The following is a 57,671-nucleotide window of genomic DNA, read 5'->3' as shown; positions in this document are numbered from 1 at the left end:
ATTACCTCACGGATTGAACTGGCACCTGTCATTAACATCACTAAGCGGTCTAGTCCAAACGCTAAACCAGCATGTGGCGGCGCGCCATATTGTAGTGCTTCAAGTAAGAAACCGAATTTTTCTTGGGCTTCTTCATCACTGATACCTAAAATTCTAAACACCGCAGCTTGCATATCTTGCTTATGAATACGTACCGAGCCACCGCCAAGTTCACAGCCATTTAATACCATGTCATAGGCATCAGATATCGCGTCAATGGGGTTTGCTTCTAACTGCTCTGGCGTTAAATTCATCGGTGCGGTAAACGGATGGTGAATAGCATGCATATGGCCATCTACTTCTTCAAACATGGGGAAGTCAACTACCCATAGCGGTTTCCACTCACCTTGCAGTAAATCCAGCTCTTCACCCAGTTTAAGGCGAAGTGCACCTAAAGATTCCGTCACAACATTATACTTATCAGCACCGAAGAAGATAATATCGCCTGTTTTTGCGTTAACACGTTTTAATAGGGCGATGGCTACATCACTGGATAAGAATTTTAAAATCGGTGATTGTAAACCGTCAACACCCGTGGCAAGGGCAGCATCAATATCTTTAACTTTTAACCAAGGCATACCTTTTGCGCCGTAAATGCCAACAAATTTAGTTAAATCGTCAAGGCCCTTACGTGAGAACTTAGCTGCGCCTTGTGGTAAACAAATAACCGCCACACGTCCTTTTTCATCGTTAGCCGGTCCTGAGAATACTTTAAATTCAACATCTTTTAAAATATCAGCAACATCGATTAGCTCTAATGGGTTACGTAAGTCAGGTTTATCACTACCAAAGCGAGTCATTGCTTCATGGTAAGACATACGTGGGAACTCACCTAAATCAACATCTAACATGGTTTTAAACAAATCACGGATCAAAGTTTCGGCAATAGCCATTACCTGATCACTACTCATAAATGAGGTTTCAATATCTATTTGAGTGAATTCTGGTTGTCTATCAGCACGTAAATCTTCATCACGGAAACATTTAACGATTTGATAATAGCGTTCCATACCTGACATCATCAACAATTGTTTAAATAATTGTGGCGATTGCGGCAGCGCAAAAAACTGACCTTTATGAGTCCGACTTGGTACTAAGTAGTCTCGAGCTCCTTCAGGGGTTGCGGCAGTTAAAATTGGCGTTTCAATATCTAAAAAGCCTTCGGCTTCTAATGAACTGCGTACTGCTGAGGTGACTTTGGCACGAAAACGTAAACGTTCGGTCATTTCAACACGACGTAAATCAAGATAACGATACTTCAATCGTAACTCTTCTGAGTTAACTTGATTGGCATCTAATGGCAATGGCGCAGACTTATTCAAAATAGTCAGCTCTAAACCCAATACTTCGATAGCACCAGTTTTCATGTCTTTATTCACTTGACCGTCAGGACGCGCGCGAACTTTACCTTTAATTTGTACACAAAATTCATTGCGTAAAGTATTGGCTTTTTTGATTACTTCAGGTAAATCAGGATCATAAACAACTTGCACTAAGCCTTCACGGTCACGTAAATCTATAAAGATCACCGCGCCTAAATCACGACGTTTGTTAACCCAACCACATAAAGTTATTTCTTGCCCGATGTGAGACTCGTTTACTTCACCACAATAAATACTGCGCATGTATTTTGCCCTATACCAATTCTATTAAATTTATTAACAAGCACTAACTAGCGATTGTCAGGATAATTTTTGGCATATTATAAAGCAAAGATTGTTAATGTCACCTAGAACAAGCAGAAGCGCTAATTAAAGGCACAACAAGCGTATTTTATCGTTAAACTTTATGGATTCCCGACTAAACACGTCGGGAATAACGGTAGAGGTGGATTTGAGATTCGAGTATCAATGAAATAAATGAATGAATAAATATTTAAAAGGTGAACTCGTCATGGTCGAAGTGTCCAGTCGAATACCCATTAACTAAAAATGAACTCTGACTAAGAAAGGTCGATAATTAATTATCTATCTAATTAAAAATATAGTGATTTTTACCGGCCGCTTTTACCTTGTACATCATGGTATCAGCAATTTTCAGTAGCTCGGTATCGTTATCACCATCAGCGGGATACATGGCAATGCCTATGCTACAGCCGATAAATGCCTCGGTCTTTGATAGTTCAAACTCTTTTTGCATCAACCTTAATACTTTTTCAGCAACATAAGCGGCTTCATTGGGGCTATGCAAACCAGTGAGTAACAAGACAAATTCATCACCACCAAAGCGCACTACGGTATCGGAACTTCTCACACATCCTTGCAAACGCAGGGCAACTTGTTGCAATAGTTCATCTCCGACATCATGGCCATGAGTATCATTAATATTTTTAAAGCCATCTAGGTCGATAAATAGCACCGCCATTTTCAACGACTGCCGTTGATGAAACGCTATAGCCGTGCTTAACCTATCTTTTAATAACACTCGATTAGCAAGACCCGTTAACTCATCATGGGTTGCCATATGCTTCATTATTTTCTCAAGCTGCTCACGATGTTTAATTTCAACTTGTAAGCGTCTATTCCACATCACGATAACACCAAGCACTAACAAAATAATTACGCCAATTTGTGCGCCTACTTGTAAGACCACATTTTTATCAAGACCGGTTTTTATCGCTAACGTAAACCAGTTATCATAAATAATTTGTTTTTCTTTCTCAGTAATCGACCGTAAACCTTTATTAATAATGTCGTTCAATAACGGTAACTGTTTGCTGATAGCAAAATGACTGGTATCTATGCTAACGTCTTCCATCATAGATATCATCAAGGTAACTATATTTTCTTGCTTTAGTAAGTGTGTCGCCGAAGCCATAGTTGTGATGAAACCATCAATACGCTCTTGTTGTAGTGCAACTAGGGCTTGCTCTCGATGATCCACTAATTTAAAAGTGATTAAGGGGTGGTTTTTTCTTAAATTAGCGATTATGTAATAGCCTTTGACAATCGCAACTTGTTTGCCATAAAAATCTTCAAGCTTGTTTTTACGGCCATAATATTGCGGGTGTACCATTACCCATGGCATTTGCCAATAGCTATCAGTAAAGAGCAGAACTTTTTCACGCTCTGGGATTGGCGTGATACTGCCGAGCATATCTATTTCATTGGCTAATAATGCCTTATATAACTGCTGCCAGCTATCAAAAGCCACATAGTTAAACTCAATACTGGTTCTATCGCTAATTAAATTAATAATATCACGGTTAATACCGGCAAAATCTCCCAGTTCATCAATAAACTCAATAGGCGAGAGCTGCTTAATAATACCTAAGTTGATTTTTCCACGGGACGCTAAAAAGGCTAATTCATCATCATGCAAACTGATTTTTTGTGCTTGCTTTTTATAATAATATTCACCCGTATTACCGTTCAACCACCTTGCTTCAATTTGAATAAGGCTATTAATATCTAATTCGTTGAAGCCTTTATTAATGATTTGCATTAACTTGGTATTTTGCTGATGGATAAGCGGCGATAAATTCAAGGTGATAACAGGACTGTCTAGGCGATAGAACAGCGCTTGCAAATTACTTTGCACTAACTTGGCATTAATTATATCAACTAAGCCGACAATGGCAGATATTTCACCCTGATCAGCGGCATTTAGCATAGTACTGAGACTACTAAAGTAGCGGATATTTATCTGCGGGTATTGGGCAATAAATTGTTCTTTAAAACTAGCATCTTGCCAAATACCAATAATACCTTGACTAAAATTTTTAGAAAATTGTTCGAGGGAATGTATCTTTTTACCCTCACTATTTTTAAGGGCATGATTAACAAATACTTGAACATTTGATAAATATATGGGTTTGGCAAATAAAGTATTTTCCGGTGCCTTCATATGATCAGGATAGACTAAAAGTATATCCGCTTTTTGCTCAGCAATAAGGTCTACCCCCTCGACCATATCACGGGCGACAAATTCAACATTTATGCCAACACTTTTAGACCATAAACGCCACACATCTATCAGTAACCCTTGCGGCTCTCCCGACGGACTAACCCCCATGTAAGGTGGGTAATGTGATGAAAAGACAACCAGTAAGCTATCCTTTTGTTTATCTAAGCCTAGCCATTTACGCTCAATGGCGGCGCTTTCTTTTCTGGATATTTTTGCAAAACCTTGTTCGATAAATCTAAGTAAACTAGCGTTATTTTTAGCGACTGCAACACCGTAATCTCCTTGTTGATAGCGTAAAACTTTATGCACAGGAAAGCGTTGCCGTAAACGTTCATAATCAGGAAAATTATCTGCTAGCTTCTCTAAACCGGTAAAAACTAAAATCTCGTTATTTAAAGCCGCTCGGTATAAGTCATGACGATTATCATAGCTTTTCAAGGCTAAATCAGGATGAAATTTTTGCAATTTTTCAATATGCGCAGAGCCGGTAACGACACCAATACTATAGGGCTTTAAATCGGCAAGGCTATCAACGCTATTAAGTTGCTGATGCACATAAAGATGGCTATAAACATGAAAAAGTGAGGCTGAAAAATCAAGAGTATCACGACGTGAATCGATAATACTTAAACCGCCATGAATATCGACACTGCCTTTAGCGACTTGGCTTAGTGTTTCCAGCCATGGCAGCACAACAAACTGGATATCAACGTGTTGTTTTTTTGCCCATAAACGCCACATATCAGCCATCAAACCAATGACATTGCCTTGTTCATCAATAGCATGATAGGGGAAAGAAGTTTCATTAATGGCAATCGTTAACGGTTGCTTAATCGACAAAGTCACCGGAGTTAACTCTTTTTCAAGCGCAATAACAGGCTTTGCTGCCAAGGTACTTAGGCTAACAAAGCTTAATAAAAAGACCACAACAATGAAATGCCTGGTCTGTTGGTAAAAAAAATTCAAAAAAACACCCTATAAATATAGCGTTGCTAACAAGATCGGTTAAAATAAGGCTTTATTTACCCGCTAGTCATCAAGATACCTGTTGCAGAGTACGTTGACTGCTAACGAGTATAACTACTAACCTTAACATAATAGAGAATATAGCAAAGCTAATGCATAACTCTGATACCGATTTAATTTATTCACAAGCGCATAAGCAAGTTAAAAACTTTACCTTTGATGCTCAAGTCGTTGAAGTTTTCCCCGACATGATTTCTCGTTCTGTGCCAGGCTATAACACTATTATTGACACTATAGGCAGACTTAGCCAACAGTTTGTCCAAGAAAACAGTAATATTTATGATCTCGGTTGTTCTTTAGGGGCGGCTAGCTTAGCGATGCGCAAAGCAATTACCGCTAAAGGCTGCAAAATCATTGGTGTCGATAATTCTAGCGACATGGTCAAGCGCTGTAAAATGCATATTAATGCTTTTAAAGGCAATACTCCCGTTACTATTATTGAAGGGAATATTCAAGATATGGTGATAGAAAATGCGTCCATGGTGGTGTTAAATTTTACTTTACAATTTATAGAAAAATCACAGCGCCAAGCATTACTGAGTAAAATTGCTCAAGGTTTAAAACCTGGCGGCTTATTGGTGCTTTCAGAAAAAATCAGCGCGGAAGACCCAGCCATTGATAAAGTGTTAATTGAGCTACACCATAACTTCAAACGAGATAATGGCTACAGTGAATTAGAAGTTGCCCAAAAACGAAGTGCTTTAGAAAAAGTCATGTTGACCGACTCACTTGATGTGCATAAACAGCGTTTAGCTCAAGCCGGTTTTAGTCATAGTTCCTTATGGTTTCAATGTTTTAACTTCACCTCGCTTATCGCAATTAAATAGCTGCCATTAAATAAGCAAATACGCCACTTTCAAAATACTAATTAGAATCCTATGAAACAGTTCAACCACTTTTACCAACAAATCGCCTCTAACCGTTTAAGCCATTGGTTAAATACCTTACCTGGACAATTAACGCATTGGCATGAAAATAATTTACACGGTGATTACAAACATTGGCAAAAAACATTAGACGCCTTGCCCAGTGTTGACGGTAATTCAGCCATTGAGCTAATAAATAGTGTCAAGGTTGGTGAGCTAGGAGACTTAAATAACGGCGAATTTAAACGCCTTGAAAACTTAATGAAAAAATTTAAACCTTGGCGCAAAGGTCCCTACCATATTCATGGTTTACATATAGATACCGAATGGCGCAGCGACTTTAAATGGCAGCGATTAGCGCAGCATATCAGCGATTTATCAGGTAAGTATGTATTAGACATAGGTTGCGGTAGTGGCTATCACCTATGGCGCATGCGCGGCGCTGGCGCCAAATTTGTCGTCGGCATTGACCCTACGCAGCTTTTTTTAATGCAATTCAATGCAATAAAACACTTTATCAATGATGATCAGGTACATTTATTACCTTTAGGTGTTGAGCAACTACCCGAGTTAAAGGCTTTTGATACCGTTTTTGCTATGGGTGTCTTATATCATCGTAGATCGCCAATTGATTTCCTCTACCAATTAAAAGCACAACTGGTTAAAGGCGGTGAATTAGTGTTAGAAACTCTCATTGTTGATGGCGATGAAAACACGGTATTAGTGCCAGGTGAGCGTTATGCAAAAATGCGCAACGTGTGGTTTTTACCCAGTGAACAAGCCATGTGTGCCTGGTTAGAGCGTTGTGGTTTTAACAATGTTCGTGTGGTAAATACGGATGTCACAGCCTTAGATGAACAAAGAAAAACCCAGTGGATAGATACTGAATCGCTACAAGACTTTCTTGACCCTAATGATAGCAGTAAAACTATTGAGGGCTACCCGGCGCCCAAACGTGCCATATTTATTGCTAATGCCTAACAATGAAATGCAACCACAGAGGACACCGAGTCTCGACTACACAGAGAAATAAAGGTAGCGTTTGTGTGATTCCCGACTAGAAATTCGGGAATGACGACCAAGACCTTGAGGAGTCTCCTATACTATTTTTGTTAGCTTTATTGATAGTTAACACCTTTTAAGTAACCTGAAATTTCTGCTGTCATTCCCGAAATATTTTGTCGGCAATCTATTTTATTTCCAGAAAAAAGCACATGTATATACCAGTTCCCATGATACTTAGCCACTTTTATAAAACTAAATAATGCCAAAGGAAATGATGTAAGTTATAGTAACTTCAAGTAGTTAAGTTACCTTGAATCGGTTAATTCACTTACATAACTTCGCCCAGTTTTACTAAGGAACGCTATGAATGATGTTTGGTTAGCAAGACGTCTGACAAAAGTTACCAACAGACAACAAGATCACCGTGACCCTTTTCAGCGTGACAGAGCCAGAATATTACATTCTGCCTCTTTTCGGCGTTTGCAAGCAAAAACCCAAGTAATGGGTAGCGGAAAAAGTGATTTTTATCGCACGCGCTTAACCCATTCATTAGAAGCCGCGCAAATTGGCTCGGGCATAACGGCGCAGTTACGCGGCAAATACCCAGAGCTATGCGCAGCACATTTCCCTAAAAGTGATAGTTTAATAGAAACAATTTGCTTAGCCCATGATATTGGCCACCCGCCTTTCGGCCACGGTGGTGAAACCGCGTTAAATTATATGATGCGTGATCATGGTGGTTTTGAGGGTAACGGCCAAACTCTGCGCATAGTGGCGCGCTTAGAAACCTTTAGTGAACACTTTGGTATGAATTTAACCAGAAGAACACTACTTGGTTTAATGAAATACCCACAGTTAATAAATAGCCTGAGCAGAAAAACCAAGCCAGAGTGTGTTGAAAGTTTTCGACAACTCAAAGCCGATGACTGGCACCCTGCCAAGGGTTTATATAGCGACGATCAAGATATTATTGACTGGGTACTTGAGCCACTATCAAGCGCAGATCGTACCTTATTCCAAAGTATGAGCAGTCAAGGTGAAAACATGCCCGATAATAACCAACATAATAAAACCCGTTTCAAATCCCTAGATTGCTCCATTATGGAGCTAGCCGATGATATTGCTTACGGTATTCATGATCTCGAAGATGCCATAGTAACCAACATAGTCAATCGCACTGATTTTGACCGAGAAGTAATAGCCAAGCTGCAACAAATTGACGACCCTTGGCTACAAGAATATAGCAAGACCCTAACGGATAAGCTTTTTAGTGATCATCATCACCTACAAAAAGATGCCATTGGCGGTTTAGTCAATTATTTGATTACCGCGATAAAGCTAAGTGATTTAAATGAGCAAGATGAGTTAAACTTTGCTGAGCCGCTACTACGCTATAATGCCACCTTACCAGCATCGACAGCACAAGCACTGAACATATTTAAAGATTTTGTTTACTTTTATGTCATCAAATTAACTAGCTTGCAACGCCTAGAATATAGAGGTCAACAAATAGTGATGGAGCTTTTTCAAGCGCTATCATCAGACCCTATACGTTTATTACCGACTAATAGCGCTAAGCGCTGGCAACTAGCCTTTGATAACAAGCAAAACCCACAGCGAGTCATTGCTGATTATATTGCCGGCATGACCGATGATTACGCCACTCGCCTTTATCAAACCCTGTTTAATGCCCATGGCGCGTCCGATTACCGGTTAAGCTAAGGTGTTAGATAATTTACCAAACATGAGATTATTGCAGCAATGCTAGAGATATACGCTGGAAAAAACGCCTTAAAGACCATACAAGAGCAAGGCTTTAAACAAGAACTTTTCACTAATTTCCTTGGCGCTAGTGGTGGCCCTAAATGGTTTACCCTGTTTGGTTTAGATAAATACCTTTTTGGTGAGTTTTTCAAAGGCCGCAGTTCAGAGCTAAATTTAATCGGCTCTAGTGCCGGTGCCTTTCGCGCGGCATGTTTAACACAAAATAACCCGGTACAAGCCATAGAGCGGTTAGCACATAATTATGCCCATACTGTTTATTCAAAAAAACCGAGTGCCGAGGAAATAGCAAGTACAGCGGTAGATATAGTTGACCAGATATTTTCGACTAATGGCGCCGTTGAGGTTATCAACAATAAAGTATTTAAAGCTCACTTTCTGGTGTCTAAATGCCATGGCTTAACCGCTTTTGATAATAAGCTGTTGCAAGGTGCTGGATTAATTAAAAGTATCTTGCTAAATAAAATGGCTAGAAGGTTACTTAACAAGCAATACCAACGATATATATTCAAACAGCCAAGCAGCACCTTAACAATAAATGACCCCTATAATTTCAGCAATGTTTATCAAAACTTAACCCACGAAAATATTAAAAGTGCCCTACTCGCTTCCGGTTCAATCCCTATGGTGATGTCGGGCATCAAACATATTGCTGGCTCAGCTAAAGGCACCTACCGAGATGGTGGCATTATTGATTATCATTTTGACTTTTCCTTGAGCAATGGTGGTCAAGGGCATAGTTCCGATAATTACAAGGTCGATAAAGACAGTCAAGAATTTGCAAGTACTGGGAATAACGACGGTTTAACCCTATATCCGCACTTTTGCTCAGCACCAAAAGCGGGATGGTTTGATAAAAATTCAACTCGCCAGGTACTCAGCAGCAGTTATGAAAATACCGTACTGCTAGCCCCATCAGCGAAATTTATACAATCACTGCCTTTTAAAAAAATCCCCGATAGAACTGATTTTACCGAACTTGATAGTTCAACCAGAATTAAGTACTGGTTAAAGGTATTAGAACAAACAACTAGGCTAGCAGAATGTTTTAATGAGTTTGTCATGAAACAAGATATAACAAAGATTAGACCATTTCAGCCATAAACGAGTTGGAATGCTAGCTAGCAGAGAAATAATGTGCCCAAAGTGAAAATCGTCATTCGCGAAGTTTCTAGTCGGACATGGCATGAACGCTACTTATGAAACAATGCAGACGGTACAGGAAGTACCTTATTAGAGAATGTAGGAGCTTATTATCCTGAGCATATTGTCAGCAATTTCTACTTAAGCTCTTGTGTCTTCTCGGTGTAGCGAAGCCCCTGTGATCTCTGTGGTAAATTTGCTTAAAGTTACTAAAAACATTAAATCGCTACCCCCGAGAACACCGAGGCGCTAAACGCTACACAGAAGAAGTGACTTAAACTTGCCAAAGCCAAAGTTTGATGAAAAGCATTCTATTTATATCTCATCACTTCAGAACTGATATTTTATCCGTGTAACGAAGCCTCTGTGTCCTCGGTGGTAAAAATTACTAGTGTCTAAAATCCCAAAGCCCCTGAACACAGAAACACTAAGCTTTAATAATTTCTTGCAAAAAAGCTTTAAAATCATCTCCTAATTCTGGATGACGTAAACCGTACTCTACATTAGCTTTCATATAGCCTAGTTTAGAGCCACAATCGTGAGACTTACCTGTCATATGAAACGCTTCAACGGTTTCTATTTTCATTAAACTGGCAATAGCATCGGTCAATTGAATTTCATCACCGGCACCAGGCGGCGTAAACTCGAGCATGTCCCAAATTTTCTCTGATAATACATAACGACCAACCACAGCTAAATTCGAAGGCGCTTCATCCATAGGTGGTTTCTCAACAATGGCAGTCATCGCTTTTGATTCACCAGCTGCAAGCTTGTGCCCGTCACAATCTGCAACACCATAATTACTGACCATGTCCATAGGAACAGGCTCAACCATTATTTGGCTATGCCCTACTTCGTTATAACGCTTTAACATCGCCGCTAAGTTTTCAGTTTTTAAATCCGCTGAAGCCTCATCTAAAATGACGTCAGGTAAAACCACCACAAACGGTGAATCGCAAATAATAGGTCGCGCTTTTAACACCGCATGGCCTAAGCCTTTAGCTTCACCTTGACGGACATGCATAATGGTCACACCTTTAGGGCAAATAGCTTGAATTTCGGCTAAAAGTTGACGCTTAACACGATTTTCTAAGGTAGTTTCAAGTTCAAACGATTTATCAAAGTGATTTTCTATAGCATTTTTAGACGAATGAGTTACCAATACTATTTCTTTAATTCCCGCAGCCACACACTCATCAATAATATATTGAATCATGGGTTTATCAACTATTGGCAACATTTCTTTAGGAATGGCTTTAGTGGCAGGTAGCATACGTGTGCCTAGACCTGCGACGGGGATCACTGCTTTTGTTATTTTGTTATTCGACATTTATGATCTAATTCCTTTATTTTCAGATGACAATTTAATTAAACAAAGATCTAATTGCTCACGCCAGTGAACTGGTTTACTCAGTAAGGCGCTCTCAGATGAATTTAACAAACTGAATTTTGGTCTTTTAGCGGGGGTTGGGTAAGACGATGAAGCTATAGCTGAAATTGGAATTTTTTTATCAAGTAAGCCATGTTTTAACCCTAACTCTTGAATAGCAACAGCAAAGTCATACCAAGAAGCAACTCCAGCATCACTCCAATGATAAACTTGCTTAATCTCGCCTTGACTAGCAAGTAACCAAAGAAATTGAGCTAAGCCTTTAGCACTTGTAGGACAGCCAATTTGGTCACCTACTACGCCAAGCTGTTCTTTTTCTTTCATTAATCTCAACATTGTTTTAACAAAATTATTACCAAACGTTGAATAGACCCATGACGTTCTAATAATTGCACTATTCATAGGGTAAGTATTTTTAATAGCCAGTTCACCGGCTAACTTAGACGCACCATAAACACTTGTGGGATTAGTTTGACTAAAAACATCATAAGCTTGATTACTATCACCATCAAAAACAAAGTCAGTAGACACATGTAAAAAACGACAATTATGTTCTTTAGCAACTTTAGCTATTACTGCAACAGCAGTTTCATTAATAGCATAAGCAGCATCACTATCAGATTCAGCTTTATCAACAGCGGTATAAGCAGAAGCATTAATTATAACATTCGGCTGAAACTGGTGAACCCTAGTAGATAAGTTATCATATAAAGTGATATCAACATCATTTCGTCCCAAAGATAAAACATCTATACCTACAGGTAATTCAGCAACCAATTCATTTGCTAACTGTCCACTTTTTCCAATAATAATTACTTTCATAACTTATTTCTCATATATCTCATACCTTGCAACTAAAAACGGCAACTTTATGTTGCCGTAACTAGTAACAGTTAACTACCTAAGCGTTCTCGTTGATAACTGCCATCTTGAACGTGTTTACACCACTCAAGGTTGGCCAAATACCACTCTATGGTTTTTTTGATGCCTGAATCAAAGGTTTCTTGCGGATGCCAGCCAAGCTCTTTATTTATCTTATTAGCATCAATGGCATAACGTACATCATGTCCTGGACGGTCTGTTACATAAGTTATTAGCTCATTAAAGTCAGTCAAACCTTTAGGCTTATCAGCAATCAAATCATTTAAATGATTACAGATAGTATTAACGACTTCAATATTTTGTTTTTCATTGAAACCACCAATATTGTATGTTTCGCCTAACTTACCTTGACTGACTACTTTATATAAAGCACGAACATGATCATCAACATAAAGCCAATCACGTACTTGTTTACCGTCACCATATATAGGTATTGCTTTACCATCAAGCGCATTTAAAATAACTAATGGTATTAGCTTTTCAGGAAAATGATATGAACCATAATTATTCGAGCAATTCGTAATCACAACAGGCAATTGATAAGTTCTATGCCAAGCACGGACTAAATGATCAGAAGCTGCTTTAGAAGCTGAATAGGGAGAACTAGGATCATATGAAGTTTCTTCAGTAAATAACCCTGTCGCGCCTAAATCGCCATAGACTTCATCAGTTGAAATATGATGAAATCTAAACTCAGCTTGTTTCTTTTCACTCAAGCTCACATAATAACTACGTGCTGCTTCAAGTAAGGTATAAGTACCGATAATATTTGTCTCGATAAACTCACCAGGCCCATCAATAGATCTATCAACATGGCTCTCTGCGGCTAAATGCATAATATAATCAGGTTGAAATTTCGCTAAAACCTCAGTAACTTCTTCTTTGTTACAAATATCACCTTGCACAAAATTGTAACGCTCATTTGAGTCAATAGACTTCAATGACTCTAGATTACCCGCATAAGTTAATTTATCAAAATTAATGACGGTATTATCCGTTTCATTAATTAAATAACGAACAAGAGCAGAGCCGATAAAACCCGCACCACCCGTGATAAAAATAGTTTTACTCATTTAAATTCTCTTTAATACAATATCTGTTAACACCGCCATTCCCGAATTTTATATCAAGTACCTATTCTTACTCTGAATCCATAAAACTAAAAACCGGATCCTCGACTAAGCCACCACGAGGATGACGGTTGCACGGTTAGAACACATTATGTCCAGTCGTCATTCCCGAAGTTTCTGATCGGGAATCCATAATTTTTTACTTTTTACTATATAGCTATTTAAAAACTAGGCGCGTCTATAAATAAAAGGCCTTCTTCATCTTTAGCAGATAATGAAGGTTGGGTATTAGGACGTATTGGCCAATCTATCCCTAAAGCAGGATCGTCCCATTTAACAGATACCTCATGCTCAGGAGCATAATAATCAGTACACTTATAGACAAATTCAGCTGATTCGCTAGTAACATAAAAGCCATGAGCAAAACCAGCAGGTACCCATAATTGGCGTTTATTAGCTTCAGAAAGTAATACACCAAACCACTGCCCATAACTAGGGCTATTTTTACGCATATCTATAGCAACATCATAAACCTCACCAGAAGTAACACGTACTAACTTACCTTGTGTTTGCTCTAACTGATAATGCATACCACGTAAAATACCTTGGCTAGATTTACTATGGTTATCTTGGATAAAAGTAACATCTGCGACATTTTTTTTAAACCAATCATCACGAAAAGTTTCTAAGAAAAAACCACGTTCATCACCAAAAACCTTAGGTTCAATAATTTTCACATCGGGGATGCTGGTATCAATAATTTTCATTAAAAAACCTTTGCATCGATTAAATTCAGTAAATATTCGCCATAACCACTTTTACGAAGAGGTTGTGCTATTTCATGAAGTTTTTCTTTACTTAACCAGCCATTACGAAAGGCAACTTCTTCGGGACAATTAACCTTTAAACCTTGGCGTTTTTCAATAGTCGCAATAAAGTTTGCTGCGGCCAATAAATCATCATGAGTACCAGTATCAAGCCAAGCGGTACCACGGCCCATAATTTCAACTTTCAACTCACCCGCTTGCAAGTATTGATCAATAACATCAGTAATTTCTAATTCACCACGTGCAGAAGGTTTAACATTTTTAGCAAACTCAACTACACGTGAGTCGAAAAAGTATAATCCAGGAATTGCATAATTAGATTTGGGTACTTCAGGTTTTTCTTCAATAGAAATAGCAATTCCAGCATCATCAAATTCAACCACGCCATAAGCACGAGGATTAGCAACATGATAACCAAACACAGTTCCGCCTGCTTTTTGAGCGCTGGCGTTTTGCAGCGACTTAGTTAAATCATGACCGTAGAACATATTATCACCAAGAACAAGAGCCGCTGATGAACCGTCTAAAAACTCCTCAGCAAGAATAAAAGCCTGAGCCAAACCATCAGGGCTAGGTTGTACTTTATATGAAATTGAAATACCAAAATTAGTACCATCACCTAGTAAGTTTTCAAAACGATGAATCTCTTCGGGGGTAGAAATAACAAGGATTTCTTGAATCCCCGCTTGCATTAACGTGGCAAGTGGATAATAAATCATAGGTTTATCATAAATAGGCATTAATTGCTTACTTACAACCTTGGTTAGTGGATATAAGCGAGTACCACTGCCACCTGCGAGTATTATTCCTTTTCTCATTTTATTACCTTTAAAAATCATCTAAATAAATCAAAATATTGTTGCTTCACTATTTTCCATGTATATCTACGCGACGCGATTTCTTTCATCATTTTTGCGTTATTAATAAGTTGAGAATTATTAATACACTCAACCAATTCTTTAATATCGAGGAAAAACTTGGCTCTATCTTCTGTTGAAGCTCTATTGTAATTACAATCAAATGCAATTACATCTTTATTAAAATGCATCATTTCAACCAATGAAGGATTAGTTCCTCCGGCAGAATGTCCATGCACATAAAAACTGCACTTTTGGCGAATTTCAAAAAGTGTTTGAATATCATATATAGGGTCAATAATATCAATATTCTCAAATTGTTGATATTTAGCTTTCATTTTTAGACCAAAATCACTTTTGTCCCAATTACCGATAAACTTTAATTTTTTATCTGTTTGGCTAAAAGCTTCGAGAATAAGCCCTACATTATTTTCTGGTTCTATCCGACATAAAGCTAAAGCATAACCTTCATCAGAAAGATTTAACCTATCAACCACAGCATGGTCACCACCATAAGCGATAACCTCAGCTTCAACCCCATACTCACTTTTTACATAATCCGCGATAGCTTTATTATCAGCGACAACAACATCAGAATACTTGACCGCAAGTTTTTCAGAGAACTTTAGAAACTTTTTAATTAAGCCACTCCATTTGGATCTTCGCCATTCTAAACCGTCAATATTTGTGATGATTCGAACTTGGGAAAACAAACGAATAAAGGGTAAACAAATAGCACCTGAAACGCCGAGTAATAATATATTGTCAGTTCCTTTATATACCGCATGACATATCGACCATATATCATAAGGGATACTTTGAGAGCCGTTAGCATTTAAAGGAATATAGTAAAGATTGGCATTTTTATATCGTGACACTTTTTTTGTATAACTTTTTGACGAACAATAAACGGTAATATTTTTATCGAGTTCATGTTCATCTAGCAAATTATCAACTAATGTTTCAAAACCACCATAACAGGCTGGCACCCCTACGGTACCGATAATAGATAGCATTTTTTATACTCTTTAATCTAATTTAAATCATACTTCTTAAAATATTCTTGAATAGATATTTTATATTCGGATGCTGTAAATTTTTTGGATGTTTCAAAAGCGTTCTTTGAATATTCATTCCAAATATCGAAGGAACTATTTAAATACAACACAAATTCAGCTATTTTTTTTGTTTCTCTTGCATCAATTAAATAACCATTCCTATTATTTACAAATTCAACAGGCCCTCCTACAGAAGGAGATACTACTGGGCTGCCAAAAGCCATTCCTTCTAAAAGTGATAAACCAAAAGTTTCTACACAATCATCAGGTAATGATAAATTCAAAACAAGAAAACTACGCTCAAAGTACCATTGAATGTCTGATGGCCTGGCATAAATAGATAAATTTTTAGGAATTACTTTATTACTCATAAATTCATCTAGTTCTGCTTCTTCACAATTTATTGCAGCGTTAACTTTAAATGTAGGTAGATACTCTGCCAGATGAAATAATTCTTTAATTCCCTTATAAGCTTTTAAGGAGCCAGCAAAAAACAATTCTTTATTTTCAAATTTGTTAATAGAATCTACTTTATCAACTATAGGAAAATCTGCTCTTAGACCATTGTAAATGACATCTGAAATAGGCTTATTAAATGATTCTTTATCCTTTAGGTATTTTGAGACAAAAATCACATGTGTTGCACAGTGTTCAATAAAAAACCGTAAGAAACGTTTTAATAATTCTGGTTTCACATACGTTTCATGGACATAATAAACAACTTTAGTCGACAGTAGTTTAGCGGCAAAACCTGCACCAAAGGGCAACATAGTATTCACAACGACTGTAGATGTCCGACCTTTTATACGACAACCAATTAAAGAGTATGATAACTGAATGAAAAGAAGTATTTGAGATAATAAAAAATAGAAAAGCTGTATATACCGATTATTACTTCTAGCATAAAAACATGTAATCCGCTTTCCGCGTACTCCGTCTAAAAAACCAGAATGGTTACTAGTAAAAACATAAGTGCTTTCTGCCTTGGTAATTTCACTGTCTATAGCATCTCTAAATACCCGAGGGCTTCCACTAAAATCATTAAAAAGGTGAATATAAAACACATCTACATTACTTGACATTATTTATTTCTTTTAAAATTTTTGCGGGTACGCCACCAATAACAACATTATTAGGGAATATTCCATTAACAACTGCACCTGCAGCAATAACACAACCATTACCGACTATGCTACCATCTAAAATTGTTACTTTAGCACCTATCCAGCAATTTTTGCCGATCTCTATACCCTTTCTGGTAACCCCTTGATTACGGATTAGTTCATTGGTATCAGAGAAAACATGATTTTCAGGATGAATACTTAAATAAGCACCAGCGATAGTATCATCACCAATAATGACACCGCCAGCTCCTCCAATGTGAGCAAAATCACCTATACCGACATTACAACCAATCTTTATACCTTTACCTATGGAAGTTAATGTACCACTTACTTTTAACAATGAAAATGAACCAATAGAAGATCCTGCTCCTATATAAAACCCATTTTCTCCCATAGCATCGATTGTAGAGTAACTACCAATAGAAACCCCTCTACCAAAGAAAGCTTTATACTTAGTTAGCACCTGAACACTTGTTCCTAAGGATACGAGTTTCCTTAGGAACAGTAAGCCTCTAAGTACACAAATAGTTTGTCGAAAAGACAGGCTAATCAAGTCAACATCACGAACTTGCTTATCAAAAACAATCGTTCTTCCTTTTATTTTTAATACAGCAAATTTAAGCATTGATTTTATCATGAATTTTCCTTGTTTTAGATAGGTAACCAGAAATACATATGAATAGAACAAAACAAACAGAACTCATTCCATTAAAAAGAACGTGACCGGCTATCACCGAGTGCAATGAAAGAAGTAGCATGCCAAGCAAGAATATTTTATATACCCGTAATTGATATAAAACAAATATAATTAGTGTCGAGAAATATAATACAGATAAAAAGCCATACATGAAAAACAAATCAAAAAGATCAGTTTCCAATGTATCAAAATGAACAACATCTGATGGATTTTGGAATGATGTAAATGCACCTGCACCAATAAAGTGCCGAATAATTGAGGGTGCACTATTTAAATATTGACTAAAGGCATCAGCCACATATTCAAGTCTCCCACTGCCAAGGTAAATAAAAATATTATCTGACCTTTCTAACCGAAAAAGAATGACATCAAATACAATACTAAGTAGAGAAATTATTTTAGGAAGAAGCAAAATTAACAAAATAAAAAACAATGCTATAATAATATTCCTATGCTTAGAAAGTAAGCAGATTATCATAAGGTTAACAAGGCATAATATCAAAGCAGTTTTAGAACCGATTAAAGCAATGGAGAAAGCGATCAATAATAAGCGTTTAGTGGAAACATCAAACAAACCATAATGTTTGAGGCCTAATAAGAATAGACATCCTATCCCCAGATACAACCCTAAACCATTTCCAGAAGAAAAAAAGCTTTTAGTTCCAAATCCTGCATTATAAGTACTATTACCAATTCCGGTAATGGTAGAAAACCATAAGAGAAAAGAAATAATGAGCAGGTTGTAGGTTAAGTACTGGCCTAATTGCCAAACATCTTTTGGCTCTTTGAGATAAGAGGATAAAACAATGACCAACAAAATTAAATAAGCTATCTTGTAGGAATACATAAGGCCATAGAAAACGCCGTATGGACTTTGATGTGAGATTCCGGAAACCACTTCAACGAAAAAAAGATAAAATATTATAAATAAGGGAAGAACCCCTAACTTTCTTTTATGGATAATATATAGGAGGAGCATGGAGAAAAAAAGACGACCCAATTGAGATGGTGAAAATAAACCAGCCGTATTTATTATTTTATTTACAACTAGGTAACCATTTAGAGCATCAAAAAAAGGGAGTAAAATAAAGCAAGAAAAAAAGAATATTGAGCTAAGCTTTTGCTGTTGAAAAAACAATATATTTACCCATTATACTTAATATTTAGCTTCTAAATAATAGATGCGATTATAAGATTTTTAAGTCTCCCACAGATTACTACAGGTTATCTAAGTAACATTATACCACCGAAAATAATTGAGAGGAATCAATTTACTAAAACTGATTTTTCATTAAATTAGATAAGAAGTATCTAGATTTTTTTATCGAGCTGATCTTTGGGAATATGCGTTGCTCGCCTTTGATTAGAGATAAAAGTAAATCTTTAAAAATATCGACCGTCAAAGCTTCTCTGTATAAAGCTATAATTGAAAATAGTGATAATTGGTACTGCTTTAGACCATGAAGATATAAAAAATTATTCCTCACGATTGTAACTAATAGTCGTGATTGAATAACTTCTGCACTCCTATTACTCGTTAAACTACCTTCTCGTCTAACCACATTATAAACCACTTTATCGACAGCTAGTACTTTATTGGCAAAAAAACCGGACTTTAAGGAGAACATAACGTCATTAGACGCAATAACTTCATCGAAGCTTACATTATGCTTTTCTAGGAACTCTTTTCGTATTAACTTGCTCCACGGTACTACAGACTTATACCTAATAGATTCATCGTCACAAAGAATAAAATCATTTACCAAGTCACATAATGGTATATGTCTATCAGATAACTTACCTGTTACTTTATTAGTACTTGTAGGTTTAAAATAAATAATATCTTCTTTATAATTTTTATAAAGATCAAAAACATCAAATGCATTGTCTATAAATAAATCATCCGAATCTGCAAAAAGTATCCAATCCCCTTTTGCCTTTTTCATTCCTATATTCCTACACACTCCAGCACTTTTTTTTGAAGATGTATTTGTAATAAAAACGCATCTGTCCTGAATTTTCTCTATATTTTTTTTGTCCGTACTGCGGTCATCTACCACTATAATTTCTAGGTCATTACGTTTGGGGATACTCATAACTAGCTCTTCTAAAGCTAAGAAGTCATTGTAGTGGGGTATAATTATCGAGTATTGCAAGTTAATGCCTTTAGTGGGGCTAGGAAAATAACATGTATTATACACACATCATTAATTTTATGAAGTCAGACGAGTAAATAAACTGGCTACGGTATTAAAATAAAGCTTTCTCTAATTATTAAAATATTTTGTATCAAGTTTTTTAATTACTAAAGGAACTGAAACAGCAAGTTAATTTAATACTAGGAGTACACAAAACTTGTTAGATTAACTCAACTTTTTGAGAGATAAGTTTATAAGCGGAACTAATTGCGTGATAACTTTTTTCATCAACATTAAGATCTTCCTCTCTCAACAAAATTGAACCATACTGTATACTTTCAAATATTGCGGGCAATGTAACTAAAGCAGCACTGTAAAAGGAGACAATCACTGAGGGTAACTTATTTAGTTTCATGAGATACATTTCAATGGGAAGATTTGTTTGTAATAAGCCTACCTCCAATTCATCAATTACTTTTGAATAATTAACTTTATCTTCAGCTCTATGTGGAATATAAACGAAATTAACTTTTGGGTATTTAAGGGAGCTTCGGAGCTTACGGGGTCGGAGCTTACGGGGTCAGGTCTTTCATTTTGCACTTAATCTTTCAATTCTTATGGCGTTACTTTTTACTTGCCGCAACTATACGACTAACGAGTGAATAATGCACGTTAAAGTGATTTCCTATTTGCTTCATCGTATAACCACCCGATTTATAAGCTGTGATTATTGCTTCGTTGCGGGTTGATGAACATTTCTGGTATTCAACTAATGTTAACGGGGTAATACTGCGTTGCTTATACGGAGCTTCGGAGCTTACGGGGTCAAGCTTACGACCCCGTGTGCTTACTGTATATAAAAAAACCTTATGTCCTGCTCGGAGAAAAGAGTTTAGACACACTCTTTCGAGCCTTGATAAAGCACCTCCGATCCATAAAGATCTTATTTCTGCTAGCATTACAGTTACCACCTACATTATGTTTGTTTTTTTACGTGTTTATAAAGAAATATTAATGAAATTTTTGCTGTTCCTTAAGAGAAAAGTAATGTTCACTGTCCCTCTTACTAAAAACAATTGCGGGGTGTCCACCGGCAATTGATAATGCAGGGATATCCCTGACTACAACACTGCCAGCCTGTACAACTGCGCCTTCGCCAATATTCACACCGCCTAAAATAAGCACCCGACTACCTAACCAAACATTATCACCAATTACGATATCTTTATAAATAGAAGTTTCATCATATGGTAGAGCATTACCATTGATATTGTGATTTTCAGTAATCATCATACATGAAGGTCCAGAATGGAAGTTATCTCCAATAGTTACCTTTCCTCCTCCATTTACCTTCATTCCGTTAAAGTGGCAATTTTTTCCTAAGACGGTATTATTATTAAAAGTAGATCTATTGTTTACATGAGGAATTTCTTTATAAAAATTGATGTTTTTTATAGCTTTTTTTGTATAATAAAACTTTCTTATCCTGCGTTTTATACTACGTAAAATAAATATATATATGCATCAACATTGCCATAAAATTAAAAGTGTATTATATAATATTTATTATCAAATAACATTCGTTGTTAAACGAAAAACACAATAATAATGTATTAAAATAAACTAGTTAGGCATCATATTTCAACATCTTTTTATTAATAGTATAGAAAACAAAAATATTATAGGGAAACAAAGTCAATATATTTAAGCTTGCCTTTGTCATCCTGTAAAAATAAAAATTTAAGTTAATAAAACATTACATATACTGAGGATAATATGCTAACAAGTAATTATTAATAGGATTTATTCAATTCAATACCTACACCAACAACACCTGTGCTCTTTGTTCAATTGCATTTGGTTTTATGTTCTCCATAAAGCCCAAGGCATAGTATACAATTTCGCACTTACAGCCCAAGTACATAAAAATTGCCACAAATTAGCAATCATAAAAGCAATTGCCGCGCCGCTAATACCATAGAGGGGGATTAACAGTAGAAGTAAAGCCACATTAATAGCACCGGAAGAAATCGTTACGTAAGATAAATATTTCGTTTTTTTAACGTAAAATATATAATTGGTAACCATAAAATACATTCCAATAAAAATCTGACCTATCACTATCATGGGTAAAATATCAGCAGCCTGATAAAATTCCACACCGACAATTAATTTCAAGAGTGGTGGAGCGATAAAAAAAGCTAATAATGACATCACCATCAAAAAGACAAAGTATAAATACGTTTTTATTACAATGTCTCTCTTAATTTCTTGATTATTTTCTTTTAACTGTCCGAACAACCAAGGTGAAAACGCTTTATTAAGGCTAGTAAAAATTATATTTAACGCGGCGCCTAAACTAACAGCTACCATGTAAATACCTGTCATTTCCAGACCGAGCTCTTTATTTATTACTAATCGATCAACTGATAATAATAAAAACCCTCCAACCACATGAGGAATTAATGGCATACCAAATGATAAAGCATCTTTAATATCTTGTCGGTTATATTCAAACAAAACAAGTTTATCATTTCTAAGCGTGTAATAAGATACAAGAGCAAGGATCACACTTGTTAAAATAATGCCATAAACACGCCCTTCAGGACCTAAATGAAGAAAAACAACAAATAACAAGGTAAATGAAAAACCTATAAAAGCATTCGTTACTTGAAGAAATCCATATGATATAGCTTTCCCCCGTATTTGCCATTGACCCAATCTAATAGACAATACAAAACCACAAAAAACACTAGCTATCCCAAGATATATCCAAGCATTAGGAATGCCCAAATAACTCGCTAAGAAGCTATCAACAAAAGTTAAGACCAACAAAGCTAAAGCAGTGCTGATTAATAGAATGAAGAAACAATTGCCATTGAATCTGGCTAACTCCATATTTGAAACGTCGTCATCAAAAAAACGTCTATTTGCTGCGCCATGAACACTAAAACCAATTATTGCCAATAATGCCGCAGTAAATATATTGAACATGGCTATTTGACCATATTCTTCAGGTGAAAGGTAACGCGTCAAGATAGGCAATAACATAAATGGAAGGGCCGCACTTAAAATTGAGCTAAAAGTGTAGATCAATGAGTTTTTAAACACTGTTATCTCTTTATTTAATATTAGTTATAACTGTTCTATACGGCTAGATTGAATAATTATATCCTTAATTCCTAACCCTTTATAATATCCATATATTTCTTTTGCATTAATCGCAGATTTTTCTGGTAAAATAATACTTTCTATGTTAACGGTGCGTATTTCAACATTTTTAAACCTGAGATAGCAGGTATATAACACGGTTGAGTAGTAAGATATAATAATTTCAGGCATAATATCAGTTTCTTCAAAATAAACTTCTGCTGGTATTCCTAAGCATTTAATACAATAACCTAGCTTTTCAATTACATTCAATTTACTTATATTTTCATCTCTATGTGGGATGTAATAAACTTGATACCCCTCATAGAGCTTCAAAACCTGTGACAATACATCAAGCTCATCATTTAAAAGTACATTCTTACTCTCAGAGAGTTTCGAACCAAAAAAATAAACACTCCCTTTGTTGATATTTATTATCTTTTTTACAGGCAAGACAAAATAATTAACTTGTCCTTTTAATAACTCTAAATTAAAAAAAGAATATAGGTTTGGTACTTTCAAATTCTTTATTAAAGGCTCTAAAAGCCGGTGTTTTATTGAGTTCCCATAGGGAGTGATATTATTCGTTATGTAATAGTGTTGTGCAGTAATTGTAAAGGATCCATCATCAAGCAATATTGTTTCTTTGGGAGAAATGAATATATTAAGCATAACCATATCAATGCTCCTATACTCTCCAATAAAGTATTGATTTATTTTATTCCTATAAAGGGCAATAAAGGGGATAACGTATCTTAACAAGTCAATTAACGCACTAAGCCTCCCTTTCGGAGATTTTTTAATAATGACTTTATCCCACTCACTGCCTATGAGTGCTAATAGCTGAGTATCATTTTTTTTCCTATCAACATCATTACTCAAGTTGACAATTAATATTGCTTTATGCTGGTTAAATTTTTTGACAGCAGAGATAGCAGACAACATTTGTAAAGGCGATTCGACATAGAATAAGTTATACATTTTTTCTCACATAAAAAACAAATGGCGTTCTAAAAGGCAAAATAATTTATACGTATAAATCACTTTGAATTGATAGACTCTAAAAACTCAAGTGCAGCCCAAAAACCTTCCCCTCCATTTTTATGTCCTTGCCACACTTCAGGGATAAATTGTACTTCTTTATTTTCTTTGTCTAACAATGTCATTAACGCAGGGAAGTTAACATCCCCTTTTCCTATTTCTATCCCTTCACCATCAATGCCTTTAGCATCCACAATATGTAAATGTACGTTATACTGAGCAACCTTTTCAACAAATTTGATTAAATCCCACCCATAATAATTACATGACATCATAGAGTGAGATATATCTAAACAAATTTTTATTTTTGGATTCTTCTTACAAAACTCTACAATTTCATCAGCACAAACAAATAAATTATGGTAACTCTGCCCACCAAAATGCCATGGAAACGGAGGCATGGTTTGTATGGCAATAGTTACACCTTCTAAATCAAGACTATTTAGAGCATCTGAAATTAATTGATACTTTCCAGCTTTCAGTTTTTCATCAATAAATCCATTAGGATTCCAACCGCCTGCATTAACTACAATTACGGGGTCCTTAGTATCAGGAAAAAATTGATTAAGATTTCGAGTAATATCTACTACTTCTTGTAATAAAACTTTAGATTTCGCAAGGTATTCAGGATCATCAGAGCATAAATCCAAGATATGATCGTTGGCAAAAAGCTCTGGACTATGAACTGCAAAACCAATATTTTCTACCCCAGAAAAGTGGTCTTTTAAGTCAACCTTCATATCGTTATATGAAAGATGAAACTCAACAAAATCTAAATTTGTCCCCTCGAGTATTTGTCTGAAATCATGATATCTAACTGGAACGCCAAATGGGCGATTGAACTGATAATCTCTTTTCTTAATTCGACCTATGATATCACTCATGTAGAAAAAACCACCTCTGGGAATGTTCCTATCAGCCTTTTTACCTATTAAATCGTTTAAACGATTAGGTTGCAGACCTTGACCAGGGCTTTTGATTTCAACCATATCGCGGGTGATAATTTCACCTAGATTAACATCTCTTACTGCAACTAAACTCTTGGCTAAATTTTCACGATTCAATAGCTCTCCCTGAGTAATCTCTCGTGGTTTTTCATCACTTCCAAGTCCTTCTTCGACTTGACGGATTTGTTTAACCATTTCTTTTAGTTCACTTGGAAGCAAGCTCACTTTGTGGTCAGTTCCTTCTAATGATGTATCAATAGTCAAATGCTTCTCAATGACTGTTGCTCCCAGTGCTATAGAAGCTATAGGGACACAAATACCTCGCTCATGGCCAGAATACCCCACAAGTGCACCCGTTATTTCTTTTAAACGAGTTATGTATTTTAGGTTTACATCTTTGAATGGTGTTGGATAAGTTGAATTACAATGAAGTAATACGAAATTTGCACCTAACCCCCTTAAAAATGCTACCGTTTCTTTAATTTCAGCTTCACTTGACATTCCCGTTGAGCAGAAAAATGGTTTACCTGTATTGGTTATCGCTTCTAAAAGCTCAAAGTTTGTAAAATCTGCAGATGCTACTTTATAAGCTGCCATACCATAATTTTCTAGCGTTTTTAAAGACTCTATATCCCAAGGGGTACATAGAGGTAGAACACCTTTAAATTTAGCATAGTCAAAGACTTCGATTAACTCATCATTTGAGAGCTGGAATTTAGATAATAAATCTAATGTGTATTGTGCACCTAAATCAGCAGAAATATCATTTTTACCTGAATCTTTATATAGGTTTTTCATGTTGCGCATTTGAAATTTTACACAGTCAACATCAGCAGCCACCGCATGATCGACCAACTCTTTCGCTAAATTGATATCTCCTTGGTGATTATTGCCAATTTCCGCAATAATGAAACTTGGTGAACTTTCAGATATTTCTCTATTTTTAACAAAAAAGCCACTTTTTTTCTGAAAAGCCAGCTGAATTAGATGTTCACCCTCGTCCACCAATGGTACACAGTCTATTCCAGCATGGAATAATTTATCAACTACAGTTTCATCAACTCCTACGTAAAGCTTTTGAACATTTGAGTTCATAACAGCTTTAGCTAATACATTTAAATCTAGCTCTTTAGTTTCGGTCAACCAGCGACGGATATCGCCATCTGAGATACTTCCCAGTAGCTTACCATGCTCTGAAACGACAAAAATAACACGAGCTTTATTTTCATTAATCTTCTTCAAAACATCGATGAGGCTTGATTCGGAAAAACAGATGTATTGTTGGATTTTTTTAGTCAGTAACATATCGTTTACCCTATATTATTTTTAATTTTTAAAATTTCTTCACATACTTTAAAGTCGACCAAGCTATCTATTTCATAACTTTCATCTTCTGGTGTTTTAAACATCCCAATATTCCCAACAAGCCTATTTTCAGCTTCAACTAGTAATTCAGTTTTGGTGATATAGAAAGAGCCTGTTTCTAAATACTCTTGGTCTTCTTCCTTTATATCTTGGCGACGAGGTCGGTTCGTAAAATCATACGATGCAGAGGGATTTGCCGGATTTTTCCACGTAAAACGATGAGAGGGGGAAACCGTCAATAAACTATCATAATTATTTTTTTTAAAATATAAAATAGCATTATCAAATTGATTTTCAGAGCGTATAGGTGAAGTAGCCTGCACCAAGATAAACAGCTCAGGAAACTCATTTTTTTCTTTTAGGTAACTACAACAATGCAACATTGCGGATTCCGTTGTTGCTTTATCACCTGATATAGAGTCTGGTCTTAAAAAAGGTACCTCTGCACCGTACTCTTTGGCTACCCTTGCAATTTCGGGGCAATCAGTAGAAACAATAACTCGGGTAATTAGATTAGAGGCTAAAGCTTGCTCTATACTCCATGCTATTAACGGTTTACCAGCTAGGAGCTTAATGTTTTTTTGGATAACACCTTTAGAACCCCCTCTAGCGGGAATAAAAGCAACTATAGACATTAATAATTTCCTTAGTTATTTGTTATAAATATGGTTTAAAATACAACAGTTATATAATAATACGTATTAAACATTTACAACGTATTATTGTACCTTTGAACACAACTTCCCTTTACATACAACATAATTTAAGTATGCAGCTTTATGGGTCTGGGGAATTGAATAACAAAACCACGCGAATCATATGAACCAAAAGCAATACCACTTTCGGCATTAAGCGTTTTTAAAATTAATTTTTGAATTACTCTGCATGTTTAGTCCTTATACTCTGCCATACTTATCATCAAATCGGACTATATCATCTTCACCTAAGTATGAGCCGGTCTGTACTTCTATTAACTCTAACGGTAATACACCAGGGTTCTCTAATGCGTGTATTTGACCTAGCGGAATATAGGTAGATTCATTTTCGGTTAATAAGAAGGTTTTATCACCATTGGTTACTTTAGCGGTACCCGAAACGACTATCCAATGTTCGGACCTATGATGGTGCATTTGCACTGACAGTTTTGCGCCTGGTTTTACTGTGATACGTTTTACTTGGTCGCGCTCACCAATATCAAGAGAGTCATATTTCCCCCATGGACGATAAACTTCACGTTGATGTTTGTATTCATAACGATTTTCGGCTTTTAAGATGTTAACAATTGACTTTACATCCTGCACTTTATCTTTGTGAGCTACTAATATGGCATCTTTTGTTTCTACAATGACTAAGTTATCAACACCTACCGTTGTCACCAACCTGTTTTCAGCATTGATATAACAATTTGTTGTTGACTGTGAAATAACATCACCTTGGGAAACGTTACCTTGCTCATCTTTTTCGCTGACTTCCCAAAGGGACGAAAAGGAACCAACGTCACTCCACTCAGCATCTAATGGCACAACAACGGCATGCTCGGTATGCTCCATTACCGCATAATCAATAGAGTCTTCTGGACATTGTTTAAAAATATCAGCACTAATACGGGTAAAATCTAAATCATGGGTTTTATTGCTATATGCTTCTTTACATACCGCTAATATTTCAGGTGAGAATATTGCTAACTCTTCTAAATACCTAGAGGCTTTAAACATAAACATGCCACTATTCCATAAATAGTCACCTGATGCTAAATATTCTTCAGCGATTGCTAGGTCTGGTTTCTCGACAAAACTAGCTACTGTGTAACTCGTAGCATTTACTTGCTCATTATTTGCAGTTAGCAGGCTACCTTGTTTTATATAACCGTAGCCTGTTTCTGCATGCGTCGGCACTATACCGAAAGTAACGAGTTTCCCTTGCTCTGCAAATATTGATGCTGACACAATGGCTTGTTGAAAAGCCTCAATATTTTTAATGACATGATCTGCGGCAAGTACTAATAAAATAGGGTCATCACCATCATCTAATGCGGCAAGAGCTGCCAAGGTAATTGCTGGAGCAGTATTTTTCCCCATAGGTTCAAGAATAATACGACTAGCTTTGCTATTATTTTGACGTAATTGCTCGGCAACAAGAAAACGATGTTCATTATTACAAATAATAATAGGATCTAAACACTTATCACCTAAAAAATCACCATCTAAACGATTGATAGTTTCTTGTAATAAGGTGTTTTTGGTAATTAAGGGTAAAAACTGTTTTGGGTGAAGTGCACGTGACAACGGCCATAATCGGCTACCACTGCCACCAGACATAATTACTGGTAATATCATGATTTAACTCTTTAATTCAACATTTAATACATGTTTTTATTGCATTAGATGTTCTTGGTCATAACTCGGATAGTAAAAACGTAAAGAAAAAACATCACTAGAAATCCTATCAGCATTACACTTTCAGCAACTTGAAAATACTCACCAGCTAGACCTATTACCGACATAATTACCGCAATTGTTGATATAGCGATTAAGGTTTGCTTAGAGCTTAGACCTGCACGTTGCAATATATGATGTAGATGATCTCTGTCTGGTTTAAACGGAGACTTACCATTCTTATAACGTCTTACCACGATGGCTAACATATCCATCAATGGTATTGCACAAATCCACAGGGCGGTTATTGGTCTAAAGGATGCTTGTTCGCCTTGAGTGCCCATAGTTAATAACCAAATAACACTTAGGCCGACAAACATGCTGCCCGCATCACCCATAAAAATCTTTTTGCATTCTTTATTAAAAAACTTTTCGAAGAAGCCTAGGTTATACATTAAATAAGGCACTGTTGCCGTTGCTAGTATCAAGGGGTAACTTAAATAATCGGTTTGTCCACTCATAATAAATAAAATGGCAATTGAGATAAAGGTGTTAATACTTAGGCTACCAATCAGGCCATCAATACCGTCAATCATGTTATAAGCATTTATAACGACGATAATACCGACATAAGTAAAGATTATACCCAATGGGCCTAGCGTTACCTCTCCAAAACCGAATATGTTACCTAAGTTCGAAATATAGCCACCAACACCATAGATCATTAGGCTAGCAATAATTATTTGGCCGACGATACGAACACGTACACGTAGGTCAAACTTATCATCTAGGGCACCAATAAACACCATCATAGCCGAAGCAATAAGGTACATACGTAGTTCTAAGGTATTAGGTAACCATAATAGGCTGGCAGCGAGTACCGCTAAGAATATTGAAATCCCACCAATAAGGGGAATATGTCCTGAGTGCTGTTTGCGCTCACAAGGTTTATCAACTAAACCGATTTCTATTGCTACTGGGTTAAAAAATTTAATCGCTAAAAACGCAAAGATGAATGCGGTAGTAGCTGTAGCAAGAATATACATAGTTAAGTTCCGATAGCGTTAGCTAAATTTTCGCCCTAAAGGCCTAAAGGCCTAAAGGTAGTTAAAAATTAATTTCAAAGGTGATAACAAAGACAATAAAACAATATGAAATTATTGTTCATTAAATCAATCAACTACCTTGTTTCTGATTTTATTATAATTAGTGAGTTTTCTAACGGGCAGAGTATACTTGAGTTAATAGACTATTGCAGTAAGAAAGTGTTTCTTATTGTAAGATTACTACAAGTAATAATTACTGACCATGCCCGTTAGTCTCACATTTGTTAGTTATCTTTTCTGCTAAAGTATCGAATCAGTACGATTAATACCGATAATATGCCACCAAGCATAGTACCTAATACCACAATTAACGCGCGTTTTGGTTTATCTTTGGTATCAGGGACTTGTGCAGGGTCTATGGTTTTAAGAACATATTCTTTTTTAACCATAGTTAACATCATGTTTTTAGTTTGCTCTTCAATCAGCTGATAAAACACCACTTCCATTGAGGCAACTTTAATATTAATTAACTGATTAGTTAAATAGTCTATCGATGCTTTTGCCTCAATTTGGTCTTGCTCACGCATAAATTCGTTAATATCGTGGATTAACCAGGTTAACCATTGTTTTGCCATTGCAGGAGAATAGAATTCAATATCGATATTAACCATTGTTGTCGATTTATCTTGAGCAACTGTTACTAACCTTGAGAATGCAGTATAAGCTTCCCAGGTCGATGGTTCAGAGGTTTTCGGCGCTTTGACTTCCCTAAGCCACTGTTTACTTTCGGTATCGTACGCTTCTTCGTTTAAGATTAGGGTATCTGTTGCCCTATCCCAGTTTTTTGCTGCCATCAATGGCACTAACAACTCATGTTTACTAATGAAAGTTTCGATAAATGAACGTGACTTTAAGATCTCTAAGGCTAACGCCGTTTTATCACCACCGCCACCGCCAAGATTTATACCTGCCATACTAGCTAAACCTGCCATACCCGCGAGTGCGCCAAGACCACCTGCGCCACCTTCACTTGAAGCTGGTGCTAATATAGCTGAGGCTTTATAAATGTCCGGTTTAGACAGCGCGAAGAATACAGAGCCAATAGCAAATATCATAGTAATAATTATTATGATAAATTTACCCGCCCAAATAGCGCGCCAAAGTTCGGCTAAGTCAATTTCATCATCTTGATTTTGAGCTTGAGTTTGGCTTTGCTGTAATAGCAGTTGTTGCTGCAGTAACTGTTGTTGCAATAATTGCACACTGGCATCATTTGACATTATTTGGGTCTCTACTACAGAGTTTTCGACTGACTTTGACACTATTCACCATATCCGCTTGGCATATATTGCTCGTATCCGCTTTATTAGCTTAACGAGCAACAATAAATTTGCCGCATTATACGAAGAATCCTGACAAAGTTAAAGGGCTTCTAGTTTGTTATAACCTTGAATAATGAAAAACATGGATTCCCGACAATATATTTCGGGAATGACGGCAATAAATAATGGATTTCTAACAACTTTCTGCATTGTCTAAATAAGGAGCATCCATGCCACGGCCGCTTAGCTACTTAGGTAATGACCTAACTTAAAAATATACAAACTGATTCATCGCTGAGGATACCGGGCCATTTTTACTAAACAAAACAAATGAACTAAAGCTTTGCTATACCTTTTTTAAGCTTTTTAATAAATTAGCCAGACGCTCTATTTTAATATTACTCAGTTGACGGTAATCAAAGTATGGACAAACAATAAGTTTATTCGAGCTATCAATAGCAAATTCATCATCTAACCACACTAAATTAACATTAAGCTTACCGTTACTGAGCAACGCTTTGGCATGGCCTTTACCACAAATGATATGCACTATTCCTTTGCTTGGCTCAAACTGCGGCGCAGAAAAGAGCAAGGCAGTATTGCTCTGTGCTTGTAATAGGGCTTTATCACGATAGTCTTGCCATGTTGGCGCATGCTTTGAGAAGCCAAAATACTTTTTATCCAAAGAATAAAGCACTTTAGCGTATACATTAAACACTTTACGCCAGCCATTACCACATGATTGATTAATCGCGCTAATTTCACCATTAACCAGTGGCATAACGGCAGTCAAGCTTTGATATTCGAACATATTAGGCTTGTTTGCTATATAAACAGCAAAGTTAAAACCACTATCACCAAAACCGATATTAGTCATATTTCCGCTATCCCCCTTTAATTATTTATCACACTAATATTTACCCTGCTTTAATCAAGCAATTCAGGCCAATTTACTTTTGAGTCATCTAAGGAATTTTTACAGCTCATTGGCTCATCGCCTTGGTAATTTCGACAGCCCCAAAAATCACCATTTTTACTGGTACGAAAAACCATTTCAGCATTACATTTATCACAGGTTGGTATAAGACTTTTACATGAATCATTTAAACAAAGTTTAAAGCCGAGATAGCGTTTACGTGTCATGGGGCTGGCACATTTTGCACAAGGTTTTTCTTTGTGCTGACAACGAGGAAAGTGAGAACAAGAATAGAAATCGCCATAGCGACCGCTGCGTTTTGTTAAAACACCAGTTTCACAAAGCAGACAATTGATATCCTCGACCACTGATTGACTTACCGTGCTGCAAAATTCATCCAGTTCAATTTGATGTTCAGCCACCAGCTCTTGCACAAAGGGGCTAGCTGTTGTCATATCGGCAATGATATAAACTCGGGTTTTGCCTCTGGTAAGCGCGACATAAAATAAGCGTCGTTCTTCGGCATAGGCAAAGGTTTCTTTTTTCGCCAGTAGCGCATCAACAAGTGCCGGGGCTACTTTTTCAGAAGGAAAACCATGGGCTCCTTTTTTGAGACCAATAATAATGACATAATCGGACTCTTTCCCTTTTGAGGCATGAATAGATTGCGACTCTATCTTTAATAACGGGTATTGACTATTCAATCGTTTAAGATCTAGCTGACTCGGCAAAAGAAACCAAAAACGAGCAAGTAAGTACACACTAACAGGCTGATCTACCTTTACTGAAATAGCCGCTAAAACATCATCAATGGCGCCATTTTCCAGTTCATTAATAACAGTCGATTTTTGTGAATTTACTCGGCTACTATCTCGTTTGAGCAGCGATACAGCCGGCGCTTTAACCTGGTGCAAAGAGTTAATGGTTTTATTAATTTGTGCCGGGTTTTTACTGATAAAAGCTGTGGCGACTTCTCCTATTTTGTTATTAAACCTAAAGGTTAGGTCTAATTCTGCTTGCGTGGTTGCGCCAAAGTAATTTTCAAACTCAGTCGTCAGAGTAACATCAGCACCACTAAAGCGGTAAATCGCCTGCCAATCATCACCGACAGCAAATACCGAACATGCTTTATTATTATCACGTAAAGCTTTGACTAAACGCGCTCGTGGCTCTGATATATCTTGAAACTCATCTACCATAATATAACGCCATGGCGAATGAAACTTTCCCGTTTGAACATACGCTAACGCTTTATTAATCATATCGTCAAAATCAATTTCACCGTGAGATTTTAACTGCTGTGCATAAGCGCTTAAAATTGGCTTAAGTAACGCTAACGCCTTTTTGGTCTGTTTTGGCTGCGCTGAGTTAGCGATGACTGTATCGGTTAAAGTGCTGTCCAAACACGCTGCTTTGTAGAGCCCAACTAGCTGAGAAAATGTTTTCGCCAGCTCTGTTATTCTGCCACTTTCTTTTAGTTTTGCCAGTATAAACTCGCTAGGTAACGCTGCAAAGTCAATTTTTTTAGCCGTCAATGACGCCATTAAGGCGCTAAGTAAGCTGCCTTGTTTATGTTGAGCATAAGTAAACTCTAAACATTGAGTGTTAAATTTTTCATGGGTATTTCGTCGCCATTTAATCGCCTGATGGTATTCGTCTTTATCTATATAGCCGGCGGTATCGCCATGCTCATCTAGCCCATAATATTCAATATATAAATTTAGCTCAGGTAAGAAAAAATCTGGCTGATATTGTTTACCACCTAACATTTTCGCCTCATCAGCATAGTTAGCTTGATACTGATATTTGATACCATGAGAAAATAACCAATTGGCAATATAAAGCTCAGCAAAGTTTTTCACCTGCTCGCCTTTAAAGGTGCGAATATCATTGTCGGTTAAATATTGGTAATACTCGCCAAGGCTATCAAAATCAAATTCGTTACGCTCAAGGTAGTAATATTGACTGAAATATTCGAGCACCAGCTGACGATATTGGCCCGACTCATTCATTAGCTTGTCAAAATAACCTTGAATCCATTGAAACTTTGCTTTTTCATCTTGTGCAAATACCGATAAGCTAGGCTTGCTGCCTTCAACCTGGGCAATAATACTAAGCCCAAGACTATGAAAAGTAGTCGCGCTTATTTTATCAGTCGATAATTTATCCTTTATTCTTTCATCCATTTCATCAGCCGCTTTACGACCATAGGCTAATAGTAATATTTCGCCCTTATCCGCCTGTTGGCTAGTTAATAAATAACCTGCGCGACCAACCATAACACTGGTTTTCCCCGTGCCAGCGCCAGCTAACAGCAGATTATTATCATTATCGATAATACATGCTCGGCGTTGAGCTAGTGTTAACGGATTAGACTCAACCGTATCAAAAAAACGTTTATAGGTTTGAAGTTGTTTATTGATATAGCGTTCACGACACTCAGCTATGCCTTGCTCTGTCCACTTTTGGTAAAAGGATAACCGTTGCAGTTTTTCAGCAACCTCGGCCAATGCTTTACTTGCCTTACTTAACTGGCTTAACTTGCTTGAGTTAAGCCAAGGGAACCAACGCTTACCTTCTTCACTTGCCGATAATTGTATACGTTCAATGCTTGATTGGCGTAAGTAACGATTCGTAGTTGTTTTTTTTATCGCCGTTAATAAGGTGTCAACACGATTAATATTAGCTAATACCCAAAGCTGTTCAAGCTTACTCTTTTGCCTGCGCTTGGCATTATAGGCAAGCATAGTAAAGACATAGTTTTTGTTTGCCGTTTTCAAGGACATAATTTGTCCGAAAAAACTCAGGTGAAATTCAGGGGGTACTAGCAACTCTTGCCATGAAATGGTGAGTAAGCGCTGGTCAACGTCAATAACTAAGCCACTTGCACTGATCTTTATTACCGTTGGGAGACCAATAAATCGGCCAAGAAAACTTGAAGATATACATTTCATTGACAACAAAAACCCAAATACGGAAAGAGAATAAAGCCATAATGATTATTCTATCATTAGTACTGTGTTCAGGTACCAATGAAGTGATAAACAAAGTAGGAAATTAATAAGCAACTTGAGATAAAGGAGTTAATAACCTTAATACACTCATTAAATTCATCACCAAAAACATAAAGTATGCTATCAAAATCTCAGCTAGCACTTTTGACTACTGTAAAAGTTAATTTTTAAGAATTAAAGGAAAAAATATTAAAACACAACTAAGATTAGTTGTATAAGTTGAAAAGGGTAAAACAGCTCAGGAGAAACAAATGAAATCCATTAGAATTGAGGATTACATGAACAAACACCCTGTAACCTTTACTATTGACATGTCAGTTGCAGAAGCTTCAGAAAAATTAATTGACTCCCCTCAAAACGGTGGACCGGTACTCGATGTTTACCAACGTGTTATCGGTTTTTTATCAGAGCAAGAGTGCTTAATTCACCTGCTTGAAGATACCTATTTAAGTGAGCCTCACGCGACTGTGGCAGATATGATGCGAACCGATGTCCTAACGGTAGGTTGTGAAAACTCTGTAGTCGATTTAGCACAACAAATGACTAAAAACAAACCAAAGCTTTACCCTGTAGTTGATGAGAATAAACGGTTACTAGGTATTATTACCCGCAGTGATATTTTAAAGGCTATCAATATTCACCTACGCTCATTTTATCAAAAAGGCCATGGTCGTCTGGTATAAATAAAGGCTAAAAATACCCGCTTGCGGCATGTGTAAAAGTACATTCAGTGCTGTGGCTACATGAATGTGCGATAACTTTCCTTCATTAAAGCATAACTTTTTACTGTTTTTTTATTGAAAACACTGAGCATATTTTAAAGCAGAGCAGCGTGTAAAACTCATCGCTAAAAAACTTTATTCGGCCTTGGTTTGTTGAAAATTTATACTATGCTTTTATCAAGTACTGTAACTTCCTCATATTTAATTGATTTTCAGTTGATTTTAACTAATAAAGAAAAAGAAAAATAAAGGTTAAGGTGACTTATGCTTTCAACCAGTTTTATAGTTTATTTTATCGCCACTATATTATTAACCATCACCATGTTATTGGTGTCTCATTTACTCAACCCTAAAGTCCCCGCCAGAACCAATAATGAGCCATTCGAGTCTGGCATCGTTGGCCAAGGAAGTACTGATATTCGATGGAATATCAATTACTTTTTAGTGGCTATCTCGTTTGTGATTTTTGATATAGAAGCAGTCTTTTTGTATGTTTGGTCCATCGTGGTGATGGAAGCCGGTTGGCATGGTTTTTTTATCACTTCTTTTTTTATATTCATCTTACTAACCGCCCTACTCTATGAAATCAAACAAGGCGCCTTTCTCTGGGGTGAGAAAATGCCCGTTAAAAGTGTGCACACCCCGTTAAGTAAAGAGGCTTAAAATGCGTTGGCAATTAACTAAACCCGAGCAAGTAATCGATACTCAAGTGGCGGGTATTGAAGACCTCACCGAGAAGAATTTACTTTTAGCTAAATTAGATGACTTAGTAGCTTGGGGTAGAGGAAATTCCCTTTGGCCTTTTAATTTTGGTTTATCTTGCTGTTACGTTGAAATGGCCACCTCTTTTACCAGTCGTCATGATATCGCCCGTTTTGGCTCCGAGGTAATACGTGCCACGCCTAGAGAAGCTGATTTAATTGTCATCTCTGGTACTGTTTTTTTAAAAATGGCCCCCGTTATACAATACCTTTATGAGCAAATGCTCGAGCCTAAATGGGTGATTTGCATGGGTTCATGTGCCAATTCTGGTGGCATGTATGATGTTTATAGTGTTGTACAAGGCGCTGATCGTTTTTTACCAGTTGATGTCTATGTACCTGGCTGCCCGCCTCGCCCTGAAGCCTTAATGTACGGCTTAACCTTATTACAGCAAGCGATCAAGGAAGGTTACTCAAAGCAAAAAAGGCCGCTTAATCGCATCATAACAGCTGAGGAAATTGAAAAATTTGCCACCCGTAATCTAAGAGATGAAAAAAATGCTTCCCGTATGGCAGTCACAACACTTCGAACGCCCGATGGAGTCTAGTTTATGACAGCAGAGAATAATAATAAGATAACCGATGAGCTAATAGCGCAAATCCCTGAGCTGTTTAAGCAATTCAATAAAGAGCATTTTGCCGCTCAAACTACTTGTGACGATATAGTGACTTTATGGGTTTCTAGTAAAAGAATAATTGCAATTTTATCCTTTATGAAAAGCATCACTGACCCCTTTGATATGTTATACGATTTATATGCTGTTGATGAAAGGCTGCGTTTAGATAAAAACCAGTACCCTATATTAGATTTCACTGTGGTTTACCAGCTGTTATCAATTAACAGAAATAAACACATTAGATTTAAAGTTGCCCTCGATGAAACACCGTTAGAAATTGCAACCATCACGCACTTATTTAAAAATGCCAACTGGTATGAAAGAGAAGCATGGGATCTGTTTGGTATCACCTTCATTGATCACCCACTGCTAACCCGAATTTTATTACCGCCAACGTTTAAGGGCCACCCATTACGTAAAGAATTTCCTGGTCGAGCGACAGAGAATGACCCTTTTACTTTAGATGAACAAAAACTACAAAAGGAACAACAGGCACTAAAATTTATTCCTGAGCAATGGGGCATGAAAAAAAGTAACGATGATAACGACTATATGTTCCTTAACTTAGGACCAAACCACCCGAGTGTTCATGGTGTCTTTCGCATCGCCTTACAGCTTGATGGTGAACGTGTTATCGATGCTGTACCCGATATTGGTTTTCATCATCGCGGCGCTGAAAAAATAGCAGAACGCCAAACCTGGCATGGTTTTATTCCCTACACAGATCGCATCGACTATTTAGGCGGAGTGATGAATAACTTCCCTTATATTTTAGCCATTGAAAAATTAGCCGGTATTGAAGTCTCTGAGCGGGTTAAGTGCATTCGCGTGATGTTGTCTGAATGTTTTCGAATATTAAGTCATATGTTGTTTTTTGGTACCTTTGCCCAAGATATAGGTCAGTTGTCACCTATATTTTATTTATTCATCGATAGAGAAAAATTATTTGCCATTATTGAAGCCATAACAGGTGCAAGAATGCACCCCAGCTGGTTTCGTATCGGCGGTTTAGCACAAGACCTACCCCAAGGTTGGGATAAAATGATGCTTGAATTCACTGATTATTTTCCAAATAAATTAGATGAATACGAGGTCATGGTGATGCAAAATAGCATTATTAAAATACGTAGCATAGGTATAGGTCAATATACCAAACAACAAGCCATTGACTGGGGTGTAACCGGGCCTGGTTTACGCGCGACCGGCTGTGATTATGACTTAAGAAAAGTATCGCCTTATAGCGGCTATGAAAATTACGATTTTACCGTACCTCTCGATGATCAAGGTGATGCCTATGCTCGCTGTAAACTTCGGGTAGAAGAAATGCGCCAGAGCATCCGTATTATTAAGCAATGTATTAAACATATGCCTCAAGGTCCTTATAAAGCCGAACATCCATGTACAACACCCCCGATGAATAACCTCAGTAAAAATGATATCGAAACACAAATACAGCATTTTTTAAATACCAGTTGGGGTGCTGTTATGCCAAATGGTGAATCATCTTTTGCCGTTGAAGCCACTAAAGGTATCAACAGTTATAGCATTATCAGTGATGGTACCAGCTCAAGTTATCGCACGCGGATCAGAACCCCTTCTTTTCCACATTTACAAATGATCCCTGAAATATCAAAAGGTTTAATGCTTGCCGATTTAATCGTCATTATCGCCAGCATAGATTTTGTTATGGCTGATGTTGATAGATGATACTTATATATGGCTCAGTTCCAAAGTACTTGACCACTTCAACTGTTCTCTAAATGGCAGCCATATGATTTAACAGGAAGTATTGCTGAAGTGATAAAAGCGAGCTTCACAAGCAAGGATGCTTGTGTAGAGCCCCAGGGATGGGTTTACGCGTTTCGCTTGGTTACTCAGCAATACTAAACGACAACAGAGCCTTATATTTATATATGCAGTGAAGTAAAAATAAACGAGGAGATGCTCTATGACATTAGCCAACGAGATCCCAACAAATGAAACCGTTGAGCTCAGTGATGTTGAAAAAGCCCAAATTGATAGCTTGTTACTTAAAACGCCCTATACCTCTGGGGCGAGTATTGATGCCTTAAAAATAATACAAAACCATCGCGGCTGGGTTAGCGATGGCAGCCTGTTAGCTTTAGCGCTTTATTTAAATTTACCCTTAGCCGATCTAGATTCCGTAGCCACTTTTTATAACCTTATTTTTCGCCAGCCGGTGGGAAAAGTGGTCTTGCACCCCTGTGATGGCATTAGTTGCGATCTTATGGGTGGCCAAAAAATCAGGCAGTGCCTAAACAAACAGCTAAAAATAACCAATGGCCAAACCACAGATGATAATCAATTTACCCTGATCCCGCTGCCCTGTTTAGGTGCATGTGATAAAGCACCAGTAATGATAGCCAATGAAACACTGTTCGAGCTAATACAAGCAGAAAACTTACCCTTGATTTTAAACAACTTAATCAAGGAAAAGTCTACATGAATACTGAGAAAAGTAGCGAGAAAAGTACTTATCCGACCAAGCCTTTAACCCGTTTTATCACCGATGATGATAACTGCTGGCAGTTACAAGAATATCAAGACTTAGGCGGTTATGATGGCTTAAAACATGCTTTAACCCTATCGAGAGCCGCGGTATTAGATGAAATAAAAGCATCCAATCTCAGAGGACGAGGCGGTGCGGGTTTTCCTACTGGATTGAAATGGAGTTTTGTGCCGCAAGGTGATGACGCCCCTCACCCAAAATACCTGATAGTGAATGCCGATGAAATGGAACCCGGCGCATTTAAAGACAGATTATTATTAGAAAAAACACCACATCAAATCATAGAAGGCTTACTTATCGGAGGTTATACCTTAGATGCCGACATAGGCTATATTTTTATTCGAGGTGATTATTATAGCGCTATCCAACATATCGAAATAGCACTGCAAGAATGCTACGACAATAAGCTCTTAGGTAAAGATATTCTTGGCAGTGGTTTTAATTTTGAAATACATATCCATACCAGTGCTGGACGCTATATTTGCGGCGAAGAAACCGCTTTAATCAACGCCCTTGAAGGCAAACGAGCCATCCCCAGAGCAAAGCCGCCCTTTCCACAAGTGGCAGGCTTATGGGGTAAACCTACCATAGTAAACAATGTCGAAACATTTTGTAATTTACCTCATATTTTAAATTTTGGTGCCGATTGGTTTAAATCTTTGGGACGGTTTAAAGATGCTGGAACAAAAATATTTGGCGTTAGTGGTCGGGTTAAAAACCCTGGTTTATGGGAGTTACCCATGGGTACACCCATTGGTGAAATTATTGAGCATTATGCCGGCGGTATGTCCGATGGTTATAAGTTAAAAGGCTATCTACCAGGAGGTGGTTCAACCGACTTTTTATTAGCGAAGCACTTCGATACCCCGATGGATTATGACGAAATAGGCAAACAAAGAAGCCGTATGGGCACAGGCACCATTATTGTCTTAGATGATAAGTACTGTCCTGTGGCTATGGTATTAAATTTAGTTAAATTTTTCGCTCAAGAATCCTGTGGTTGGTGCACGCCATGCAGGGATGGTTTACCTTGGGCTGCGGTATTACTTGAGAAAATTGAACAAGGTAAAGGTGAGTTAGCTGACATTAAGCAGCTGGAAGATTTATGTAAATTTGCCGCCCCCGGCAATACTTTTTGTGCCCTGGCCCCAGGTGCGGTCGAACCCTTACAAAGTGCCCTCAATTATTTTAGAGATGATTTTGAACAACATATAACACAAAAGTCATGCCCATATTGCGTTCAAAGCTGCGAACAAAGCCATTTGGAGGAAGACCATGACAAATAAAGTCACTATCTTTATTGAGGACTTACCCTACCAAGTAGCTGATGATATTAACTTGCTGCAAGCTTGTTTGAGTTTAAAGTTGGATATCCCCTATTTTTGTTGGCATCCCGCGATGGGTTCGGTCGGTGCTTGTCGACAATGTGCGGTTATGCAATATCAAGATGAAGAAGATACCCGAGGCCGATTAGTGATGTCTTGTATGACGCCTGTTGCTGAAGGCATGCGCATATCATTTAGCCATGAAAAAGCCGAAACCTTTCGTGCCACCAATATAGAAGCCATGATGACTAACCATCCTCATGATTGTCCGGTCTGTGAAGAGGGCGGCGACTGTCACTTACAAGATATGACTTTGCTCACTGGCCATATAACACGCCGTTATCCTGGCACAAAACGTACTCATAATAATCAATACCTAGGGCCTTTTTTAAACCATGAAATGAATCGCTGCATAGGCTGTTACCGCTGCGTGCGATTTTATCGTGATTATTGTGGCGGTAATGATTTAAATGTATTCTCTTCAAAAAATAACATTTTTTTTGGTCGTGCAGAACCGGGTAATTTAGAAAATGAATTTAGTGGTAATTTAGCTGAAGTATGCCCAACAGGGGTATTTACCGATAAGCCGTTTAGCCAACACTACATTCGTAAATGGGACCTTCAATCAGCGCCGTCAATTTGTACTCATTGTAGTGTCGGCTGTAATACTTATGTCACTGAACGTGGTGGTATCATCCGCAAGATCAACAATCGATATAATGCAGCAATAAATGGTCATTTTTTATGTGACCGTGGCAGATTTGCTTATCAACATGTCAATCATGACAATAAATTAACCCAAATATGGTCTCGTGCTCAGCAAAGCCAAACAACCCATATTTTTGATAATGAGCAAGCACATAGCCAATTATCCCAATGGCTCAATGAAACTGATGCACAAGTATTAGGCATTGGCTCTGCCCGCTCCTCCCTGGAAAATAATGCCGCATTACATAAGTTAGTCGGTGGCAATAATTTTTATGCCGGCATAGCCAATAATGAATTAAAGCAACTGCAGTTATTAACTAAAACCTATGAAAGTAAGCAAGTGGCTTTAGTTTCTCTTAGCCAAATAGAACAAAGTGATGCGGTACTTTTAGTGGGTGAAGATGTAACACAAACTGCACCTAGATTAGCCTTATCGATAAGACAAATGACTAAAAATGCTGGCATTGCTCAAGCCGCTAAACTGGGGATAAAACCATGGCAAGATGAAGCCGTGAGAAATATAAGCCAAGATAGTAAATCACCGCTTATTATTATCAATACTGATGAAACTAAATTAGCTGATGTGGCAAAATATAACCTAAAGCTAGCCCCGAATAAACAGCTTGAGTTGCTTATAGAGATTGAAGCTTATCTAACCAGTAAATATGCGCTAACACCTTCTGCTGAAACGTTTTCTGACCTCGCCATCGCTATCGCCGAGGAATTACTTGCCGCAAATAACCCTGTAGTTGTCACTGGCACCCATAGTTTTGATATTGCCTTATTATCAGCATGCTTGAGGCTGAGTATTTTATTAAGAAAACATAAAAATAACTCAGGTTTTTATTGTGCAACATCATCGATTAATGCCTTAGGACTGTCTTTATTAGCACAGCCTGATCATGATATTGACAATTTAATACACTCGATAAAATCTACCCCGCCGACCCTACTTATCATCATGGAAACGGATTTATACCGGTATTGCGCCAATGAAAAACTAAGTAAATATTTAGATAACATTAAACACATTGTTGTTATTGAACAAATAATGAACGATACCGTAAAAATGGCAGATTTAGTATTGCCAGCGGCCTCTTTTGCTGAACAACATAGCAGCTGGTTAAATAATGAGGGTAGATTACAACGAGCTTATGCCGTTATGCCAGCAAGTGATATGAGACAAACGCCAGTGCAATGGCTAGCACAACATAATGCACTTGATGATGGACAAAACCTTTATCGCTACATGCAAACTATCACGCCTCTTTTACAACCGATAATGCAAATTGTAACGACTGATAAAAGTGACTTTCCCGTCGCTCGCCAACCAATGCGTTCATCGGCTCGAACGGCTTTTTTCGCTAATATAGATGTTAAAGAATATGCGCCAAAACGTGATAAAAAATCCAATTTAACCTTTACCATGGAAGGTGTTGCTGGCTTTAGACAACAAACACTCGATAATAGCCAACATAAAATAACCACGCCAGTGACGGGTGTCTGGTCACCTAAATGGAATTCAAATCAAGCGCTGAATAAAGACTTAAAGCAATCAAGTTTTCAAGATGAAGCGGACTCAAGCTTAGGCGCAGATTTAGGCTTGAAAATATTTGACCAGCTCAATAGCCAAGAGTTTACAGTGCCTGCTGCGCAAATAGATTCACCAAGTCAGCAATTAAATAACCTAAGTATTTGTCCTCAACATCATATTTATAGCAATGACGAGCTTGCCGATTATTCGTCAAGCATTCAACAACTAAGACCTGAGCCGGTAATTTCACTTAATCAACAGCAAGCAAACCATTTATCCCTTAAATCAGGTGAAAAACTCACTATCAGCTCTGATGATTATAATATCTCTTTGCCCTGTTTTATTAGCAAGACTCTGGCAGATCAAGTGGTTTTAGTACCCTTTACAGAATTTCTTCGCTTAGGAACTAACATGCATATTGCAACTAAGTACTCTGCTGGCAATGCTAATGGAGATGCTAATGACTAGCTGGTTAACACCCTTAATCATATTAATTGTACTGCTGCTGTTAGGAGCTTGGTCTATTTGGCTAGAACGCAGAGTGCTGGCTTTATGGCAAGACAGATTAGGACCAAATCGTGTTGGCCCCTTTGGTTTATTGCAAGTTGTTGCCGATATGATAAAGATTTTCACCAAAGAAGATTGGGTGCCACCCTTTGCTGATAAAGTGCTCTTTATCATCTCGCCTATGATAGTCATGATCATGACACTGTTAGGCTTTGCCATTATTCCCTTTGCGCCAAATATACAAATTGCCCAATTTGATCATGCCTTATTATTTTTATTAGCCATCAGTTCATTATCTGTTTACAGCATTATGCTAGCGGGATTTTCATCTAATAGTAAATATGCGCTGTTAGGGGCTATGCGCACCGCAGCTCAAATGATCAGCTATGAAGTATTTATGGGTTTAGCGTTAATGGGCGTGGTGATTTTAGCCGATGATTTTAGTTTATCTGCCATCGTGGCAGCACAAGCAGATGTTTGGTTTATTTGTTATCAGCCATTAGGTTTTGTGCTATTTTTTATTGCCGGTATAGCAGAAATTCATCGTGCGCCCTTTGATTTACCTGAAGCTGAAACAGAAATCGTCGCAGGTTTTCATACCGAATATTCCAGTATGAAATTTGGCATGTTTTTCATTGGTGAATATTTAGGCGTGATATTAATTTCCAGCTTAATCACTACCTTGTATTTTGGTGGCTGGCAAGGCCCTTTCTTACCACCTTTATTATGGTTTATCTTAAAAACTGGATTTTTCATACTATTCTTTATTCTTTTACGAGCGGCAATACCAAGACCTAGATACGACCAATTAATGGTATTCGCTTGGTATATTCTATTACCTTTGTCTTTACTGAACCTATTAGTCACAGGTGCGGTTAAGTTAAGTCTTTTAGGCTAACAGGAGCATTTATTATGATGAGCCAAATTAGAACCTTATTAAAAGTACTCAAACATACTTTTACTAAAGCTGACACGGTGCAATATCCAGAGCAACAGCCCTATTTATCACCCAGGTATAGAGGTCGTATCGTGTTAACGCGCGATCCGAATGGCGATGAACGCTGTGTCGCCTGTAACCTGTGTTCTGTAGCCTGCCCTGTTGATTGTATTTTTGTTGAAAAAGATGAAACTCAAGGTGGCCGTTGGCAAGCTAAAACATTCAGGATAAATTTTTCACGGTGCATTATGTGTGGCTTTTGTGAAGAAGCCTGCCCAACACACGCCATACAACTAACTCCCGATTTTGAAATGGCTGAATATGATAGGCAAAACCTAGTATACGAAAAAGAACATTTATTGATTAACGGACCTGGAAAATATCGTGATTACAATTTTTATCAGGTGTGTGGTAAAGCCATTGAAGGAAAAGCCAAAGGGCAAGCAAATAACGAAGCACCTCCGATAGATATTAAAAGTTTACTACCCTGAAATAAAAGGTTTACTTGTTATGTTAGATAATATGTTAAACACCATTTTCATTATTACTGCGGCCATTATTTTAATCAGTGCGCTGTTAACTATCACTGCGCATAACGTCGTACATGCCTTGTTATATTTAGTGATCACTATGTTAGCCGTTTCTTTAATATTTTTTATTTTAGGCGCCTCATTTGCCGCCGCTTTGCAAATTATTATCTATGCGGGTGCCATTATGGTGTTGTTTATCTTTGTCACCATGATGCTGCATCAGGGCGAAAAATCTTTAGCGCAAGAGCGACATTTATTTCACTTTTCCACCTCAATAACCGCTTTATTTTTATCTAGCATGCTATTTTTTGAATTGATTTTCATGTTATTTTTGACGCCTACTGATAGCGCTAACAGTAGGGTAACGGCGCCATCATCCGCAATTATCACCGTGAAAGATATAGGTACACAATTATATGGCCCGTATTCGTTGCTCGTGGTGATCAGCGCTTTAATGCTGCTTAGTGCCTTGATCACCGCCATTCATATCAGTAAAAGCCCAGTCACTAGTGAGATAAAAACAAAGGCAGATAATTTATGATCCCTATTTCTTGGGTTTTCATGCTCAGTTTAAGTTTATTTGTTATTGGACTTTTTGGCGTTCTTGCTAGACGAAACCTGTTATTTATCTTGATTTCTTTAGAGTTAATGTTAAATGCGGTCGTCATCTTGTTTATTGCGGCCAGTCGCTATCACTCGGCTTCGATAGCAAATAGTGATGGCCAAATAATGTATTTGTTAATACTGACCTTAGCGGCATCTGAGATTGCCGTTGGATTAAGTTTAGTGGTCCATATGTACCGTCAACATCATCACTTAGATATAGATAAACTCAATAAGTTAAGGGATTAATATGACGGAATATGCAAGTTTATTAGCGCTTGTGCCACTGCTACCACTTTTTAGTGCCCTTATTTTATTATTTTCCAAGTTACCTAAATTATGGATCTCAATTTTCGCGGTAGGCTCTGTTGCCAGCGTTGCTTTAATCAGCTTATTTTTTAATGTTATATTTTGGCAACAAAGCGATTTTGTTCTTACTGCCAGTTTAGGCACTTGGATTAACATTGCCCAATTAAAGATAAACTTTGGTTTATATTTAGATCCCTTATCTTTGGTGATGATCACCATTGTATCGGGCGTGGGTGCGTTAATACATCTGTATTCAACTGGGTTTATGTACCAAGATAATGATTTAAAACGCTATTTCACTTATTTGAATTTATTTGTTTCTGCCATGCTATTTTTAGTACTCGCGGATAATCTTTTACTGCTGTATTTAGGTTGGGAAGGTGTTGGTTTATGTAGCTACTTACTCATTGGCTTTTGGTATCAAGATCGAAAAAATAACTTAGCGGCCAATAAAGCCTTTTTAATGACCAGAATTGGCGATACCGCCATGGCTATTGGCTTATTTTTATTGTTCACCCAATTGGGCACATTAGATATACAAGAAATTCAAATTAAAGCCCACGCTGTTTGGTCACTTAACAATGATAACAATACCATGGCAAGCTTATGCTGCTTATTATTATTAGCTGGCGCGGTGGGCAAATCAGCGCAGTTACCTTTACAAAACTGGTTACCCGATGCGATGGCAGGCCCCACGCCTGTTAGTGCCTTGATCCATGCCGCTACTATGGTTACCGCCGGAATTTATTTGATAGCACGCAATAGTCAATTATTTCAACTTGCACCCGATGTGCTATATCTCGTTGCCCTTATTGGCACTTTCACTTTATTGCTCGGTGCCAGCGCTGCTATGGTGCAAACTGATTTAAAACGCATTTTAGCTTATTCAACGATTAGTCAATTAGGCTATATGTTTTTAGCGTTAGGTGTTGGCGCAGGGGCCAGTGCCGTTTTTCACTTAATGACCCATGCGTTTTTTAAAGCTCTACTCTTTTTAGCCGCCGGCGCGCTTATTTATAGCTTACACCATGAACATAATATTTTTAAAATGGGCGGTTTACTTAAAAAGCTTCCTGTTGTAGCGGTGTCATTTGCCATTGGCTGTGCTGCATTGGCTTCGTTACCCTTCACTGCCGGATTTTTCAGTAAAGAATTAATCTTAGCGCAAGTAATTGCTTCTGGTCATAGCGGATTATGGTGGGCGGCAGTATTAGGCGCCTTTATCACGGCATTTTATAGTGCTAGATTGTTTTTTGTCGTGTTTTTAGGTCAAACACAGTTATCACCTAATGCAAGGCCAACAAAGTCGATGAGCCTAGCATTGGTTATTTTATCGGTCTTGTCATTATTTGGTGGCATACATCCTGAAGGCTTAAAAAGCTTAATGCCGCAACTAGATACTGACGGCTTAAGCACTTTACAACATTGGTTGCCTATTATTTTACCCTTTATTGCTATTTCATTGGCGTGGTGGCTGTTCAAAACAAAACGTTTTGGCAAACCAGTACCTGCTTTTATGCAAGGTGTCCATCAGTTAGTTAAAAGTGGTTGGGCCTTTGATCGCCTTTATCAAACAATTATTGTCTCGCCATTTAACACTTTATGCCAAGTAAACAAAGATGATTTTATTGATTTATTTTATCGTTTAATAGAAAAAACCAGTGGTAGATTACATATGGTTTTTAGCAAATTTCAAAATGGACAATTAAGACGTTACAACGCCAGCCTGATCCTATTTTGTATTTTAGCCTTTGCCTGGTTTATCAGTGGGGAGTTAATGCTATGACCTTATTTATACTTTTATTAATGCCTTTATTGGGCGGACTACTTGCTTGGTATAGCGAAAGGTTTGACGCTGATTTACCCAAAAAAATTGCTTTGTTATCTTTACTTCTGTGCTGGTTACCTTTAATTCCTTTACTTAGTAGCATGCCGTTTGATGCCAGTTCATTACCGAACTCACAGTGGCTTATAGATGAATCTTATCCTTGGATACCATTCTTTAATATCAACGCCCATTTAGCACTAGATGGCCTGAGTTTATTATTGATTTTACTGACGCTGTTAATGGGCTTAGTCGCCCTGTCTTCAGCTTGGCATGAAATTACCAAACGAACAGGGCTATTTTATTTAAACCTACTTTGGACCTTGGCCGGTGTCATAGGCGTATTTTTAGCAATTGACCTGTTTCTATTTTTTGTTTTTTGGGAAGTTATGTTAGTACCTATGTACTTTTTGATCTCAATTTGGGGCTATGAACAGCGCCACTATGCGGCAGTTAAGTTTTTTATCTTCACTCAAGCGGGTGGATTATTAATGCTAATAAGCCTATGCGCACTAGTGGGTATTCACTACCAGCAAACAGGAATATTAACCTTTGACTACCTTATTTTAATACAAAACCCCATTAGCGGTGACTTAGCATTTTGGGTCGCACTGGGCTTTACCATCGCATTCTTAGTAAAATTACCGGCTTTACCTTTTCATTCTTGGTTAGCCGATGCTCATACTCAAGCCCCCACCGCCGCCAGTGTCATACTCGCAGCAGTATTATTAAAAACCGGTGGTTATGGCATTATTCGATTTGTGCTGCCGTTATTTCCACAGGCATCGATACAACTCGCGCCCTTTATGATGTTGTTAGGCGTAATTGGCATCATCTATGGCGCTATGATGGCTTTTGTACAAACTGACTTAAAACGTTTAGTGGCCTATTCAAGTGTCAGTCATATGGGCTTTGTCTTATTAGGCTGTTTTGCTTTAAATATTTATGCCCTGCAAGGGGCAATTATGCAAATGTTAGCCCATGGCATCAGTACCTCAGCATTATTTGTTTTGGTTGGCATGATACAACATAGATACCACACCAGAGATCTCAATAAGCTAGGCGGCTTATGGCTTAATTTACCTAAGCTCAGTGCTTTTGGCTTGTTTTTTGGCATTGCTTCTTTAGGCATGCCAGGTTTGGGCAACTTTGTTGCTGAATTTTTGATATTAGTGGGCAGTTTTGAGCAATACCCTATACTGACCATATTTGCCGCATCAGGTTTGATTTTAGCGGCGGTGTATTCATTATTATTAATTTATAAAACCTTTTTTGGGCCAATAAAGCGTCCACACGACAGTAAAATAACCGACACCAATACCAAAGAGTGGTGCACCCTTATCTCTATGTGTTTTATTCTCATTTATTTAGGCTTACACCCGCAACCATTTTTTGATTTGGTGCCGATTACCTTGATGAAACTGAACTTTATAGCCGCTGATATTGGAGCTTTATTATGAATGTAAATTATTACCCTGCATTCATTTTAATGTGTGGTGCCTTGATGATATTAATTCAGCTGTGCTTTAAAAGAAGCCATATCACCAGCTATTTAATTTCAGGACTCAGCTTATTTCTTGCCTTATTAACGCAGTTATTTTTACAAAATCATGCTGATACTAGCGATGTTTTATTTGTTTTGAATGCCCAAACAAGCTTTGTCTCGCTGTTATTATTAATGGTGGTCGGCTTAATTTGGGCGCAACTTTATCATTGGCTTAAAACCATAAACGAGCAAAAAGAAGAATATTATTTACTGTTTTTATTCACCACCATCGGTGGCTTGATCATGGTTTCGAGTAATCATTTTGCCAGTTTTTTTCTCGGCTTAGAATTAATGAGCCTGTCGTTTATTGGCTTGATTGCTTATTGTGGCCCGGATCAAAAAGCACAAGAAGCTGGCATTAAATATTTAATTTTATCAGCCCTCGCTTCCGCCTTTATTTTAATGGGCGCGGCTATTTTATATCTTCAATTTGGCTCTTTATCTTTTTCAAACTTGATGCCAAATACTTCGAGCCAAATTTTACCTCCGTGGGCTATTATAACGGCGATCATTTTTATTTTTACCGGGCTATTTTTTAAACTTTCTTTAGTGCCCTGTCATTTATGGGTTGCTGACTTATTTGAAGGTGCACCGCTGGTGACTGCGGCTATGTTAGCAACTTTATCAAAGTTAGCGGCGTTCATTATATTATGGCGCTTAGTCACTTTAGGACATTGGCAACAATATCCAATCATTATAGATATTTTATCTATGGTAGCGATTGCCTCTATGTTTATCGGTAACTTCTTAGGCTTATTACAAAAAAATCTGTTACGTTTAATGGCGTACTCTTCTATCGCACACTTTGGTTATTTATTAATAGTGTTGTTATTAATCAATAACAATGCCATTGAATTTTCCAGCCAAAGCTTTAATACGCAAACCCTGTTTTTTTATTTAGTGGCCTATTTATTTACCCTAGTCGGTGTTTTTTCTATCTTTATGCAATTGCCAAAAATAAAAACACTCGATGATTTAGCCGGTTTATTCTGGCATCACCCTGTTATCGCCATCACGTTAATGCTATTAATGCTTTCCTTAGCGGGTATCCCCTTAACCTTAGGTTTTATGGCGAAATTCTATTTGGTCATGGCTGCGGTCAGTCAACAATTATGGCTGGTATTATCTGCGTTAGTGCTCAGCAGTATTATTGGCTTATTCTATTATTTAAGAGTGATTATGGCGATGTTAAAAACCCCCGCAGATGAATTAAAATTAAAGGAAATTAATTCATCTGGCAGTAGCCTATCACTTAATATACTTATATTATTTTTAGTGATAGGTTTCGGTGTATTCCCTTCATCTTTAAGTCAATTTATTCAACAAATATCAGGTTAAAATGCTCAGCTGTAAGCGCAATTTTACTAACGCTCACATGTTTTTAACCAGGAAATATCAGGATATCGTGCCAATGCAATACGAGATGGTTTATCATGGTAAAATATTGAAAAGTAATCGTTCCAAAATGCGTAAAACAACTAACAACTAGACTAAACACCTTGATTTAAAGAACTAAAAAATAAGAGCTCACATTAATGAACAACACCGAACAGCCCTCAATTCTTTGGCACGATTATGAAACCTGGGGTATATCGCCAAAGTTTGATAAGCCTTCTCAATTTGCCGGCATTCGTACCGATCTCGAGTTAAACATTATTGGCAAGCCAGAAATGTTTTATTGTCAACCGCCGGTTGATTACCTGCCACACCCGGAAGCTTGTTTAATTACCGGTATAACGCCGCAAAAAGCACAACGTGAAGGGCTAACCGAAGCAGAATTTGCTGCGCGCATACATGAATTATTTTCAGCGCCTAATACTTGTGTCGCTGGCTATAACAATATTCGCTTTGATGATGAAGTTACTCGCTATTTATTTTACCGTAACTTTTACGACCCTTATGCGCGTGAATGGCAAAATGGCAATAGCCGCTGGGATATTATCGATATGGTGCGGGCCACTTATGCCCTACGCCCTGAAGGTATTAACTGGCCAACCGTTGATCGCGACGGCGAAGAAGTTGTTAGTTTTCGCTTAGAGTTATTAACCAAAGCCAATGGTATTAGTCATGAGTCTGCCCATGACGCCATGAGTGATGTTTACGCCACTATTGCTATGGCAAAGTTGATCAAAGAAAAACAGCCGAAACTCTATGAGTTTATTTTTAACTTAAAAAATAAAAATCACGTTAAAGATTTGATCAATACCGCAGACATGACCCCCATTGTCCATACCTCAAGTAAAATATCCTCGGCACACGGTTGTACCAGTTGGTTTGCACCGATAATTTATCATCCCACGAATAAAAACGCGGTAATTTGTGTCGATTTGGCCCAAGATATTACACCTTTATTAACACTTAGCAGTGAAGAAATAAAAGCGCGTTTATATACCCGTCATGATGAGTTAGCGCCGGACGAAAAGCCTATTCCGGTTAAACTTATTCATGTAAATAAATGTCCGATGATCGCACCTGCAAAAACCCTATTACCTGAAAATGCCGAGCGTTTGGCCATACCAAGGGATTTTTGTTTAGAAAATTTAGCGTTATTAAAAAAGCATGCTGAACTGAGAGATAAGCTCAGTGATGTTTTTGCCAGCTCTGATTTTGATAATACTGACGTAGATGCCGAGCAAGCATTATATGGCGGTAAGTTCTTTAGCCATAGCGATAAAGCGCAAATGGATATTTTGCGCGGTTTAACGCCAGAGCAATTAGCGAACCATCCGTTTGAATTTCAAGATGAGCGTTTAGGCGTGTTGTTATTTCGTTATCGAGCGAGAAACTTCCCACTCACTTTATCTACAAGTGAGCAACAAAAATGGCAGGATTACTGCCAAAATAAAATGCAATACGGTGGTAAAGGTATTTTGTCACTGGATGAATTTATGATGAAGATTGAAAATTTAGCGCACGAGCATGAAAAAGATAAAGCTAAGATGTCGGTACTCAAAGCATTATATGAATATGTACAAGGATAAAAGTCATCTTAATATTAATATTAACAGGCGCAATTAAGCGCCTTTTAAATAAGCTAGTGTTAAGTAAGCTGAGGCTTTAGCGTTTAAAGCGAGAAATTAAACTCGAGCTATCCCAGCGGTTACCGCCACTGTCTTGAATTTCTTGGTAGTAGCCATCCAGTTGCTTAGTCACCGTTAAGTCAGCACCTAGTTTTTCAGCTTCGGCAAAAGCAATGGCTAGGTCTTTTCTGACCCAGTCAACAGCAAAGCCGAAATCAAATTCACGCGCGCACATTGTTTTACCACGATTATCCATTTGCCAAGAGCCAGCAGCGCCTTGACCAATAGTTGCCAGTAATTTATCGGTATCCAAGCCTGCTTTTTGTGCAAAATTTAAGCCTTCGGCCAAACCCTGTACGGTATTAACAAAACAAATTTGATTGACCATTTTGGCTAATTGACCTGAGCCAACGGCTCCCATCAATTGACTGAAACGAGCAAAAGCCGCCATTACCGGCTCAGCTTTATCAAATACCTTTTCATCGCCACCAACCATTACCGTAAGAATGCCATTTTCCGCCCCCGCTTGACCACCAGAAACTGGCGCATCGAGAAAGAACTTATCTTGTTCTTTGGCAATAGCCGCTAATTCACGCGCTAGCTCCGCCGAAGCCGTAGTATGATCGACAAATATACTCTCTTTAGCTAGACCAGCAAAAATGCCATCTACACCTAAAGCAACTTGACGAACATCATCATCATTGCCGACGCAACAAAAGGCAATTTCACAATCATTCACAGCCAATGCCGGTGTTGTCGCAATATCACCGTCAAACTCTTGCTGCCAAGCCAGGGCTTTATCGTGATTCCGGTTATAAACACAAACTTGATGACCCGCTTGTTGCAAATGTCCCGCCATGGGGTAGCCCATGACACCTAGACCAATAAACGCTACTTTCATATGCCAACCTTTAACTGATTAATTCATTCAATAGCGTCAGTTTACGATAGTTTACTATTTTGCTCTAGCATCTTTGCAAACCAGCAGTTTTCATCTATAATCCCAATTGAGTTGTACGCAATCAAATAGTGCAAAATTAAAATTATCGCTATAATAGCGACCGCTTGCTTAGTCAAACTAGCTTGCTATTTTATCTTTAGGAGATAACGAATATGAGTAATATTTATCAATTTTCAGTTGAGAACAATAAACAAGAAACGACTGATTTAACTCAGTTTAGTGATAAAGTATTACTTATCGTTAATACTGCCAGCAAATGTGGTTTCACCCCACAATATCAGGGTTTACAAACACTGCATGATACTTTTCAAACAAAGGGTTTTGAAGTTTTGGCCTTTCCTTGTAACCAATTTAAGCACCAAGAAAGTGGTAGTAATGAAGAAATTCAGCAGTTTTGTGATTTACACTTCAACATTAAATTTCCTTTATTTAATAAAATAGAGGTCAACGGTAATAACGCTCACCCACTATTTAACTATTTAAAACAACAAGCGCCTGGCATCCTCGGCTCTACATCAATTAAATGGAACTTCACTAAATTTTTAGTTAATCGCCAAGGTGAAGTTGTACAACGTTATGCACCAACAACTAAACCTGAAGCAATAACCGCTGATATTGAAAAGTTATTGTCAGTGCCGCTGAAAACTAATTGAGAATAAGCAATGAGTAATAATTTACAGCTAGAAAAGCAATTGTGTTTTCGCCTGTATAGTTTGAATAAATTAATGTGCCGCCTTTATGCTCCGCTATTAAAAGAGTTAGCGTTAACCTATCCGCAATATTTAGTCATGATGGTGTTATGGCAATATCGACAGGGGATTTCGGTTAAAGACTTAGGCGGTCAGCTTGATTTAGATTCAGGCACCCTTTCGCCATTATTAAAACGTATGGAAAAGCAAGCGCTTATCAAGCGAGAACGTCAGACAAAAGATGAACGAATAGTGCTTATCAAGCTCACTCAAGCAGGCATTGACTTGCAACAAAGCGCCGAACATATTCCCGCTAAAATGTTTGCTGTGACTGGCTTGTCTGCCGAAAAACTGCAAGCATTAAACCTGACACTTGATCAGCTTATTGAGAATATAGCTAATTAAACGCTGAACCTTTAAGTAATTAGGCGGGTTGCGTTATGTATAGCCCAAGGCTGTTAACATAAGCTTTGGGCTAAATAAGGTGTTATTAATTTATAGTTTAGGAAAACAAGCTATTATGCAATTTCTCAACCACAGAATTGGCATCAGCTTCAGCAACTAAAAAGCATATATTATTGGCACTAGCGCCATGGCAAATCAAACGAATATTGATATCATTTATCGTTTGAAAAATGCTTTGTCCTATACCTTTCGCAGACGTTAAACCATTACCAATAACCGCAACAAGTGATAAGCCATGCTCGACACTCACTTCACAAAGCTGTTCTAATTCAGTAACAACTGCATTGGTAATTAATGATTGTGTTGAGCCACTTGGGTTATCAAAGGTTAAGGCAACACTGATCTCACTGGTAGTGATTAAATCAACACTCAGGTCATGTTTTGCTAACACAGTAAATACTTTCGCTAAAAAACCACTGGCATGTAACATAGCAGGACTTTTTACCGTCACTAAGGTTTGCTCACGTCGCAAAGCGATTGAACGATAGGTAGGGTTGGAGTCGACTTTTTGCTTAATTTGCGTACCACCCTTTTCCGGCTCTTTACTTGAGCCGACAAAAACAGGGATATTACAACGCATGGCCGGAATAAGGGTCGCTGGATGTAATATTTTAGCGCCAAAGGTTGCCATTTCGGCCGCTTCACCAAAACTAATTTCTTTAATCGCTCTAGCTTGATCGGTAATACGTGGGTCGGTAGTAAAAATACCCTCTACATCGGTCCAAATAGACAAATTATCGGCATTTATCGCTTCAGCCAGTAATGCGGCTGAATAATCTGAACCGCCTCGCCCTAGCGTAGTGGTATGGCCTTGACTATCTTGACCAATAAATCCTTGGGTCACAATAACTTTATCATGAAGTTTAGGTACTAATAATTGTGCACTTTGTGTTGCCAGCAGCTTGATATCAACCACAGCTTTACCATATAAACTATTGGTTTTCATCACTTGTTGAACATTAAAATACTCAGCCGCTACGTTAATCGACTGGAGAACTTGGGTAAAAACACGTGAGCTTAATTGCTCACCAAAGGCAAGGATCGCATCGGTAGTTTTACGGCTAAATTGTAGTGATTGTGTTAAAGCCTGCTGGGTTAATTCATCAAGCAAGCTATTTATTTCTTGATTAAGCTCACTGGCAACGTCCTTGGCTAGGTGCTGGGTAATATTAACTTGAATGGTACGAATATTTTCCACAATGTCTTTTTGCTCATCAACAGCAACATTTTCCTGACTTAAGCGCACCAAATAGTTGGTTACGCCAGCACTGGCGGAAACAACCACTAAGCGATTATTGGTATCATTTTTAATAATATTTGCGCAACGCAGCATGGCTTGGAAATCGGCAACACTGGTGCCGCCAAACTTGGCTACGGTTAATGATGATATAGATTGTACTAGATTCACAAATTTCTCCCCTAAAAACACTAGCTAGTTACCGAGCTTTTGCGGAACTCTTTACTGAATTAATAATTGAGTAAACTAGCGATTGGAAGAGCGTGACTGAGTAGTTAGCGCATGGGGTATTCTGCCTTGTTAGCAGACCCAGCTCATAAACGGAAAATGAGACGAAACTTTTTCAGCCAGAAGCTCTCCACCCTTTTACTTAATGCTAATAATGCCTAATAAACTAGGTTATATTTAACAAATACGTCAGGTGACAGCCCTAAGGATTCAACCTTAGTGACCGAGTATTTAAGCCCACCATCAAATACTCTCGGCGATAACGTCCCTCGAAAACGGTCATAGGAAGTGTGGTTCCTCACGTTTTCTACCTCAGTTTCGCACCTCTTCTGGTGTGTTGAAATATAGAGTATTAACCCTAAACCGCAATACGCCATATTAGACCCTATTTTGGCTATTATTGCAACAGTTTTTTTGCCAATGGACATTTTTTCAACAAGAACTTTAGCACAATACTTGATATAGTAGTTTTATATCAATGTTGTCGGTAAGTTAACAAAATCATGGATTTATTTCTCCTTAAAAAGATCATCACTGTCTTAATCATGCCTATTAATATAGTGCTGTTATTACTTGTTTTTGCCCTCTTTCTTCATGGGAGAAACCCCAAAAAAAGCATAAAAAGCTTATCGGCGGCCATTTTTATTTTACTGATCAGCGCTTTTCCACCCTTTTCTGATACAGTTATGACCGCGATTGAAAATGATTACCCTGCTTATGTTAGCAGCAATGACAGTATCGATTATATTGTCGTGCTAGGTTGTCGCCATACTAACAATAGCAATTTACCGGTTACCAGCCAACTAGGTACTTGTTCATTACAGCGCATGGTTGAAGCCTTGCGACTATATCAATTGCACCCTGAAGCAAGAATAATCACTTCTGGCTATGGTGGCCATAACCCGGTATCAAATGCTGAAACCGTCAAGCAATCATTGATACTTTTAGGTGTGCCGGCACAAAAAATTATTACGGAGAACTTCCCCAAGGATACTGAAGAAGAAGCAGAGCTGATTGCGCCTAGGGTGCAAGGTACAAAAATAATACTGGTGACCAATGCCAACCATATGCCTAGAGCGATGAATTACTTTCAGGCACAAGGTATTTACCCTATTGCGGCACCCACAGGTTACTGGGTTAAAAATCCAGACAGTAGCAAAAGCTGGGTATATTATGTACCGGACAGTAAAAAATTACAGCAGAGCACTATTGCCTGGTATGAAAGTTTAGGATTATTAGTGCAATGGTTTAAGTCGCTGTTTAATTAGGAAACTACATTATAAAACGGCAACTAGCCTGTTGTTAGCTACTAAACGGGATTATCAATATCAACAAATAGCACTTCAAGACCATGCTCCTTGGCCAAATGCTCACCTAACGCCTTTATGCCGTAACGCTCAGTGGCATAGTGACCGGCCGCAAAGCAGTGAATATCCATCTGATGAGCAATAATATGGCTAATACGGCTGGTTTGCTCAGACCCTTTCCCGTTAGATAGTTGCTGCTATTGAGTTGAGTTGAGTCCAGCAAACCTTAAACGGGATTATCAATATCAACAAATAGCACTTCAAGACCATGCTCCTTGGCCAAATGCTCACCTAACGCCTTTATGCCGTAACGCTCAGTGGCAT

At 37.7% G+C, this 57,671-nt stretch carries 46 protein-coding genes, 1 pseudogene and 1 riboswitch (1 of these 48 running past the window's edge); of the genes and pseudogenes, 22 read left to right on the top strand and 25 right to left on the bottom strand.

Annotation, left to right across the window (positions count from 1 at the left end; genetic code table 11):
- Both aspS and MTCD1_RS12850 read right to left on the bottom strand, forming a co-directional pair.
- Positions 1 to 1,664, bottom strand: the 5' portion of a protein-coding gene (aspS, locus tag MTCD1_RS12855) for an aspartate--tRNA ligase (protein ID WP_057181258.1). It extends 127 nt beyond the left edge of the window; 1,664 of the gene's 1,791 nt are visible here — the first part of the coding sequence; it begins with the start codon at positions 1,662 to 1,664; its stop codon lies off the left edge, out of view.
- Between the two features lie 346 nt (positions 1,665 to 2,010).
- Positions 2,011 to 4,911, bottom strand: coding sequence for a transporter substrate-binding domain-containing protein (locus MTCD1_RS12850; RefSeq protein WP_082606516.1), 2,901 nt, complete (start codon positions 4,909 to 4,911; stop codon positions 2,011 to 2,013).
- Positions 4,912 to 5,063: 152 nt separating this feature from the next.
- Between MTCD1_RS12850 and cmoA the strand changes: the two genes are divergently transcribed.
- From cmoA to MTCD1_RS12830, 4 genes are all read left to right on the top strand, one after another.
- Entirely contained in the window at positions 5,064 to 5,798 is a 735-nt protein-coding gene (gene cmoA / locus MTCD1_RS12845; RefSeq protein ID WP_057181259.1) for a carboxy-S-adenosyl-L-methionine synthase CmoA, read from the top strand.
- A gap of 51 nt (positions 5,799 to 5,849) precedes the next feature.
- Positions 5,850 to 6,818, top strand: coding sequence for a tRNA 5-methoxyuridine(34)/uridine 5-oxyacetic acid(34) synthase CmoB (gene cmoB / locus MTCD1_RS12840; protein ID WP_057181260.1), 969 nt, complete (start codon positions 5,850 to 5,852; stop codon positions 6,816 to 6,818).
- Positions 6,819 to 7,205: 387 nt separating this feature from the next.
- A complete protein-coding gene (locus MTCD1_RS12835) occupies positions 7,206 to 8,564 on the top strand; it encodes an anti-phage deoxyguanosine triphosphatase (RefSeq protein WP_057181261.1) in 1,359 nt (452 codons plus the stop codon).
- 39 nt (positions 8,565 to 8,603) lie between these two features.
- Complete coding sequence (locus MTCD1_RS12830; protein WP_057181262.1) at positions 8,604 to 9,728, top strand: patatin-like phospholipase family protein; 1,125 nt, start codon at positions 8,604 to 8,606, stop codon at positions 9,726 to 9,728.
- A 466-nt stretch (positions 9,729 to 10,194) separates the two neighbouring features.
- Here the strand turns inward: MTCD1_RS12830 and galU are convergent, their stop codons facing one another.
- The 20 genes from galU to MTCD1_RS12720 all read right to left on the bottom strand — a co-directional run bounded on the left by galU (position 10,195) and on the right by MTCD1_RS12720 (position 34,926).
- Positions 10,195 to 11,097, bottom strand: a complete 903-nt coding sequence (galU, locus tag MTCD1_RS12825) for a UTP--glucose-1-phosphate uridylyltransferase GalU (RefSeq protein WP_057181263.1) — start codon at positions 11,095 to 11,097, stop codon at positions 10,195 to 10,197.
- Complete coding sequence (rfbD, locus tag MTCD1_RS12820) at positions 11,098 to 11,979, bottom strand: dTDP-4-dehydrorhamnose reductase (protein WP_057181264.1); 882 nt, start codon at positions 11,977 to 11,979, stop codon at positions 11,098 to 11,100.
- A gap of 71 nt (positions 11,980 to 12,050) precedes the next feature.
- The gene (rfbB, locus tag MTCD1_RS12815) at positions 12,051 to 13,112 is read right to left on the bottom strand and encodes a dTDP-glucose 4,6-dehydratase (RefSeq protein ID WP_057181265.1); all 1,062 of its coding nucleotides are present in this window, start codon (positions 13,110 to 13,112) and stop codon (positions 12,051 to 12,053) included.
- A 218-nt stretch (positions 13,113 to 13,330) separates the two neighbouring features.
- A complete protein-coding gene (gene rfbC, locus MTCD1_RS12810; protein WP_057181266.1) occupies positions 13,331 to 13,876 on the bottom strand; it encodes a dTDP-4-dehydrorhamnose 3,5-epimerase in 546 nt (181 codons plus the stop codon).
- A complete protein-coding gene (rfbA, locus tag MTCD1_RS12805) occupies positions 13,876 to 14,754 on the bottom strand; it encodes a glucose-1-phosphate thymidylyltransferase RfbA (protein ID WP_057181356.1) in 879 nt (292 codons plus the stop codon). Before rfbA ends, rfbC begins: the two co-directional genes overlap by 1 nt.
- A gap of 17 nt (positions 14,755 to 14,771) precedes the next feature.
- Positions 14,772 to 15,809, bottom strand: a complete 1,038-nt coding sequence (locus MTCD1_RS12800) for a DUF1972 domain-containing protein (RefSeq protein ID WP_057181267.1) — start codon at positions 15,807 to 15,809, stop codon at positions 14,772 to 14,774.
- A gap of 17 nt (positions 15,810 to 15,826) precedes the next feature.
- Complete coding sequence (locus MTCD1_RS12795; RefSeq protein WP_057181268.1) at positions 15,827 to 16,933, bottom strand: glycosyltransferase family 4 protein; 1,107 nt, start codon at positions 16,931 to 16,933, stop codon at positions 15,827 to 15,829.
- The gene (locus MTCD1_RS12790; protein ID WP_057181269.1) at positions 16,923 to 17,612 is read right to left on the bottom strand and encodes an acyltransferase; all 690 of its coding nucleotides are present in this window, start codon (positions 17,610 to 17,612) and stop codon (positions 16,923 to 16,925) included. The genes MTCD1_RS12795 and MTCD1_RS12790 overlap by 11 nt, the downstream gene beginning before the upstream one ends.
- A complete protein-coding gene (locus tag MTCD1_RS12785) occupies positions 17,593 to 18,810 on the bottom strand; it encodes an O-antigen ligase family protein (protein WP_057181270.1) in 1,218 nt (405 codons plus the stop codon). The genes MTCD1_RS12790 and MTCD1_RS12785 overlap by 20 nt, the downstream gene beginning before the upstream one ends.
- 136 nt (positions 18,811 to 18,946) lie before the next feature.
- A complete protein-coding gene (locus MTCD1_RS12780) occupies positions 18,947 to 19,873 on the bottom strand; it encodes a glycosyltransferase family 2 protein (protein ID WP_082606518.1) in 927 nt (308 codons plus the stop codon).
- A 948-nt stretch (positions 19,874 to 20,821) separates the two neighbouring features.
- Positions 20,822 to 21,103, bottom strand: coding sequence for an acyltransferase (locus MTCD1_RS12765; protein WP_231733037.1), 282 nt, complete (start codon positions 21,101 to 21,103; stop codon positions 20,822 to 20,824).
- Between the two features lie 570 nt (positions 21,104 to 21,673).
- Entirely contained in the window at positions 21,674 to 22,921 is a 1,248-nt protein-coding gene (locus MTCD1_RS12760) for a lipopolysaccharide biosynthesis protein (protein WP_082606519.1), read from the bottom strand.
- Positions 22,922 to 22,945: 24 nt separating this feature from the next.
- Positions 22,946 to 23,941 carry a hypothetical protein gene (locus tag MTCD1_RS12755; protein ID WP_057181275.1) on the bottom strand — a complete coding sequence of 332 codons (996 nt, stop codon included), beginning with the start codon at positions 23,939 to 23,941 and terminating at the stop codon, positions 22,946 to 22,948.
- 59 nt (positions 23,942 to 24,000) lie between these two features.
- Positions 24,001 to 26,253 carry an N-acetylneuraminate synthase family protein gene (locus tag MTCD1_RS12750; RefSeq protein ID WP_057181276.1) on the bottom strand — a complete coding sequence of 751 codons (2,253 nt, stop codon included), beginning with the start codon at positions 26,251 to 26,253 and terminating at the stop codon, positions 24,001 to 24,003.
- A gap of 5 nt (positions 26,254 to 26,258) precedes the next feature.
- Complete coding sequence (locus tag MTCD1_RS12745; protein ID WP_057181277.1) at positions 26,259 to 26,948, bottom strand: acylneuraminate cytidylyltransferase family protein; 690 nt, start codon at positions 26,946 to 26,948, stop codon at positions 26,259 to 26,261.
- A gap of 261 nt (positions 26,949 to 27,209) precedes the next feature.
- Positions 27,210 to 28,649 (bottom strand): mannose-1-phosphate guanylyltransferase/mannose-6-phosphate isomerase, encoded by a 1,440-nt coding sequence (locus tag MTCD1_RS12740; RefSeq protein WP_057181278.1) that lies wholly within the window; start codon positions 28,647 to 28,649, stop codon positions 27,210 to 27,212.
- A gap of 44 nt (positions 28,650 to 28,693) precedes the next feature.
- Entirely contained in the window at positions 28,694 to 29,734 is a 1,041-nt protein-coding gene (wecA, locus tag MTCD1_RS12735) for a UDP-N-acetylglucosamine--undecaprenyl-phosphate N-acetylglucosaminephosphotransferase (protein ID WP_057181279.1), read from the bottom strand.
- A 284-nt stretch (positions 29,735 to 30,018) separates the two neighbouring features.
- Positions 30,019 to 31,056, bottom strand: a complete 1,038-nt coding sequence (locus MTCD1_RS12730; RefSeq protein ID WP_231733038.1) for a Wzz/FepE/Etk N-terminal domain-containing protein — start codon at positions 31,054 to 31,056, stop codon at positions 30,019 to 30,021.
- Positions 31,057 to 31,402: 346 nt separating this feature from the next.
- Positions 31,403 to 31,933, bottom strand: coding sequence for a DUF6942 family protein (locus MTCD1_RS12725; RefSeq protein ID WP_057181281.1), 531 nt, complete (start codon positions 31,931 to 31,933; stop codon positions 31,403 to 31,405).
- Positions 31,934 to 31,983: 50 nt separating this feature from the next.
- Entirely contained in the window at positions 31,984 to 34,926 is a 2,943-nt protein-coding gene (locus tag MTCD1_RS12720; RefSeq protein ID WP_057181282.1) for a UvrD-helicase domain-containing protein, read from the bottom strand.
- A 311-nt stretch (positions 34,927 to 35,237) separates the two neighbouring features.
- On the opposite strand from MTCD1_RS12720, the gene MTCD1_RS12715 reads away from it, so the two are divergent.
- From MTCD1_RS12715 to sbcB, 15 genes are all read left to right on the top strand, one after another.
- On the top strand, positions 35,238 to 35,669 hold the full coding sequence (locus MTCD1_RS12715) for a CBS domain-containing protein (RefSeq protein ID WP_057181283.1): 432 nt from the start codon (positions 35,238 to 35,240) through the stop codon (positions 35,667 to 35,669).
- A 303-nt stretch (positions 35,670 to 35,972) separates the two neighbouring features.
- Positions 35,973 to 36,371, top strand: coding sequence for an NADH-quinone oxidoreductase subunit A (locus MTCD1_RS12710; RefSeq protein WP_082606520.1), 399 nt, complete (start codon positions 35,973 to 35,975; stop codon positions 36,369 to 36,371).
- A gap of 1 nt (position 36,372) precedes the next feature.
- Positions 36,373 to 37,017, top strand: a complete 645-nt coding sequence (locus MTCD1_RS12705) for a NuoB/complex I 20 kDa subunit family protein (protein WP_057181284.1) — start codon at positions 36,373 to 36,375, stop codon at positions 37,015 to 37,017.
- A 3-nt stretch (positions 37,018 to 37,020) separates the two neighbouring features.
- Entirely contained in the window at positions 37,021 to 38,793 is a 1,773-nt protein-coding gene (gene nuoC / locus MTCD1_RS12700; RefSeq protein WP_057181285.1) for an NADH-quinone oxidoreductase subunit C/D, read from the top strand.
- 241 nt (positions 38,794 to 39,034) lie between these two features.
- Positions 39,035 to 39,553: an NADH-quinone oxidoreductase subunit NuoE gene (gene nuoE, locus MTCD1_RS12695; RefSeq protein ID WP_057181286.1), complete on the top strand. Its 519-nt coding sequence runs from the start codon at positions 39,035 to 39,037 to the stop codon at positions 39,551 to 39,553.
- The gene (nuoF, locus tag MTCD1_RS12690; protein ID WP_057181287.1) at positions 39,550 to 40,902 is read left to right on the top strand and encodes an NADH-quinone oxidoreductase subunit NuoF; all 1,353 of its coding nucleotides are present in this window, start codon (positions 39,550 to 39,552) and stop codon (positions 40,900 to 40,902) included. The genes nuoE and nuoF overlap by 4 nt, the downstream gene beginning before the upstream one ends.
- Positions 40,892 to 43,651 (top strand): NADH-quinone oxidoreductase subunit NuoG, encoded by a 2,760-nt coding sequence (nuoG, locus tag MTCD1_RS12685; RefSeq protein ID WP_057181288.1) that lies wholly within the window; start codon positions 40,892 to 40,894, stop codon positions 43,649 to 43,651. The genes nuoF and nuoG overlap by 11 nt, the downstream gene beginning before the upstream one ends.
- Complete coding sequence (nuoH, locus tag MTCD1_RS12680) at positions 43,644 to 44,588, top strand: NADH-quinone oxidoreductase subunit NuoH (RefSeq protein WP_231733039.1); 945 nt, start codon at positions 43,644 to 43,646, stop codon at positions 44,586 to 44,588. Before nuoG ends, nuoH begins: the two co-directional genes overlap by 8 nt.
- 14 nt (positions 44,589 to 44,602) lie before the next feature.
- Entirely contained in the window at positions 44,603 to 45,118 is a 516-nt protein-coding gene (gene nuoI / locus MTCD1_RS12675) for an NADH-quinone oxidoreductase subunit NuoI (RefSeq protein WP_057181290.1), read from the top strand.
- Between the two features lie 19 nt (positions 45,119 to 45,137).
- Positions 45,138 to 45,698 (top strand): NADH-quinone oxidoreductase subunit J family protein, encoded by a 561-nt coding sequence (locus tag MTCD1_RS12670; protein WP_197410277.1) that lies wholly within the window; start codon positions 45,138 to 45,140, stop codon positions 45,696 to 45,698.
- Complete coding sequence (gene nuoK / locus MTCD1_RS12665; RefSeq protein WP_057181291.1) at positions 45,695 to 46,009, top strand: NADH-quinone oxidoreductase subunit NuoK; 315 nt, start codon at positions 45,695 to 45,697, stop codon at positions 46,007 to 46,009. The genes MTCD1_RS12670 and nuoK overlap by 4 nt, the downstream gene beginning before the upstream one ends.
- A 1-nt stretch (position 46,010) precedes the next feature.
- A complete protein-coding gene (gene nuoL / locus MTCD1_RS12660; protein WP_057181292.1) occupies positions 46,011 to 47,855 on the top strand; it encodes an NADH-quinone oxidoreductase subunit L in 1,845 nt (614 codons plus the stop codon).
- Positions 47,852 to 49,354 (top strand): complex I subunit 4 family protein, encoded by a 1,503-nt coding sequence (locus tag MTCD1_RS12655; RefSeq protein WP_057181293.1) that lies wholly within the window; start codon positions 47,852 to 47,854, stop codon positions 49,352 to 49,354. Before nuoL ends, MTCD1_RS12655 begins: the two co-directional genes overlap by 4 nt.
- Entirely contained in the window at positions 49,351 to 50,778 is a 1,428-nt protein-coding gene (locus MTCD1_RS12650) for an NADH-quinone oxidoreductase subunit N (RefSeq protein WP_057181294.1), read from the top strand. Before MTCD1_RS12655 ends, MTCD1_RS12650 begins: the two co-directional genes overlap by 4 nt.
- A 197-nt stretch (positions 50,779 to 50,975) precedes the next feature.
- Positions 50,976 to 52,421 carry an exodeoxyribonuclease I gene (gene sbcB / locus MTCD1_RS12645; RefSeq protein ID WP_057181295.1) on the top strand — a complete coding sequence of 482 codons (1,446 nt, stop codon included), beginning with the start codon at positions 50,976 to 50,978 and terminating at the stop codon, positions 52,419 to 52,421.
- 76 nt (positions 52,422 to 52,497) lie between these two features.
- On the opposite strand, the gene MTCD1_RS12640 is transcribed toward sbcB, so the two are convergent.
- Entirely contained in the window at positions 52,498 to 53,361 is an 864-nt protein-coding gene (locus MTCD1_RS12640) for an NAD(P)-dependent oxidoreductase (protein ID WP_057181296.1), read from the bottom strand.
- A gap of 212 nt (positions 53,362 to 53,573) precedes the next feature.
- On the opposite strand from MTCD1_RS12640, the gene MTCD1_RS12635 reads away from it, so the two are divergent.
- Together MTCD1_RS12635 and MTCD1_RS12630 are read left to right on the top strand one after the other, a co-directional pair.
- Positions 53,574 to 54,074 carry a glutathione peroxidase gene (locus MTCD1_RS12635; protein ID WP_057181297.1) on the top strand — a complete coding sequence of 167 codons (501 nt, stop codon included), beginning with the start codon at positions 53,574 to 53,576 and terminating at the stop codon, positions 54,072 to 54,074.
- Between the two features lie 9 nt (positions 54,075 to 54,083).
- On the top strand, positions 54,084 to 54,515 hold the full coding sequence (locus MTCD1_RS12630) for a MarR family winged helix-turn-helix transcriptional regulator (RefSeq protein ID WP_057181298.1): 432 nt from the start codon (positions 54,084 to 54,086) through the stop codon (positions 54,513 to 54,515).
- A gap of 97 nt (positions 54,516 to 54,612) precedes the next feature.
- Here MTCD1_RS12630 and lysC read toward each other — a convergent pair whose 3' ends face one another.
- Positions 54,613 to 55,983 (bottom strand): lysine-sensitive aspartokinase 3, encoded by a 1,371-nt coding sequence (gene lysC, locus MTCD1_RS12625; protein WP_197410278.1) that lies wholly within the window; start codon positions 55,981 to 55,983, stop codon positions 54,613 to 54,615.
- A gap of 172 nt (positions 55,984 to 56,155) precedes the next feature.
- Positions 56,156 to 56,377, bottom strand: a riboswitch (Lysine riboswitch).
- A gap of 166 nt (positions 56,378 to 56,543) precedes the next feature.
- Between lysC and MTCD1_RS12620 the strand changes: the two genes are divergently transcribed.
- Positions 56,544 to 57,308, top strand: coding sequence for an ElyC/SanA/YdcF family protein (locus tag MTCD1_RS12620; protein ID WP_057181299.1), 765 nt, complete (start codon positions 56,544 to 56,546; stop codon positions 57,306 to 57,308).
- A gap of 41 nt (positions 57,309 to 57,349) precedes the next feature.
- Here MTCD1_RS12620 and MTCD1_RS21485 read toward each other — a convergent pair.
- Positions 57,350 to 57,529 (bottom strand): annotated as a pseudogene (locus MTCD1_RS21485) (Nif3-like dinuclear metal center hexameric protein); the annotation flags it as partial.
- Between the last annotated feature and the right edge of the window lie 142 nt (positions 57,530 to 57,671).

The sequence above is a fragment of the Colwellia marinimaniae genome (assembly GCF_002207865.1).
Lineage (GTDB): Bacteria > Pseudomonadota > Gammaproteobacteria > Enterobacterales > Alteromonadaceae > Colwellia > Colwellia marinimaniae.
This window is presented reverse-complemented; position numbering and strand designations above follow the sequence as displayed.

Coding starts and splice junctions, on each gene's coding strand:
- cmoA (WP_057181259.1), top strand. CDS start 5,064: ATGCATAACTCTGATACCGATTTAATTTATTCACAAGCGCATAAGCAA.
- cmoB (WP_057181260.1), top strand. CDS start 5,850: ATGAAACAGTTCAACCACTTTTACCAACAAATCGCCTCTAACCGTTTA.
- MTCD1_RS12835 (WP_057181261.1), top strand. CDS start 7,206: ATGAATGATGTTTGGTTAGCAAGACGTCTGACAAAAGTTACCAACAGA.
- MTCD1_RS12830 (WP_057181262.1), top strand. CDS start 8,604: ATGCTAGAGATATACGCTGGAAAAAACGCCTTAAAGACCATACAAGAG.
- galU (WP_057181263.1), bottom strand. CDS start 11,097: ATGTCGAATAACAAAATAACAAAAGCAGTGATCCCCGTCGCAGGTCTA.
- rfbD (WP_057181264.1), bottom strand. CDS start 11,979: ATGAAAGTAATTATTATTGGAAAAAGTGGACAGTTAGCAAATGAATTG.
- rfbB (WP_057181265.1), bottom strand. CDS start 13,112: ATGAGTAAAACTATTTTTATCACGGGTGGTGCGGGTTTTATCGGCTCT.
- rfbC (WP_057181266.1), bottom strand. CDS start 13,876: ATGAAAATTATTGATACCAGCATCCCCGATGTGAAAATTATTGAACCT.
- rfbA (WP_057181356.1), bottom strand. CDS start 14,754: ATGAGAAAAGGAATAATACTCGCAGGTGGCAGTGGTACTCGCTTATAT.
- MTCD1_RS12800 (WP_057181267.1), bottom strand. CDS start 15,809: ATGCTATCTATTATCGGTACCGTAGGGGTGCCAGCCTGTTATGGTGGT.
- MTCD1_RS12795 (WP_057181268.1), bottom strand. CDS start 16,933: ATGTCAAGTAATGTAGATGTGTTTTATATTCACCTTTTTAATGATTTT.
- MTCD1_RS12790 (WP_057181269.1), bottom strand. CDS start 17,612: ATGATAAAATCAATGCTTAAATTTGCTGTATTAAAAATAAAAGGAAGA.
- MTCD1_RS12765 (WP_231733037.1), bottom strand. CDS start 21,103: ATGATGATTACTGAAAATCACAATATCAATGGTAATGCTCTACCATAT.
- MTCD1_RS12755 (WP_057181275.1), bottom strand. CDS start 23,941: ATGTATAACTTATTCTATGTCGAATCGCCTTTACAAATGTTGTCTGCT.
- MTCD1_RS12750 (WP_057181276.1), bottom strand. CDS start 26,253: ATGTTACTGACTAAAAAAATCCAACAATACATCTGTTTTTCCGAATCA.
- MTCD1_RS12745 (WP_057181277.1), bottom strand. CDS start 26,948: ATGTCTATAGTTGCTTTTATTCCCGCTAGAGGGGGTTCTAAAGGTGTT.
- MTCD1_RS12740 (WP_057181278.1), bottom strand. CDS start 28,649: ATGATATTACCAGTAATTATGTCTGGTGGCAGTGGTAGCCGATTATGG.
- wecA (WP_057181279.1), bottom strand. CDS start 29,734: ATGTATATTCTTGCTACAGCTACTACCGCATTCATCTTTGCGTTTTTA.
- MTCD1_RS12725 (WP_057181281.1), bottom strand. CDS start 31,933: ATGACTAATATCGGTTTTGGTGATAGTGGTTTTAACTTTGCTGTTTAT.
- MTCD1_RS12720 (WP_057181282.1), bottom strand. CDS start 34,926: ATGAAATGTATATCTTCAAGTTTTCTTGGCCGATTTATTGGTCTCCCA.
- MTCD1_RS12715 (WP_057181283.1), top strand. CDS start 35,238: ATGAAATCCATTAGAATTGAGGATTACATGAACAAACACCCTGTAACC.
- MTCD1_RS12710 (WP_082606520.1), top strand. CDS start 35,973: ATGCTTTCAACCAGTTTTATAGTTTATTTTATCGCCACTATATTATTA.
- MTCD1_RS12705 (WP_057181284.1), top strand. CDS start 36,373: ATGCGTTGGCAATTAACTAAACCCGAGCAAGTAATCGATACTCAAGTG.
- nuoC (WP_057181285.1), top strand. CDS start 37,021: ATGACAGCAGAGAATAATAATAAGATAACCGATGAGCTAATAGCGCAA.
- nuoE (WP_057181286.1), top strand. CDS start 39,035: ATGACATTAGCCAACGAGATCCCAACAAATGAAACCGTTGAGCTCAGT.
- nuoF (WP_057181287.1), top strand. CDS start 39,550: ATGAATACTGAGAAAAGTAGCGAGAAAAGTACTTATCCGACCAAGCCT.
- nuoG (WP_057181288.1), top strand. CDS start 40,892: ATGACAAATAAAGTCACTATCTTTATTGAGGACTTACCCTACCAAGTA.
- nuoH (WP_231733039.1), top strand. CDS start 43,644: ATGACTAGCTGGTTAACACCCTTAATCATATTAATTGTACTGCTGCTG.
- nuoI (WP_057181290.1), top strand. CDS start 44,603: ATGATGAGCCAAATTAGAACCTTATTAAAAGTACTCAAACATACTTTT.
- MTCD1_RS12670 (WP_197410277.1), top strand. CDS start 45,138: ATGTTAGATAATATGTTAAACACCATTTTCATTATTACTGCGGCCATT.
- nuoK (WP_057181291.1), top strand. CDS start 45,695: ATGATCCCTATTTCTTGGGTTTTCATGCTCAGTTTAAGTTTATTTGTT.
- nuoL (WP_057181292.1), top strand. CDS start 46,011: ATGACGGAATATGCAAGTTTATTAGCGCTTGTGCCACTGCTACCACTT.
- MTCD1_RS12655 (WP_057181293.1), top strand. CDS start 47,852: ATGACCTTATTTATACTTTTATTAATGCCTTTATTGGGCGGACTACTT.
- MTCD1_RS12650 (WP_057181294.1), top strand. CDS start 49,351: ATGAATGTAAATTATTACCCTGCATTCATTTTAATGTGTGGTGCCTTG.
- sbcB (WP_057181295.1), top strand. CDS start 50,976: ATGAACAACACCGAACAGCCCTCAATTCTTTGGCACGATTATGAAACC.
- MTCD1_RS12640 (WP_057181296.1), bottom strand. CDS start 53,361: ATGAAAGTAGCGTTTATTGGTCTAGGTGTCATGGGCTACCCCATGGCG.
- MTCD1_RS12635 (WP_057181297.1), top strand. CDS start 53,574: ATGAGTAATATTTATCAATTTTCAGTTGAGAACAATAAACAAGAAACG.
- MTCD1_RS12630 (WP_057181298.1), top strand. CDS start 54,084: ATGAGTAATAATTTACAGCTAGAAAAGCAATTGTGTTTTCGCCTGTAT.
- MTCD1_RS12620 (WP_057181299.1), top strand. CDS start 56,544: ATGGATTTATTTCTCCTTAAAAAGATCATCACTGTCTTAATCATGCCT.